Origin of the sequence: Herbaspirillum frisingense GSF30 (assembly GCF_000300975.2) — a bacterium.
In the GTDB taxonomy this organism is placed as follows: Bacteria; Pseudomonadota; Gammaproteobacteria; order Burkholderiales; family Burkholderiaceae_D; genus Herbaspirillum; species Herbaspirillum frisingense.
Genome location: NZ_AEEC02000008.1, coordinates 57,672 through 112,842 on the forward strand (window position 1 = coordinate 57,672; position 55,171 = coordinate 112,842).

Below are 55,171 nucleotides of genomic sequence, written 5' to 3' on the forward strand. Positions count from 1 at the left end.
GGATCAGCAGGATGATGGGACCGAAGCTGACGGCCAGGTCGCGCCAGGAGATGGCCACGAAGCGCGCCCGGATGCGGGTCGCCGACGGGGCGTAGGCGGAGAGTTTCTTGTCTTTGAGCATGCGCGCTATTCTAGCCGCGCCGCCCCGCTTTGGGCTTCACTGCCTTGTAACGTGATGTGACTCTCCGCGTCAGTCGCTCAGTAGGTCTTGTACGGCAGGAACTTGCCCGACAGCATCACGTTCACGCGATCCCCATTGGGATCGGCCTGGCGCTGGATATCCATCTTGAAATCGATGGCGCTCATGATGCCGTCGCCGAATTCTTCGTGGATCAGTTCCTTGATGGTGCTGCCATAGACGCTGACGATCTCGTACCAGCGGTAGATCAGCGGATCGGTCGGCACCGGAGTCGGCAGCGAACCCTTGTAGGGCACGATCTGCAGCCACAGGGTTTCTTCATCGGTGAGTTCGAACAGCTCCTGGGCGGTGGCGGCCTGCTTGGCGGTCAGGGTCATCTGGCCCAGCATGGCAGCGGTGGTCCACTCCTTGCTCTGGCCGATGCGCTCGGCGATCTGGGCCCAGGTCATCTTCTTGCTGACCTTGGCGGTGACGATCTTCTGGGTGACTTGGTTGCGGTCCATGGCTATCTCCTTTTGGGTGGACGGAATAATGATCGACGACACACCTCTCAGTGCGCGTCATCGATCGTGATGAATGCTTGCGACACAATGACGAAATCTCTTGGGCTGCCCTGCCGGTTTTCAGGCCACCGCCTGCTCCAGCCCCGGCATCACGATGCGCGTGGGAGGACGCGGCACCCCGCTGGCCTGGGCCGCCTGGATCTGGCGCGAGCGGTGTACCAGGAAGTCCACCAGGTGATTGCGGATGCGATAGAACTGCGGATCGTGATGCATGGCTTCCCGGCTGCGGGTCTTGGGCAAGGTGTTGATGACCACTTCGGCGATGCAGGCCTGCGGGCCGTTGGACATCAGGAATATCTTGTCGGCCAGCAGGATGGCCTCGTCCACGTCGTGGGTGATCATGAACACGGTCTGACCGGTGGCGGCGCAGATCTTCAGCAGCTCGTCCTGCACCACGCCTCGCGTCAGGGCATCCAGGGCGCCGAAGGGTTCATCCATCAAGAGCATCTTGGGCTCGATGGAAAAGGCCCGGGCGATACCCACCCGCTGCTTCATGCCGCCCGAGAGTTCGGAGGGCTTCTTGTGCTCAGCCCCCTTCAGACCCACCATCGCGATGAAGCGGCGCGCATGTTCCTCGGCCTTGGCGCGCGACCAGTCGGGCCAGCGCGAACGGACCGCGAACACCACGTTGCCCAGCACGCTGAACCAGGGCATGAGTGCATGGCTTTGGAACACCACGCCGCGATCCAGACTCGGCCCCTTGATCTCGCGCCGGTCCATGATGACTACGCCGTCGCTGGCCGCCTCCAGCCCCGCCAACACGTTGAGGATGGTGGTCTTGCCGCAGCCGGAGTGGCCGATCACGCAGACGAATTCACCGCGGTCGATACCGAAGGAAACCTGTTCGAACACCGGCGGCGCGCCCGCCGCATAGCGTTTGGAGAGCCCCTGCACGCTCAGGAAATTGTGGTCCATGCTCTTGCCCTCTTCATTCGATGTACGCGATTTACTCGACATAGGTCACCAGTCTTTGCAGCCGGGCGAAGATCAGGTCCAGCACCATGCCGGTCACGCCGATGACCAGGATGGCGAAGATCACGCTGGTCAGCGACAGGTTGTTCCATTCGTTCCAGACGAAGTAACCGATGCCGGTGCCGCCCACCAGCATCTCGGCCGCCACGATCACCAGCCAGGCGATCCCCATGGAAATGCGCATGCCGGTCAGGATGGTGGGTGCCGCCGCCGGCAGGATCACCAGGAAGGCGCGCCGCAACGAGGACACTTCCAGCGTCTTGGCCACGTTGAGCCAGTCGCGCCGCACCGAGGCCACGCCGAAGGCGGTGTTCATCAGCATCGGCCAGACCGAGCAGATGAAAATCACGAACACGCCCGAGATCGACGAATCCTTGATCGTGTACAGCGCCAGCGGCATCCAGGCCAGCGGCGAGATGGGCTTGAGGATCTGGATGAAGGGATTCAGGGCGCGCTGCATCAGCGGCGACATGCCCAGCAGGAAACCCAGCGGAATCGCCACCACCGCCGCAATCGCAAATCCCAGTCCGACCCGTCCCAGCGAATAGGCCAGCTGGATGCCGATGCCCTTGTCGTTGGGACCGTTGTCGTAGAAGGGATTGGCCAATTCCTTGCGGATGGTCTCGCCCATCTGCGCCAGGCCGGGAAAGCCGTCGCGCTTGGCCGCGCCACTGCTCTTGCCCATCAGCTTGGCGTATTCATCCTGGGCGGCGCTGGCCGCGCCCTCCTGCGGCAGCGTCGCGAAATGCCACACCATCAGCAACGCCGCCAGCAGCAACAGCGAGATCAGCGCGGCGCGCCAGCCGAGATGCCTGGCCGGCATCATGCGCTCCTCTTGATGGCGAAGCTGTTGACGTAGGCCTCGGCCTTGTTGGCGTCGAACTCCTTGCCCATGATGGAATACTTGCGATAGGCACCTTCCGGCACCGGCTGGCCCAGTTCCTTCATGTGTTTCTTGGCCTCGGTCAGCAGCAGCACCTTCTCGGTGATGGCCTTGTAGTCGATATCACCCTTGATGTAACCCCAACGCTTCATCTGCGTGAGAATCCACACCCCCATCGAATCCCAGGGCACCGGGTCAAAGTCGGCACGGCCCGGCACGTTCTTCACATTGCCCAGACCATCGGCAAAGCGCCCGGTCAGCACCTGCTCCACCACCGTCTCGGGCTGGTTGAGATAGGCCGCCGGCGAGATCACCTTGGCCACCAGTGAGCGGTTGGACGGGTCGCGCGCCATCGCGGCGGCGGTCAGCACGGCGCGGAACAGCGCGGCGAAGGTGTTGGGGTTCTGCTTGATGAATTCTTCCGACGTACCAAAGGCACAGCAGGGGTGGCCGTCCCAGATGTCGCGCGAGAGGATGTGGATGAAACCGATCTCGTCATACACCGCGCGCTGGTTGAAGGGATCGGGGCCGAGGAAGCCGTCGATGTTGCCGGCCCGCAGGTTGGCCACCATCTCCGGCGGCGGCGTGACGCGGATCTGTACATCGCGGTCCGGGTCCAGGCCATGTTCGGCCAGGTAGTAGCGCAACAGGAAGTTGTGCATCGAATACTCGAACGGCACCGCGAACTTGAAGCCCTTCCACTGCCGGGGATCGCGCTTGTCCTTGTGCTTGTTGTGCAGCGTAATGGCCTGGCCGTTGATGTTCTGGATGGTCGCCACGCGCATCTGGGTGGCGTTGCTGCCCACCCCCATGGACATGGCCATGGGCATGGGCGAGAGGAAGTGCGAGGCGTCGTGTTCCTTGTTGATCATCTTATCGCGGATCAGCGCCCAGCCAGCCGTCTTGTTGAGCGACACGTTCAGGCCCTGCTTGCGGTAGAAGCCCAGCGGGTCGGCCATGATCAGCGGCGCCGCGCAGGTGATGGCGATGAAGCCGATCTTGAGGTCCTTCTTTTCCAGGGCGCCATTCTTTTCCTGTGCCATGGCCTGCAGCGAACCCAGCGGCAACACGCTGGCAATGGCCGCCCGCGCCGCATTGCGGCCCACCGCCCGCAGAAAGTCGCGGCGCTCGGCTACCCGCGGGAAGAGCGAACGCATCACGGCTTCTTCCACCACGTCGTTGGTGAGGGCTTCCACATCCTGGCCGCGCTGCTGGCGCAGTGCTTCGACCTCGACATCGTGTTGCTGCTGGCTGCCGTGGCGGCCACAGGAACAGCCCTGGCCGGCGCGCTCGGCGTCATAGGTGTGGAACAGATTGGTGTCTGCTGCGTTCGGCATGATTCCCCCGTTTGGTGAGTGTGCGGTGATTTCTTTGCTTCACCACCCTCCATTGCAAGGGACTTGCCAGCCTCATAGGCTACGTCATGCTGTCACGACATCCTGTAGTGCTGGCACTACAAGCCGGGGCCAAACCCGCGTCAGACCGGCAGCAACTGGTGACGTACCGCATACATGGCGATGCCGACGTCATTGGCGGCGCCGGTCTTTTCCAGGATGCGGCTGCGATAGGTGCTCACCGTATTGGGGCTCAGTTCCAGCTGCTCGGCGATCTCGCGCACGCTGCGACCCGCAGCGATCAGCTGGAACACCTGGTATTCACGGTGCGACAGGCTTTCGTGCGCGGCCCGCGGCGCAGCACCGGCGTGCTGGGCCAGGCCGGAGGCCAGCGTCTCGGCCATCTGCGCGCTCACATAGAGGCCACCGCCGGCAGCCTTGCGGATGGCATCCACCAGTTGCTCGGGATCGGCGCTCTTGTTGAGATAGCCGGCCGCGCCCAGCTTGTAGCAGCGCGCCGCATATTGCTTTTCGGGATAGGTGGACAGCATCAGCACCGGCAGACGCGGCATCTCCTGCTTGATCTGGCGCAGCACGTCCAGTCCGTCCTGCTGGGGGATGGCGATGTCCAGCAGCACCAGGTCGATGGCCTCCACCCGGGCCCGGTGCAAGACCTCCGGCCCGCTGGCACATTCGGCGGCGACCTCGATATCGGGGGTATCGGCCAGGATCTGCTTGAGACCCTCGCGCACGATGCGATGATCGTCGCACAAGAGAATGCGGATGGTCTCGGCGCCGGCACTCATGCCGCCTCCCGGCCGCCGTGACTGGGCAGGCGCAGGCAGACCAGGGTCCCCGGCCTGCCGCTCTCTGGTGCAAGACGCGCACCAGCAATGCTCAATGCGCCGCCAAAGTGCAAGGCCCGCTCGCGCATGCCCATCACGCCGTAGGAGGTGGCCGCCTCCAGCGCCGCACGGGGTGCACCCACGCCATCGTCTTCCACTTCCATGCGCAGCTCCGACGGGCTCAGGTGCACGGCGATGCGCACCCGCGTGGCATTGGCATGACGCGCCACGTTGGACAACATTTCCTGGAAGATGCGAAACGCCGCCGTGGCCTTGGCGCCATCCGGGGGAAAGGCTTCGGGTGCGATATCGAACTCGACCTCGCAGGGCAGTTCGGTGGCTTCCGAGAACTCCTGCACCTGCCATTCGAGGGCGGCGATCAGGCCCTGGTGATCCAGGATGCTGGGCCGCAGGTCGGTGATGATGCGCCCTACATTGTCCACCGCCGTCTCGATCAGGCGGCTCATGGCATCACACTTGCGGGCCACCGGTTCCAGGTCGGTGACGCGCTTGGCCATCCAGTTCACATCCAGTTTCAAGGCCACCAGCAGGCTGCCCAGTTCATCGTGGATCTCGCGGGCGATACGGGTGCGCTCATCCTCGCGCACCGAGTGCGCATGCGCCGACAACTGCCGCACCTGGCGCAGCGCGGCCGACAGTTCGCGGGTGCGCTCGGCCACCCGCACTTCCAGCTCGGCCTTGGCGCGCTGCAGTTGTTCCTCGGCCTGGCGGCGCTTGGAGATATCGCTGAAGGTGATCACCGCACCGCGTACCTGGCCGCCGTCGACGATCTGGTAGGAAGAATATTCGGTCGGGAAGAAGCTGCCATCGGCACGCCAGAACACTTCCTGATCGACCCGGCAGGACTCGCCCTTGCGGAAGGCCTTCAGGATGGGGCAGTCGGCCTCGGGGTAATGACCGCCGTGCTCATGGCTGTGGTGCACCAGATCGTGCATGTTGCGCCCCAGTACCTCGGCCGGGGCATAGCCCAGCATGTCGGCGCCGGCGCGATTGATGAAGGTACACAGGCCCTCCAGGTCGATGCCATAGATGCCTTCGCCGGTGGAGTCCAGCAGCAGCGCCAGCTTGTCGCGCAGCAGGCCGCCGGGTGCGGCCAGGGCATCGGAAGCAAAAACGGGCAGGTGGGGATCGTTGTGCATGATCCCCACCTGCCCGCAAGAGGCATGCCAGTGCCCGCCGCCCGGGCCTGGCCCGACAGTGGTACCGGCTGGCCCCGTTACGGCATGTACTGCCCGCCGTTGACGTCGATGATCTGGCCGGTCACATAGCCCGACATCTGGTTCGAGGCCAGGTAGAGGAAGGCACCGCTGCACTCGTCCGGGTCGCCGATGCGGCCCATGGGGATGGTCTTGCGGAACCCCTCCAGCTGGTCCGGGGTGGTGAAGCGTTCCTGGAACGGGGTCATGATCACACCCGGCGCCACGGCGTTGACGCGGATCTTGTCGGCCAGCAATTCCTTGGCCATGCCACGCGTGATGGTACTCACGAAGCCCTTGGAGGCCGCATAGATCAGCGCACCCGGGCCGCCGCCATGCCGCGCCGCCACCGAGGTCACGTTGATGATGTTGCCGCCGCCCTGGCCGCGCATGACCGGAATCACCGCCCGCGTGAAGGCCACTACCGAGCGGGAATTGATATTGACGATGTCATCGAACAAGGCATCGGTGACCTGCTCCAGCGGCATGCGCTGGACCAGGCTGCCGGCGTTGTTGATGAGTACGTCGATGCGCCCCATCTGCTCCACCGCCTTGGCCACGGCGGCATTGATGGCAGCGCTGTCGCGCACGTCGGCGCCGATGGTGATGGCCTTGCTGCCGGCGGCGCGCACCTCGGCGGCGACCGCTTCGGCTTCCTTGGTCGAGCTGTTGTAGTGCACCACCACATGGGAACCACGGGCAGCGAAGGCACGCGCGGCGGCGGCGCCGATGCCGGTGCTTGCACCACTGATGAAGACGACTTTTCCTGCCAGATCCAGCATGCTGTTCTCCTGTTCATAAACGGTTGATCATTCATGCTCCGGCTTGTGCATGGGGCGGCCCTGCGCGCCCTGCCGGTATCGCTTCTTGTATTCTGGGCGCCGCAGCGGGTCACACTGCGGCTGTCATGCCACGTCGCCGTTGTGGAGTGCCGCAGGACCCGGTCCGGCGGGACCCGGTCCGGCGGCAACGGCGACGCTTGCTGCCTGATCAGTCGTGTACCGATTCGTCGCGGTTGCGACCGGCGCTACGGTAGGCGTCGCGCACATTCATGAGGTGATTGCGCATGGCTTCGGAGGCCTTTTGCGGATCGCGGGCCTTGAGCGCATCGAGGATGTCGCGATGGTCCTGCAGGCTGCGCTCCAGCGTGGCCGGAATGCGCGAGGTGATGGAACGGCTCTTCTTGCCCAGCATGTAGAGGCTGCCGGCCACGCTCTGCAGGAAGGGGTTGTTGCAGCCCTCGATGATGGCTTCGTGGAATTCCACGTCGGCCGCCGAGAAAGCGGCGGGGTCCGACAGCAGGCGCGCCTCGTCCTCAACGTTGCGCACCAGCCGGTCCAGCTCGGCCTGCTCCATGTGCGTGGCCGCCAGCGCCGCCACCCCGGTCTCGATGATGAGGCGGGCGTCGAACAGCGCTTCCAGGGTGCCGGGATTGAGGTCGATGATCATCTCCAGCGGCTCCAGCAGTTCGCGGGTTTCCAGCGAACTGACGAAGGTCCCCTCGCCCTGGCGGATGCGCAGCAAGCCCAGCAGTGCCAGCCCGCGGATGGCCTCGCGCACGGCCGGCCGGCCCACGCCCAGCATGGCTGCCAGCTCGCGCTCGGGCGGCAGTTGCTGGTCGGGCTTCAACAGACCGCTGCGGATCATGGTCAGCAAGCGCTGCGCGACCTGCTCGGAAATCGATTTCTGGACGATGGGATCAAAGGACATGCTGTCGGGGATGAAGACCTGTAGGGATGATTCGTTGCCGCATCGGCAACGTCTTGCTGGCCTGGGACGCATGCGTCGCAAAGGTAAGACCAATGGCTGTGGAGGATAGGTATCGGGGCGGGATGTGTCAAGCGGCGGGAACATTGGTGCGGCGCGCAAGAAACCGCCGCCACTCTTGCTCGCCGGGCTACGGCCAAGCGATACAAGCTCCGGCTTCTGGTAGCCTATCGACGAACAAATTTACCGCTCTCATCCATGAACCTGCGCTTCGTAGAGGCCTTCCACTGGGCCGCCTCGCTCAAGAGCATCACCCGCGCCGCCGAAAAGCTGCATATCACGCAATCGACCATGTCCAGCCGTATCGCCTCGCTGGAAGAAGAACTGGGCGTGGTCCTGCTGGACCGCCGGGCCAAGCAGTTCCGTCTCACCGCCTCGGGCCAGCGCTTCCAGTTGCTGGCGGTGAAGCTGCTGTCGCTGCAAAGCCAGATCCGCCAGGAACTGGGCGGCAGTCCGGCCGGGCCGATGGCGCTGCGCATCGGCAGCATCGAATCGGTGGTACACAGCTGGCTGCCCGGCTGGCTCAAGGAAATCCGCAGCCGCTATCCCGATTTCGCGCTGGAATTGACCGTGGAAACCTCGCCGGTGCTGATGGAACAGATCGGGCGCGGCGCCCAGGACCTGGTCTTCACCTCCATCGTGGGCAGCGATACGGCGGTGCGCTCGCGGATCATGGCGTCCATGGAGATGGTCTTCGTCGGCCATCGCGATACCCATGGCACGCGTCGCTATCGGCTGGAAGAGCTGGCGGCCGACGACCTCATCACCTTCCAGCGCGGCTCGCAGCCGCACCAGGGGCTGCTGCAGCTGCTGCAGGAGTCCGGGCTACCGATGCCACGCGTGCACGCCATTTCCTCGATCTCGGCCATGGTGCAACTGGTAGAAGGCGGCTTCGGCGTGGCGACCCTGCCCAAGCTGGCCATGCGTGAACTGACCCGCCGCCTGCCGCTGCGCATCCTGCGCTGCGAAGAAACGCTGCCGCCGCTGCAGATCCACGCCAGCTACCGCGAGGAGCCCGGCTCCAGCGTGGCCGAACTGGTGCTGGATTCGGCCCTGGAACACGCCCGGCGCGCCCAGGGCAAACGGCGCGGCGCTTCCACGGCGGACGCAGACTGAATCCGACACCATCCCCCCGGCCATCGCCATCAGGCAACGCGTTTCTCGTCAGACAGGAAACATCTATCAGCTGACGAGAACAACAAATAGTCAATCAACAAAAACGCTGACGTCATCGAAAAAATCGATAACAAAAGATATAAATTTTTTGTTGGACGCGTGCTGGACGCCCCTCCTACCATCGGTGGCATTCCCATCCCACCATCAAGCGCCAGCTCGACGCAGGAGACCGCCATGCCTGAAACGCCCACCATGCCGCACGCCCCCCGCAGCATTTCCCTGAACGCCGATTCGACCGCACTGGAAGTGCGACTGGCCGCCCGCCATGGCGACTTCACCGGCCACACCAGTGGCGTGGCCAGTGCCCATGTGCAGGTCAACCTGGCCATCCTGCCGGCCGCGCTGGCCGATGACTTCCGCCGTTTCTGCGAACTCAATCCGGTGCCCTGTCCGCTGCTGGGCGTCTCCGAGCCAGGCTCGCCGGCCATCCCGGGACTGGGCCAGGACCTGGACATCCGTACCGACGTGCCGCGCTATCACATCTGGCGCAATGGCGAACGCGTGGGCGAGGTCACCGACCTGCGTGCCTACTGGCGCGACGACCTGGTGACCTTCGCGCTGGGCTGTTCGTTCTCCTTCGAACACGCGCTGCTGGCCGAGGGCATCCCGCTGCGCCATGTCAGCGAAGGCCGCAACGTGGCCATGTATCGCACCAACATCCCGACCAGGCCGGTGGGTGTCTTCTCCGGCCCCACGGTGGTCTCCATGCGTCCGCTCAAGGCTGCCGATGCCATCCGCGCCGTGCAGATCACCGCCCGCACACCACAGGTGCATGGAGCACCGATCCACATCGGCGACCCCGCCCTGATCGGCATTACCGATATCAACCAGCCCGACTACGGCGATGCAGTGGCGGTCCACGACGATGAACTGCCGGTGTTCTGGGCCTGCGGCGTCACGCCGCAGGCGGCCATCGTGGCGGCCCGCCCGGCCTTCTGCATCACCCATGCGCCCGGCTACATGCTGGTCACCGACAAGCTCAACAGCGAACTCTGACACCCCGTCCCGGAGACAACCATGTGGCTCAAAGAAACCAGCAGCGCGGAACGACGCACCCTGACGGCGACCTTCACCGGCTATGCGGTGGACGGCTTCGATTACATGATCTACACCTTCCTCATCCCCACGCTGCTGGCGGCGTGGAGCATGAGCCGCGCCGAGGCCGGCTACATCGCCACCGGCGCCCTGCTGACCTCGGCCGTGGGGGGCTGGGCCGCCGGCATCCTGGCTGACCGCTACGGCCGCGTGCGGGTACTGCAATGGACGGTGCTGTGGTTCGCCTTCTTCACCTTCCTCTCCGGCTTCACCGATTCCTTCGGCCAGTTGTTCTTCACCCGCGCCATGCAGGGCTTCGGCATGGGAGGCGAGTGGGCGGTCGGTTCGGTGCTGATCGCCGAGACCATCTCGGCGCGCCATCGCGGCAAGGCCTCGGGCCTGGTGCAGAGCAGCTGGGCGGTGGGCTGGGCGGCGTCGGCGCTGGCCTTCTGGGGCATGTACGCAGTGCTGCCGCCGGAAAAGGCGTGGAAGGTGCTGTTCTGGATCGGCGTACTGCCAGCCCTGCTGACGCTCTACATCCGCCGCGCCATCAGCGAGCCGGCGGTGTTCGTGGCGGCCCAGGCAAAGATGCGCGAAAGCGGCCAGCGTGGCAACTTCCTGCGCATCTTCCATCGCGACCTGCTGCGCACCACCATCCTGGCGAGCCTGCTGGCCACCGGCATGCAGGGTGCCTACTACTCGGTGACCACCTGGCTGCCAACCTTCCTCAAGACCGAGCGCCATCTCTCGGTGCTGGGCACCAGTACCTATCTGCTGGTATTGATCGGCGGCTCCTTCTGCGGCTATCTCACCTCGGCCTGGCTGTCCGACACCATCGGTCGTCGTCGCTGCTTCATGCTGTTCGCGGCCATGGGCATCCTGCTGGTGCTGAGCTATACGCAGATGATCATCACCGACGCCTGGATGCTGGCGCTGGGCTTCGTGCTGGGTTTCTTCCTGTCGGGGATCTTCTCGGGCATGGGCGCCTACCTGTCCGAACTGTTCCCCAGTGACGTGAGGGGTTCGGGCCAGGGCTTCTGCTACAACTTCGGCCGCGCCATCGGTGCGATCTGCCCGGCGCTGGTGGGTTATCTGAGCAACAGCATGCCGCTGGGACAGACCATCGGCTGGATCGCCGCCGGCTGTTACGGACTGGTGATCGTGGCCTGCCTGATCCTGCCGGAAACGCAGGGCAAGGAGCTGGAAGCGGCGGTCACCACCGCCTGACCGTTCCCGCAGGGCAGCGAGCACAGGCCGGCGCCAAAACGCCGGCCTGTTTGCATTGCGCCCTCGTATGAGACGGGTCGGGGTCGCTCAATAGGCGCTGGCCTGGTCGAGCGCGGCGATGTCTTCGCGGCTCAACTGCAAGCGCGTAGCGGCCACCAGTTCGTCGAGCTGCGCCAGCGAGGTGGCGCTGGCAATCGGCGCGGTCACGCTGGGGCGCGCAATCAGCCAGGCCAGCGCGACGGCGGCCGGAGTGCTGGCGTGACGGGCGGCGACCGCATCCAGCGCGGCCAGGATCTGGAAGCCACGTGGGTTGAGATAGGACTTCACCTTGCCGCCACGGGCGGCGCTCTTGCCGAGGTCGGCCTCGCTCCGGTACTTGCCGCTGAGGAAGCCGCTGGCCAGCGAATAGAAGCCGATCACGCCCACGCCCTGCTCCAGGCAATACGGCTCCAGCGTACGTTCGAACCCTTCGCGGGCGACCAGGCTGTATTCGGGCTGCAGGGTCTGGTACAACGGCAGACCCAGCTGGCGGCCAATGTCGCGCGCCTGCGCCAGCCGGTCCACCTCGTAGTTGGAGGCCCCGATGAGGCGCACCTTGCCGGCCTTGACCAGGGTGTCGTAGGCGGCCAGCGTTTCTTCCAGCGGCGTGCTGCGATCATCGTCGTGCGACTGGTAGAGGTCGATATGGTCGGTCTGCAGGCGACGCAGCGAATCTTCCACGGCGCGCAGGATGTAATCCTTCTTCAGGCCCACGCGGCCCTCACCCATGTCCTTGCCGACCTTGGTGGCGATCACCACCTTGTCGCGCCGGCCACCCTGGGCCAGCCACTTGCCGATGATGGTCTCGGATTCGCCGCCCTGGTTGCCGGGCGCCCAGCGCGAATAGACGTCGGCGGTATCGATCAGGTTCAGGCCGGCCTCGACGAACTTGTCGAGAATGGAGAAAGAGGTCTTCTCGTCGATGCTCCAGCCGAAGACGTTGCCGCCGAAGGCCAGCGGTGCCACGGTGATATCAGATTGACCCAGCTTGCGTTGTTGCATCGGAATCTCCTTGTCATGATGGTCGGAAACAGTGACGGCCATTGTAGGCGCGGCCCGCAAACTCTGCTGGCGAGCATCTTCCAAGCAAAGCCGACAGCGCGTTAAGATAGCCGCCACGTCATTCCATGCAGCGCACCTGCCCGCCCGCCACCCTCATGAAGCCCCGCATCGCCTCCACCGAACTGGCCCAGCACCGCACCGGCAAGCTGACCGATACCGTGTACGCCAGCCTGCGCGACGACATCTACGCCTTCCGCCTGCTGCCCGGCGACCGCTTCGCCGAGAATGACGTGGCCGAACGCCTGCAGGTCTCGCGTACCCCCGTGCGCGAAGCGCTGATGCGGTTGCAGAGCGAGGGACTGGTGCGCGGCCATTTCCGCAACGGCTGGGAAGTGGTGCCGATCGACCTGGCGCGTTTCGCCTCCCTCTATGAATTGCGTGAAATGCTGGAACTGCACGCAGTGCGCAAGCTGTGCTCCCCGCGCGTCGCGCCCGAACGTCGCCAGCAACTGGTCGCGACACAGGGCGCCATCTGGCAGTGCGCCGCCACCGACCGCCTGCCGGACGGCCTGGCCGTAGCGGCCCTGGATGAAGGCTTCCATGCAGCGCTGGTGCAGGCAGCCGGCAATGGCGAGGCCGACAGTGTCTATCGCCAGCTGACCGACCAGCTGCGCATCATGCGTCGGCTCGACTTCGCCTATGGCGACTGCATCGACGACACCTACGCCGAGCACTGCGCCATCCTGGACGCCATCGCCGGCGCCGACGCCGAACTGGCCGGCGCCCTGATCGCCCGTCACATCGAGGACAGCCACACTGTGGTCGAGCGCCTCACCATCACCCGCCTGGAACAGGTGCGCGCCGAGTCGGTGCAGGCCGCACCGCTGCAAGGCAATCTGGTCACCGGTGGAGCACCGGCACGACGCAAGCGCTTCGGCTGAGCAAGGCCGCCCCCCCCCCGCTTGCCCTGTCCCCCTCTGTGTGAACCTGTAGCGGACGGCTTTTTCCCCATGCGCGCTTGCCGCCAGGCAAATGGCATGAAAGCTGCTTTTGTGAGCCCAGGATTTATGCATACATAAATTCAGGCACGCGGCCCGCTGCCTCATCCGGCAGTCCCTGGCCTCCCATCCGGCTTTCTGTACAGGAGAAACGCATGACCACCCTCACCCAAACCGCCCCGGCGAGCACGCAGGGCTTGCTGCGCAACCGCTGGTTCCAGTTGCTGATCGGCCTGATCTGCATGATGGCCATCTCCAGCCCGCAATACGTCTGGACCCTGTTCACCAAACCCCTGACCGCCAAGCTGGGCGTGCCGCTGTCGGAACTGCAGATCACCTTTTCCATGCTGATCGTGCTGCAGACCTTCTTCTCGCCCTTCCAGGGCAGCCTGATCGAGCGCTTCGGCGCGCGTCGCCTGATCGCCATCGGCACCTTCATGTCCGGCCTGTCCTGGGTCCTGGCGGCGCAGGTCTCCAGCATCGGCATGTTCTACCTGGCCTATGGACTGGTGGGCGGGCTGGGCACCGGCATCGTCTATGTCGGCGTGGTCGGCCAGATGGTGCGCTGGTTCCCGGACCGGCGCGGCTTCGCCGTGGGCATGGTGGCGGCCGGTTATGGCATGGGCGCGATCCTGACCACCTTCCCGATCTCGGCCTCGCTGGCCAGCGCCGGACTGGAAACCACGCTCTGGCAATTCGGCCTGGTGTTTGCCGTGATCGGCGTCATCGCTTCGCAGGCCCTGCGCTCGCCGGATGCCAGCCACGCCGCCGCCATGCCGGCCCCGGCCATTGCCGCCAGCACGCATGACCTGGCGCCGCGCCAGATGCTGCGCACCCCGCTGTTCTGGCTGATGTTCGCGATGATGACCATGATGTCGACCTCGGGCCTGATGGTGACCTCGCAGATGGCCACCTTCGCCCGCGACTTCGGCGTGGCCAACGTGATGGTGTTCGGCCTGGCCGCGCTGCCGCTGGCGCTGACCATCGACCGCCTCACCAATGGCCTGACCCGCCCCTTCTTCGGCTGGATCTCGGACCGCTACGGTCGCGAGAACACCATGTTCTTCGCCTTCGCGCTGGAAGGCGTGGCCATGGCGCTGTGGCTGGCCACGCGCGAGAACGCGGTGCTGTTCGTACTGCTGTCGGGCGTGGTGTTCTTCGGCTGGGGCGAAATCTTTTCGCTCTTCCCCTCCACCCTGACCGACACCTTCGGCACCCGCAACGCCACCGCCAACTATGGCTGGCTGTACATCTCGCAGGGCATCGGCTCCATCTTCGGCGGCCCGCTGGCGGCGATGATGCATGAGAAGACCGGCAGCTGGCATCCGGTCTTCGGCACCGCCATCACGCTGGATATCCTGACCGCCTGCCTGGCGCTGATGGTCCTGAAACCCTGGCGCGCGCGCTATCTGGCCAAGGTCGCAGGCTGAGATCGCTACCGTTCTTCCGCTGAATTCCTCCGAACCATGATGCCGCCCGGTGCCACGCCGGGCGGCATTTTCTTTTGAGGACACAGGCCCGCTTCCCGCCCGGGCGACGGATTGCCCCCTCCTGCCGTATACTTCCCGTTCTCCTGCATCGCCGGGCAAGCCATCTGCAACCGGCTTGCAAGCCTTTGTAACTCCCCTGCAACTCAGTGCGGTCACGCGGGTCTGACCCTCCCGCGCCTCATCACAAGAACACACTACCGCTGCCTCATGGAAATCGTCTTTACCGTCCTGATCCTGCTGCTGGCCGTCGCCGTCTCCGGCGTGGTGGCAAGGCTGGCACCATTCAAGCTGCCCCTGCCACTGTTCCAGATCGCCCTGGGCGCCGTGCTGGCCCTGCCCATGTTCGGCCTGCGCATCAGTTTCGATCCGGAACTGTTCCTGCTGCTGTTCATCCCGCCACTGCTCTTTACCGATGGCTGGCGCATGCCCAAGCGCGAGTTCTTCCGGCTGGCGCGCCCCATCCTGGCCCTGGCACTGGGTCTGGTGATGTTCACCGTGGTCGGGGTGGGCTACTTCATCCACTGGATGATCCCGGTCATCTCGCTGCCCTCGGCCTTCGCCCTGGCGGCGGTGCTCTCGCCCACCGATGCGGTGGCGGTCTCTTCCATCATCGGCAAGGGCCGCCTGCCAGCGTCGATGCAGCATGTGCTGGAGGGCGAAGCGCTGATGAACGACGCCTCCGGTCTGGTGGCCTTCAAGTTCGCCATCGCCGCCGTCATCACCGGCAGCTTCTCGCTGCTGGATGCCAGCATTTCGTTCGTGCTGATCGCTGCCGGCGGTATCGCGGTGGGCCTGATCGTGGCCTGGGGCTTCGGCCTGATCCGGCGCAAGATCATCGAATGGGCCGGTGACGAACCGGGCATCCAGGTGGTGCTGCTGCTGCTGATCCCCTTCACGGCCTATATCTTCGCGGAACACTTTGGCCTGTCCGGCATCCTGGCGGCGGTCGCTGCCGGCATGCTCATGCCCTACCTGGAAACGGCCGGCGGCGAATCGGCCGCCACCCGGCTGCAGGGGCGCAGCATCATGACGATGCTGGAGTTCGTCTTCAACGGCATGTCCTTCCTGCTGCTGGGCCTGCAGTTGCCGGGCATCGTCAGCCTGGCTCACGTGGATGCGCAGATGGCCGGCAACGTCCCGGTGTGGCACCTGTTCGTGTATATCCTGGCCATTACGCTGGCGCTGATCGTGCTGCGTTTCGTGTGGGTGTGGATCAACCTGCGCATGCGCCGCTTCGCGTCGGCACTGCGCGGCCAGAGCGGACGCAATCGCAAGTTCGACCTGCGCCTGATCAGCATCACCGCGCTGTCAGGCGTACGCGGCGCCATTACCCTGGCCGGTGTGATGTCGATCCCGCTGCTGCTGAAGGAACATACGCCCTTCCCGGCGCGCGACCTGCTGATCTTCCTGGCCACCGGGGTGATCGTCTGCTCGCTGCTGTTTGGCAGCTTCCTGCTGCCGTGGATGCTCAAGGACCTGCAGCTCGATGCCGAGGTCAAGCGTCGCCGGGCCGAGGAGATGATGGCGCGTCTGCGCCTGTCGGAGGCGGCCGTGCGCAGTATCGAGACCGCCCAGGAACGCATCGGCGTGACCCTGGACGAAAACGACCTGGCGCTGCTGACCGAAGTCAGCGGCAGCCTGCTGGCCACCTACCGGATGCGGATGAATGCGGAGAGCGATTCGGAAGACACCCAGCGCGCCGCCAACCGCTTCAAGCAGTTCGAGCGCGAACTGCGGCTGGAGGCCATCCGCGCCGAGCGCCTGGAGGTGCACTACCTGCGCGCCGAACAGCGCATCAACGATGAAACCTTCCTGATGCTGATCAACCAGATCGACATGGCCGAGACCTGGCTGCTGGGCTCACTGAACGGCCCCGGCCAGCATCACTGAGGAGGAGCGGCAACGACAAAGCCCGCGCTGCCATTGGATTGGCAGCGCGGGCTTTTCATTGCCCTACGGAATGAAGCGACTCAGGCCACCGAATTGATGGTGGTGCCGATGATTTCGCCGGTGGAGTTGCGCGAGGCCTGTTCGCGGCGATTGCGTTCTTCGTTGGCGGTCTCGGCACGGGTTTCGTCAGCCTGGATTTCTTCCTGGCGGCGCATTTCGGCCTTGGCGGCGGCTGCGGCCTCTTCGGCGCGACGCACGGCGACCGGGTCGTTGGCTTTGCCCGTGGTGGGTGTATTGCCGTTGGGGTCGGAGACGACGGCGTTGACGGCGGAGGAAATGTCGATGGGCATGTTGGGCTCCCTGTGACTGCGAAGACTGAAGACGGATACTGGATCGGATCGGGCGTACCGCTGCCGGTACGAATTCGCTATGTTACGCCCATTGTTGCGCTCTGCCACAGGGAAAATCCTGAGTCGCGCAGAATTACCGGGATACCGTGCGGAAACTGTGATGAATCTGGCAAATAAACCGCCCTGGCCCAGTGCACGTCGATGTCAGGGTGGCAAGTGATTGCCGTACAGACAAGCCAGATGGAACCTTACCGTAGCGCTCGGCGGATGGCTCCCGCCTGTTGGGCAGCCCGCAGCAAGCGTCGCGCTTCCTCCCCACTGGCCGAAAGTGACAGTTACGAATTGCAATGCCCCCAGTGTCGGTATTGCTCGCAAACCGGGTCAACACTAGATTGACCGCAGGCGTCGGCATTCCAGATGAAGCAGCGGATAAGGCCGTCCTTGACCGTCCAGTTCTGATCGCCCTGTCTTGATGAAGCCCAAGTGCAAGTAAAAAGCGGATGCTTGCTCGTTCTGTTCGTTGACATCCGTCGTCAGAACAGGCGATAAGCCCAATGCGTATTCGACCAGGCCACGCCCGATGCCTTTGCCATGATGGGCGGGATCGATAAACAATGCCTCCATGTGCGCGTCATTCAACAACATGAAGCCCAACGGTCTGTCGTTCTCGTCGACGGCTAATAGCAATGGAGCATCTGGAAGAAATTCCCGGACCTCATTGGCAATTTCCGCATAGTCAGCCGGACTCAAAAAATCATGCGTGGCCAGTACGGCATTGCGCCAGATGTCCAGCACTCGATCACCATCGTCGCGATGTGATTTTCTAATATTCATCATATGTCTTCAGGCAAGAGTCGGCGCTATCGGGCTAGTGCTGACGAAATCGATATCGAATTCTTCACACTCAAATTCATCCGGCGGCTCCCAAAGTGCGCTCGCGATCTCGAATATATGATCCGGCACGAGCATTGAGAATGTGGGACCTTGCTCCTCATTCCTCCGTCGGACACGTTCGCGACGAAGTTCCAGAGGGGCATCAAGCACATGGATACGAAGTGAAAATCCCTGGTCCACGATGCGCCGGCAAAACGCCATTCGAGGTGTTTGTTGGATCAAGCCGAGTTCCAGCACGACATCTCGCCCTGAATCCAGTATTTTTTGGCTATGAATCCAGATCAGGTCCAACAAGCGCTCTTTGCGCTGGACATACCAAGAGACGAAATCACCTTCGGGGCGATCAGGACTAAAGAGCCTGGCGAACCACTCGTCGAGCGCAATATGTACACCCCCGACATTTTCCGCCAAGACGGTGCTGAAGGTGGATTTGCCAGCCCCGACAGGGCCTTCAACGAGATGCACTTGATTCATTGCGTGAGTGTTCATTAAGGGGATACGCATTGTATGCGGACAATTGGATGTCTGGAACTGCCCGCTTCGGAGCTTGCACCGGCCACTCACTCGCGGGATGAGTTTTCTGGAAACTCCTCGAATTCACGAAGTCCCACTGATGTTTGGCAATGCTTCGGATAGTGCAGAAAGAATTCAGGATAACTCGGGGGCGAAGCGCTATGCAAAGGAGACCCATCTATCTGGACGATGTCTGGGCCCACGCCACAAATATTTCTCCCACCTCTCTGAGGGCGGCTTCGCGGCGCGGCATATCCAACGTCGGCGCATCATAGTAAGCAGCGACAAATAGCGGATTACGCTGCGGTGGACGCACGATCGCGTAGTCATTGGTCTGCCGCTCCACGCTGGTGCCGGGGCGGTCGCCTGCCTGCCAATCCGCCGGCAGGGCCGCACGCAGGCGATTGCGTCCGGGGCGGCAAGCGATCATCCAGTCTTCCAGTTGCTGGCGCGCATCCGGACTCAAGACATCGCCCGTCAGGATCGCGCGTGCATTGCCGACGATGGCCCGCGGCGTGGTCGTATCCCGCTCACCACTGTACTGATTGGACATCGGCTCATAACGGTCGGAACGCGTCACGGTGTCGCCCAGGCTTCGTAAGAAAGCAGTCAAGCCGTCCGGGCCGCCAGCATTGCGCATCAGCAAGATGGCGGCAGTGTTATCACTCAGTTCGAGGGTCGCCTGACACAGCTCGCCTACCGTCATGCTGCCGCGCCCGACGTTGGTCAGGGTGGTCGGCGAGGTGAAGATCAGATCCTTCCTGGTATAGGGTATTGATCGTTGCAAGCTCTCCTTGCCTTGATCGACGCGGGCTAGCACCTGCGCAGCGAGCATGCCCTTGAACGTGCTGCACATCAGGAAACGTTCGTCGGCCCGATGCGCCAGTGTCTTGCCCGAACCGGTATCGACCGCGAACACGCCCAGGCGCCCGCCATAGCGGTGTTCCAGTTCAGCTAGCGGGGAGGTAGCGGCGCGCAGGTCAAAGGCGATACCGCCGAGGCCGAATGCCAGGGGAAGACCGATGCTGAGTTGACGGCGTTTGAAGGAAATGGTCATGGGGAAATTTTCTCGTCAGTGCAAGGAGCTGGGAAAAGGGCACAACTCGCCCCGGCAGGCATCGGCGCTACCAGAACGAGATCCGCGATCGGGAAAAGTGTCAGCCGTTCTGCTGCGGTTGCTGCTGCGGAATCGCGGGGAGCAAGCGGCGAATACTGCGGGCGTCACGTTCCATGGCGTCAGGCCTGGCGCCGTCGAGCAAGACCAGCGTGACATCCTGCTGTGGCGACTTCAGCCGCATGATGAGGCAGCGGCCCGCCGCTGCCGTGAAGCCAGTCTTGGACAAGGCGATGTCCCATCCCTTTTGCCCGACCAGCTGGTTGGTGTTGCGATAGGTGACGCGCTGCCCGGCGATCGTGATCGCGCCCGCCGGGGCTGTCGTATAACGTGCGATGTCCGGATAGCCTGCGGCCGCGCCCGCGATGGCAGCCAGCTCCAGCGCAGTCGAGGTGTTGCGTGGCGAGAGCCCGGTCGGATCATCCAATGTGGTGTGCGCCAGGCCGAGTTCCGTGATCTTGGCACTGGCCGCTCGCCTGAATGCAGGCAGACCACCCGGATAGCTTTGAGCGAGCGCATAGGCAGCACGGTTATCCGAAGAAGCCAGTGCCAGTTGCATGAGCGTGCGCAGGCTGACGCGGGCCCCTTGCGGCAGACTGGAACTGACCTGCCGCAAGGCGCTGACGTGCTGCTGTTCGATGCGAACCAGTCGATCCAGATCAGGCTTTGCATCGAGTACGACCATCGCCGTGACCAGCTTGGTCAGCGAGGCGATCGGCACCACCGCATCGGCGTCCTTTCGCAGCAGCACGCGACCGGAATGGCTATCCAGAACCGCCACATGATTCGACTCCAACAGCCGTCCCAGCATAGAGGCTTCCCCCTCCTGAACGGCATCCGGCAAGGTGCCGGCTTGCCGATGCTCCGACGCGGCGCGCGTCGCTGCCATCGATGATGGCGTAGCCGGCACAAACTGCAGACCAGCCGCGAGCGCGGCAGCCATCGTCAGGGCCAGCATCACCGCCGGCACCGTGGATATCATGACCGTGGGCGGTATCCGTGTTGACGGCCGCGCCAGCCGCTTCACGCGCTCCAGCAATTCCCCGCTCGCCGCTTGCAGCGACACGCCTACCGTATTGTCCCGCGTCTGGCATTGACTCAGGCGCTCCAGCGCGAGCGCCAATTGCCGCGGCTCGCCGGTCAGCGTACCGGCCAGATCGTCGGCGATCAACTCGCGCTCCATACGGATTTTCCGGGAGAGCCACCACACCACTGGATGGAAGAAGAGCAATGCCTCGATCGCGTTCTGCAACAGATTGATGAGGTAGTCCAGGCGCTTGATGTGGGCGATCTCATGAGCCAGCAAGGCTTCCAGCATCTGCGGCGGCATGCTCAGAAAAATCGCCCCCGGGACGATGATGACTGGCCGCCACCATCCCGTCGTCAGCGGTCCATGGTTGCCATGCGCCACACGTAGCAAGACCGGTCGGCGGATGCCGCAACATATCGCCAGGGAGCTGGCGCAGGCCTGCCAACGCGTGGGCGCTGCGCCGGTCTGTACTGCAATATTCCTGCTCCAGTACAGCCCGGATGCCAGCCGCGCTCCCATTGCGATCACGCCGACCGACCAGCAGGCAACCAGCCATGGCATTGCGGAGGTGAGGAAGATGGAAAAGGGCTGGCTTCCGATCATCCCGGCCAGACCGTGGCCGGCGCCTGTCGATGCTGTGGTCATTGCAATAGACAGGCCTGCCTCCAGCAACACCGACGCCAGGCACGACAGTTGCGCCAGACACAGCATCAGATAACGTTGCCTGCAAGCCGCAGTGGGGAGCAGGCGCAGCAGCACGACGGCGACGGCACCGATCAGTGCCCCTTTCCAGAGGAAATTCAGAAGCGCCCAGCCGATTGCCGTGACCACGGTAGATGATTCCGCGATCACCGCTCATCTCCGTGCAGTAGTCTCCTGATCTCGTCTTTCTCTTCTTGCGTCACGTGATGGCGCAATGCCGCCATCACCAGCGCCTTGCCCGATCCCGAGAACGCCTTCTGGATCAGATCCTTCAGCAGGGTCGCCTGCAGCGACTTCTGCCGCTGAGCCGGCGCATAGACGTGAGAGCGCTCGCTTTCATCGCGTGTCAGCAAGCCTTTGCCGTGCATGACCTGCATCTGCCGCAACACGGTGGCATAGGAGAGATCGGGCCGCTCCGGCAGCATGGCCTCATGCACTTGCTTGACGGTGGCATCGCCCAGCTGCCACAGCACGCGCAACAGGTTCAATTCGGCCGCGGTGGGCCTGGATTTCTTGTGGGCTGGTTCCATATCGGATTCCAAAAGGCATGATCGTTGCGAAGTAGAATATATTTTCTAGACCAAAGTGTCTAGACCAAAATGTCTATACATCTGAAAGGCCAACATACCCTCGATGCCCTCCACCGATTGTCACGACCGCATGCTGACGACGCATAATCCCCGGATCGATGTACTCAGAGGCATCGCGATCCTGCTAGTACTGTTTCACCATTTCAATATTGCCTATCGGCTTGAAGAGACATGGCTGGCGGACGTGTTCGGATGGCCGGCATTACGCGCCTTGGCGCGCAACGGCAACTACGGCGTCACCATCTTCTTCGCCATCTCGGGCTTCCTGATCACGTCCAAAGTCTTTCAGCGCCGGCGGGAGATCGGCCAGATCGACCTGGCCGGCTTCTACCGTCTGCGCATCGCGCGCATCCTGCCTTGCCTGCTGCTCCTGCTATGCCTAGTGGATCTGCTGGCTATGGCGGGGCTGACCATCTTTCAGAACCGCGTCGTCGATGGAGGCAGCGTGTCGATGTGGCGCGTCAACCTGGCCGGGGTGGCTTTCCACATGAACGTGCTGATTGCGCGGCATGGATGGGTGAACTATGCGCTCGGCGTGCTGTGGTCGCTTTCCGTAGAAGAGGTGTTCTATCTGGTGTTCCCGCTGGCCTGTCTGGTGTTGAAAAGCGAGCGCCGGCTTCTGGTCTTCATGGCGGTGATCATCGTGGTCGGGCCGGTCTATCGTTTTGCGCACCCCGGCGACGAGGGGCAATTCCTGTATGGCTATTGGGCCTGCTTCGACAGTATCGCGATCGGCTGTTGTGCTGCGATCTTTTCCAGGCGCGGCGGGTTCGCATGGCTGAATCACCCTGTCGTGCGGGTCGCGGTCGGACTATCCATGGCGGTGTTATATCTGGCTTGGCCGATCGCGCAGAGCAAGGTGCTGGGTTGCACGGTCATGGCTGCAGGGACGGCTCTTAAGCTGGTCGCCGCGCAATACAGGCCCGCACGCTGCACGACAGTCGTGTGCCGTGGGCTGGCTGCATGCGGGCGCTTGAGCTATGAGCTCTATCTTTTTCATCTGATCGTACTCGGCCTGATGCGCGCAGGATTCCCACCGCAAACCATTTCAGGAGGAGGAAAGATGGTACTCCTGCCCGCTTACTTCATGATTTCGGCTGCGCTGGCCCAGGTCATCTCACGCGCGTTTTCCGCACCGATGAACCGTATCATCCGGGGGACATAGCCATTCATGGTTCGCTCGCAGGATGACTCGCTCCATCTGACCACCTTTCATTGCCTTCCGGAGGGTGCCACGTGGTCATGCGAAAGGCGGCCATTCGCTCATTCAAGTCCGACCAGCGGTCTCGCTTCTTCAAGAATCCATTGTGCGAACGCCTTGAGGGGCTCACTGCCAAGTTGCAACTGCTCGGGGAGCACAAGACAAAATGTCTTGGAAATGCTGCTGTCCTGCGGCCACGGTGCGACCAGGCGACCTTGCGCCAGTTCGACTTCCACATACAGACGCGGCACCAGCGCGACGCCGAGCCCGGCCAATGCTGCCTCAATCAGCATTCCGTGCAAGTCATAGCGGGGCCCTTGCGCAGAATGGCTCAGGCTAATCCCGGTCTGCGCGGCATAGCGGTTCCAGGCATCGTGATTCTGACGTCGATGCAGGCGAGGCAGAGTGTCCAGGGCAGGGGTCCCTGTCGCTCCTTCCAGTAATGCAGGATGGCATACCGGCACCAGCACCTCATCGAGCAGACGATAGGTGTGCATTCCGGCCCAGGCCGGATGCAAGAAATGGATCGCCGCATCCAGGCCACTGCCAGGCAGCAGGAACGGCTCCATGCGTTCGGAGAGATGCACCGTGATGTGGGGATGCAGGGCAGCAAAGCGCGGCAGGCGGGGGATCAGCCAGCGCATCGCAAACGTAGGGCTGACCGCGATATCCAGGCTGGCTCCGTTGGGAGGCTGGGACATCAGATGCTGGCTGTCCCGGTCCAGGCGCTCCAGCGTTTCCCGGACATGGCTGGCATAGCGTTGGCCATGCGGCAGCAAGCGCACGCGGTTGCCGATCCGCTCGAACAGGGTCACTCCCAGAAATCCCTCCAGGCGGCCAATCTGCCGGCTGATGGCGCCTTCGGTCAAGGCCAGTTCTTCGGCGGCACGTGCAAAGCTGCCGTGACGCGCCGCAGCCTCGAATGCCATCAGTGAGCTGTTGCTGGGAATCCTGCGCCGCATCGTATTCCTCGTATTCCATAAGCGGGTTGATGACGTGAGCTTTACCTTATGTCAGTGAAGCTTGCCTAAGTATCGATTTATTGACCGGGATTGGCTGCCTATCATGACAACTCCTCAACCAAGCAGGCCGCCACAAGGGTGGCCGTGGCCCATCATCATTATGATCTATACCGTCGAATGCAGCTTCGCCGACCCCATCAGCGAAGCAGAATGGAACGATTTCTACAGCCTGGAAAAGTTGCCCGCCCTTATCTCCGTGCGCGGCTTTCACACTTCGCAGCGATTCAAGGCTTTGAGGGAAGGCTGCCCGGTCTATCTCGCGCTGCATACGATTGACCATCACGACGTGCTTCTCTCTGACGAATACCGGCGAAAAGGCGGTGGCAATTTCGCGCGATGGCAGCAACACATCACCGACTGGCATCGCAATCTCTATGAAACATCGGCTACTGCGCCTGCGGTGCGTAGCGGGGAGTACCTGCTGCTCAGCGCGCGTGGCCCCGATCCCTTGGTGGCGATGGGGCTGTCGCCATCGATCCTGCATGCCGTCGCCCTGGAGAAATTCCCGGAATGGAGATGGATGGCAGTCCTGTCCGATCCCGTCGATATCGACGGTATTGCCCTACCCGAAGGGCTGCATCTCTATGCTCCGATGACTGCGCAACTGCGCAGCGGTAGCGAGCCAGCCATCGTCAGCGCGAGCTAGCACGATGCCCAATCTCACTTTCTACATCCGCCAGGACCAGATGCCCGCCGCGCAATCCCTGGATCGGCTCACCGCGCGCTGCATACAGCTCTGCACGAAGATTCTCGAGGCGCGGCCCGAGAACATCCACGTCATCTACGTCGCGGTCGGTCATGGGACAGGCCACCCTGCATTCGCCGACGTCCGTTATCGGATGTCGGCAAACAGGACGCCGGCCGTCATGGAAGATTTCATGCAGCAACTGGACGAGGCCATCCAGGACCATACCGGACTGCTGCCGCGCATCCGCTGCTTTGCCTATGCCGCGCAGTCCATCAGCGCAAGGCATTGATTCCTACCCACAGCAAACGAGACGAAAATGCATTTCCCCAGTCAGCAAATCGGTGATTTCTCCGTCACCGCCATCAGTGATGGTTTTCTCAGCGCACCTCTGGAGCTGCTATCCAATATCGATCCCGCAGAGGCGACCAGGCTCCAGCATGCGGCAGGAATGAGCGACCCTTCTGCCATCCATATCAATTGCTATTTGATCCGCAGCCCGACGCAAACCGTGTTGGTCGATGCCGGCGCCGGTGGCTTCAAGCAATGGGGCGGCCGATTACAGGACAATCTCAAGCGGGCCGGAGTGCTGCCTTCCGACATCGATACCGTCCTTCTGACTCATGCTCATCCCGACCACATTGGTGGCCTGCTCGATAGCGCAGGAGACCGCGCCTTTCCCGATGCCGAGTTGGTAGTGCAGGGGCAAGAACTGGACTTCTGGGAGAACGATGCCAATTTCTGCCGCGCCAGCGAGCGGGCGCGCGGAAATTTCATCTTCGCGCGCCGGGTATTCGGCAAGTATCGGGACAGGCTGCGCACCTTCGCCGGCGGCGAGGTCCTTCCCGGCATTAGCGCCCAGCCGCTGCCCGGACATACCGCCGGACATTGCGGCTATCACATCAACTCAAATGGGCAGGGCCTGTTGATCTGGGGCGATATCGTGCATTTCCCGCACCTGCAGATCGCTCGCCCCGACGTCTCCATCGCATTCGACCTCGATCCGCATCTGGCGACGGCAACCCGGGTTCATTTGCTGGATATGGTGAGTACGGACCAACTGCTTATCGCGGGTATGCACCTCGGTGAGGAAGGCTTCGTCCAGATTGTTCGCACGGGAAAGAGTTATCGGGTTGTAGGCAAGCGTTGATAGCCCTGATGTTACCCGCCCCGACGAGCATGCAATCCCCCTGTTTATATTGGCGGACGGGTATTGTCATTCAGACCCTTGGCCAAGATCCGGCGGAAAACAGCAGGCGTCCAGCCCACATGCCGGGGATGGCGTACCTCATATCGATGTGGTCGTCTCAACCGGTTCTCACGACTGTTTATAAAATAGGTTCTAAAATGACTCCGCCCGCCAGGATGGATCGGCGGCCGCTGACCTGTCAGACCGTGGGCTGCAAGCGTGCGTCCAGCCCACGCACAATGAAGTTTTATCGGAGATCACAAACTCATCATGAACATCATCGACTCGATTGATAAAAATGCCACCTATCCGGGCAGTGGTTCGACACAAGGCGGGGGCAACGCATCGGGATCTTCTTTCGAGAGCAGGCTGCAGCTGGCCAAGGCCAGTGGCTCGCTGTCAGCCTCGACGAAGTCCGATCCGGCGCGGGAACTGCAGGAATGGGCGGCCATGTCGCCGGATCAGCGGCTGTTCTATATGGTGCTGCAGTCCCTGGGGGTAACGAAAGATCAATACGAGCAGATGTCGTCCGACGACAAGCAGAAACTGGCAGAGAAGGTTCGCGAGCGCATCAAGGAAATGGCCAAGAACGGCACGCTCAATGCGGCCACGATGGCCTAGACCGGCTTCCCGGTCGTCGACGCAACTACGGTCAGACAGTCTCTGGCTCCCGATCCAGCAGACAGTCGATGAACGCACCGAGGAGAGCTGGTCGATGCCGCCTGTTCGGGTAATAGAGGAACAGCCCCGGGCGCGAAATCGACCAGTCCGCCAGCACCTGGACCAGCCGCCCCTGTTGCAGAAGTCCGGCCACGCCATCCCGTTCAAAGTGATAGGCAATGCCAAGCCCGTCGAGTGCTGCAGCGATGCCGATATCGGCATGGTTGGTGACGATGGGGCCGTCCACCGCGACCTCCATCTGTCGCCCACGTTTCCTGAATTCCCAACGGTAGTGCCTGCCGTCCATCTGGAGCCGCCAGTTGATGCAGGTGTGCTGGTGCAAGTCGGCAGGTGACCTGGGCGTTCCGCGACGGGCGAGATAGTCCGGAGACGCCACGGCCACCATGTTCAGGTCCGGTGTGAGGCGGACCGCCACCATGTCTTTCTCGAGCCGGTTACCGACGCGGATACCGGCATCGAAACGGCCCTCCACGATGTCGGCCAGCGCGTCGTCCACCACGATGTCGAGGATCACGTCCGGGTGCGCCTGATGGAAACGTGAAAGCCGGGGCGCGATGAGGGTTCGCGCCGCGATCCCCAGCGTATTGATGCGCAACGTGCCACTCATCTTGCCGGTGGCCTCGCTGGCTTCAGCGACTGCAGCAGCCATCTCCCGAAACAGCGGTGCCACACGTCTGTAGAGCAGTTCACCACTCGCCGAGGGCGCAACGCTGCGCGTGGTCCGGTTCAGCAGACGAGCGCCGATGCGGCCTTCGAGTTGCCGGATGGTCTGGCTCAGGGCCGACGGCGAGAGACCCAGATGCTCCGCCGCGCGGGCAAAACTCTGTCGCTCCACGACAGCGACGAAGGCCTTCAACTCAGCAAAATCGGATCCACGCATTATGTATTGTTTTCTACATAGAACATACGAATTCTAGGATATTAACTAAATTCACATTGGCGCGCATCCTGAGGCCTTTACCAACCTCATCGAGCCAAGCACATGGACACCCTGCCCCTTCCTGAGCCAATTGCCGCGTACTTCGCGGCAGAACACAATCCCGAAGCGCTGGCGCGCTGCTTCACGGCACAGGCCGTCATGAGGGATGACGGCCATACCTATACCGGCGTCAACGCCATCACGGCCTTCATGGCCGAGGCATCGGCCAGGTACAGCGCGACGAGCGTGCCGTTTGCCATGGAACTGGACGACGGCATCCAGCTCGTACGCGCCAACGTCTCCGGCAACTTCCCCGGCAGCCCGATCGTGCTGAATTATCGCTTTCGCGTGGAGCGTGGTCTGATCGCCTCGCTGGAGATCAGCGCATGAGCTTCGACCTTCATCTCGAGGGCCTGCGGGCCGTGGTCACTGGCGGCACGCAGGGCCTTGGCGCTGCCGTCGTGAAAACCCTCGCCCAGGCTGGTGCCCGGGTGATGACGTCGGCGCGTTCCCTGCCTGCGCAGCCAGTCGAGGGAGTGAGCTACCTCGCTGCCGACCTGTCCACGGCGGACGGGAGCGATCACCTCGCCCACGCCATCCTGCAGGACTGGGGTGGGGTCGACATCGTGATCAACGTCCTCGGAGGATCAAGAACGCCCGTCGGTGGTTTCGCTGCGATCAGCGATGAGCACTGGTTCGCCGAGCTCAACCTGAACCTCATGCCGGCCGTGCGTCTGGATCGCGCACTGCTGCCCGCCATGCTGGCGCAAGGCTCCGGGGTCGTCATTCACGTCAGCTCCATCCAGCGCGTGCTGCCCCTGCCCGAGTCGACCACCGCTTATGCCGCTGCCAAGGCGGCGCTCACGACCTACAGCAAGTCACTGGCAAGAGAGGTGACGTCAAAGGGCGTGCGCGTCTTGAGTGTCGCCCCGGGCTGGATCGAGACCGAGGCTTCCGTGACGTTCGCGCAGCGGATGGCAACGCAGGCCGGAACGGACTACGAGGGTGGCAAGAAAATCATCATGGACTGGCTGGGAGGCATCCCGGTAGGCCGGCCCGCACAACCGCAGGAGGTCGCCGATCTGATCGCATTTCTGGCATCCCCGCGAGCGGCTTCGATTGCGGGAACCGAGTATCGGATAGACGGCGGCACAGTGCCGACTGTGTAGCAAAAACACAATAATCGCTGCAAGCTGGGCGATGGCAAGCTCTTGAGACTTGCCATCCTCCGTGGAGAGGATGTCCTGACCGTCAGCTGTCAGCCACCGGAACCATGGGATTTCGACGACTGCCGCAACACGACAATATTGCCCAACAACGCAATGCTGGTTCCAGCGAACAGGGGGAGTGTCACCACCACCCCCTCTCTGATGACGGACATGCAGATCGCTACCACCGGGACCAGGACAAACGAAAATGACGCCCTGGCCGGGCCGGTGCGCTTGATCAGTTCGAAGTACAACAGAAATGCCGCGACCGATCCCGCCACGACCAGATAAGCCAGCCCGGCCAGGTAGGAATCCGAATACCTGGACACGATCGCCGAGCCCTCCAACGCCGCCACCGCCAGGCACACCACACCGCTGAACAGCAACCCCCAGCCAACAGTGGCGACACCCCATATTCCATGTAGGCGATTTCGCGCACCGATGGCCGTGCCTGCTGCCGTCGAGAAGGCGGCCATCAATGCCCATGCCAGACCAAGCATCAGTTCATGCCGATAGGAGTGATTGAAAATCAGTGGTCCCGTCCCGCCACCGAAAACGATGCATATCCCCAGTAGGCCACAGCCCATGCCGATCTTATCGGTGGTCGTCGGGATATCCCCGGTCAAGAGCCGTGAGAGAAACGCCGTGATCATCGGCGAGACCGACAGCACCAGGGCGACCAGTCCGCTGGGAATGTGGAGTACCGCATTGTAAAAGGCAACATAGGCCAGCCCGAACATGGCTATGCCCTGCATGGCCACCCAGAGCATGTGATGACGTGCAAGGAGCAATCGCTTCCCGCTTCCCCATGCGATCAACAGCAGAATCACCCCTGCCCCCAACATGCGATGACCCACCCCGATTACGGGGGTAACTTCCGCGTTTTGCGACAGAACCATTGAAGAGCCTAGCCCGACGAGCAAGGCGTTGAAGAAGAGAAGTAAGGTATTCATGCATGCAGAATACGCTCACAGCGATAGGGAATTTAGCTAAGATATACCTCTTACATTGCCATTTCTGGTGAAAATCACCAATAACGAGGGCCTCAGTCATTTATGAATCTGGACAAATTCAACATACAGATCCTGCAGGCCTTGCAAGAGAATGCGCACCTGACGATCCAGGAACTGTCGGAACGCGTGGGCCTGTCGCCGACGCCTTGCGCGCGCAGGGTCAAGCAACTGGAAGAAGACGGCATCATCAAGCGATACGTGGCATTGGTCGATGGCCCCAAGATCGGCCTAGGCCTGACCGCTTTCATCCACGTACGACTACGCACCCAGAGCAAGAAGGCGGTGGATGCGTTCGAGGCTGCCATCAGAAACATGTCGGAAATCATGACCTGCCATCTGGTCACGGGAAACTACGACTATCTGCTGATGCTGCGCGTGGAAAGCGTCGACGCCTGCCGCAAGTTCATCCGCGACAGGCTGATCATCATCGATAGCGTGGGGGAGACTGAAACCAGTATTTCCCTGGAAGAGACAAAACTGACGACCGCCCTTCCCTTGCCTGGATGGAGATGAGATTTCCGATTCGGGATTCGCCTGCGCTCAGTGACAATCCGGAACGTTCTGATCCAGATAAACCTCGAAGGCCACGCTATTGACCCACTTCTTGATGGCATTGCCCCAGAACGCCTCGTTCCAGCGCGCCGCCACCTGGCGTGCCGCGGCCAGATCGGCCGGGTCGCCGCTGCGCACCTGCAGTACCAATGCCTGGCGGGAGGTGGGCGGCAGCTGGGCGGAAAACTTCCTCCACTCCGGCAGCTTGAGCAGGGCCTTCATCAGGGTGTCGTCATGCACAGCTGCATCACACTGGCCGATACGTACTGCCAGCAGGGAATCGGCCGGGGCCGGCATCACTTTTTCGATGGCGCCGTAACGCGCAGCGAGCGTGCCGACATAGGGGGAACCAGCCGAGACGCAAACGCTGCGGCCCTGCATGTCTTCCCATTTGCGGATGGTGGTGTCGGTGCGCATGATGGCCATGCCGCCGGCGCTGTAGCCGGTGGGGATCTCGACCACATCGCTCAGCGCGGCCTGTCCGGGCGCCGTGCGGGTGAATACCAGTTCGGGCCGCATCCCCTTCAGGGCGGCACGTTCGGCACCGTTGGTCTGTAGCTCGGCCTTCACCTTCCACTGCGCGGCCAGGTCATCGGCCAGCACGGTGGCGATGTTTTCCGGCGTGCGGAATTTCATGCCGCCCTTGTACGTCGGCGGAACGTGATCCAGCCCGATGCGCAACTGCCCGCTGCGATGGGCGTCATCCAGCACACCGGCCTGCAGGCTGCATGACAGCAATGCCGCCAGCGCAAAAATGAAAGAATGAAGACCGCGCATCGTGAGTCCAGATGACTTGAATACTTGGTGTTGGATCAAACCCGGATCAGGAGTTTCGCTCAGACATCCTGCTCAGACATACTGATAGCGCAGCAGTCGATGCTTGAGGTTTTCCAGGATGACCTGGTCGATCAGCGCCGCCAGGATGGCAATGGTCAGGATGTTGGCCATCACGCCGATCATGTCCGCAGTCTCCCCCGAGTAGGCCAACGTGCGGCCCAGCCCCTTGCCGAAACCGACCAGCATCTCGGCCGAGATCAGGGCGCGCCAGGCGTTGCCGAAGGCCAGCTGGGCGCCGGTGATCAGCTCCGGCATCACTGCCGGCAGGTAGACCCGGCGCAGCATGGACAGGCGCGACGCGCCCATCACGCGGGCGGCCGAGACATGCACCTGCTGCACGCTCTCGGTGGCGTTCATCACCGACAGCGCTGCCGGGAAGAAGGCGGCGATGGCCACCACCACCACGATGGGCAGGTTGCCGAAGCCCATCAGGATCAGGAACAGCGGTACCCAGGCGATGGACGGGATCGATTGCAGGATCACGATGGCCGACTTCAGCACTTCGCGGAAGAAGAACAATACCGCGCCGATCAGGCCGAAACCGATGCCCAGCACCAGCGCCGAGCCATAGCCCAGGCCCAGGCGATAGAGGCTGCCGAACAGGGCCAGGCGGAAATTGCTGGACTGCACCTCTTCAAACAGGCGCGCGGCCACCGATGGCACGCCCGGCATCAGGAAGGACGGCAGCGACCAGGCCGCAATCTGCCACATCAGAAGGATGAAGACGATGGCCAGAACCATGGCCAGCTTCTTGCGGAGACCGGTAACGCGACGCTGTGAGCTCATAAGACTAAGAAAGGACGATGGCCGGACTGGGTCCGGCCAGATCAAAAAACATTAAACCTCTTCAACCCGACCTCCAACCGTTCGGACTGAGTAGGCCCGCAGGGCCGTATCGAAGGCGCCCCCGACGGAGTGCCTTCGATACGCGGCTGCGCCGCTACTCAGGGCGAACGGTAGGCAGCACAGTCCTCAGGCATCCTGCCATCCCGGCATCACAGCTTGCGGGCGTTCTGCCACGACAGGTCGGTGATGGAGTTCACGTCGAAGGGCTTGCCATCACGGGTCTTGAGCGAGCCCTGGGATTGCAGGATATCGGCGATTTCCTGCATCCGGTCCTGGTCCTTCTTGTTGATCTTGGCAGTGAAGGTCTGGCTCTTGATGGCATCGCGGATCACGTCTTCGCGCAGCATTTCGCCATGCTTCAGGGTCTTCAGGGTCGGCTCGGCGATGAAGTAGCCGGCGATCAGCTTGGAGGCTTCGGCGGGCTTCTTCTGCAGCAGCGTGATGGCGTCACGCTGGGCATCGAGCGACTTCCAGACGGCGTCGCGCTTCTTCTTCAGGGTCTCGCCGGAGGTGATCACTACCATGCAGGGGAAGGGCCAGACTTCGCCGATCTCATAGATCTGCTTGACCGGTGCGATCAGTTGCGCGATGCGGGCCTGCGGTTCGAACAGGAAGGCCGCATCCACGCGCTTGCCCACCAGCGACTGCACCGCCACCTGCGGCGAGACACCCATGACGTTGACGTCATCCGGCTTGACGCCGGCATCACGCAGGACCACGCCCTTGAGCACGGTATCAGCGGTGCTGCCCTCGGCTTGCGAAGCGAGGGTCTTGCCCTTCAGGTCGGCGACCTTGTTGATGCCAGAGTCCTCGCGTGCCACCAGAGCGTGATAGCCCAGTTGCGCACCGCCCACCACCTTCAGGTCGGCGCCCTTGGAGGCCCAGGCCACGGCATTGGAGAAGCCGAACACGCCGCTGTCGAGCTGGCCGCCGACGATGGCCTTGACCAGGTCGGTACCGGACTTGAACTCGATCAGTTCCACATCCAGGCCGTACTTCTTGTAGAGGCCGGCTTCATAGGCGGCCATGGCCTGGGCATCGTCCATGACGCGCAGGTAGCCGATCTTGAATTTTTCCAGGGCAAAGGCATTGCCGGTGAAAGCCAGGGCAGCGGCGGCGATGGCCGGTGCCAGGATGCGTGCGAGTTTCATACTCCAACCCCTTCAATGTTTTTGGCAAATTCGTCCTGCTCGGCATGGATACCCAGCAGGCAGAGGATCTCGCGACGGGTGGCCGCGAATTCGGACAGGTCGTGCGTCTTTTCGTGATGCACGAGATTGAATTCCTTCAAGACCTTGGCCGGGCGCGGGCTGAACACGAAGATGCGGTCGGCCAGGAACAGCGCCTCGTCCACATCATGGGTGACCAGCACCACGGTCGGCCCCTGCTGGCGGATCAGGTCGCGCAGGGCGTCCTGCAGGGTCATGCGGGTGAGCGCATCGAGGGCGCCGAAGGGCTCGTCCAGCAGCAGGGCCTTGGGCTGCGAGATGAAGGCGCGTGCCAGGGCGGCGCGCTGGCGCATGCCGCCCGAGACCTGGTGCGGGTAATAGTGTTCGAAGCCCTTGAGCTTGACGTTGTCCAGCCAGACGGCGGCCTGCTCGGCGGCCTTCTTCTTGTCGATGTTCTGGAATTCGAGGGCCAGGGCCACGTTCTGCTGCAGGGTCAGCCACGGATAGAGCGCGTTTTCCTGGAACATCAGGGTGCGCTCTGGATGCGGGCCGCGAATGGCCTGACCGTCACCGGCAACCGTGCCGCTGCTGGGCTTTTCCAGGCCGGCAGCCATGTGCAGCAGGGTGGACTTGCCGCAACCGGAGGGGCCGACCAGCGCGACCAGTTCACCCGATGCGATGTCGCGGGTGAATTCCTCGATCACGTGCAGGTCGCCGAAGCGCTTGGCGACGTTGTTGAAAGATAGCTTCATGTCGTCCGGCGGCCGAGCCGCGCAGGTTGAGATGCGGTTGAAATGCCTGGATCAGGATGCCTGGGAGGGATGGCAGAGCGCCCCCGGGCGCGCTTTCCCCCTTTTTGTCAGGGATGCACTGTACTGTTGCCGGCCAGGCCGAACAACTACTTAAAAATCGTATGCTTATTCATATTTCGAATAAGAAAGACACCCAAAACGCATAAAGACGTCAGACTTTCGTCAGTTTCCATTCAGTCAACAAGGCCTGGACGTCGGGATAACGCAGCCGTACGCCCAGTTCCTGCTTGATGCGCTGGTTGGCCAGACGGCGCGATTCCGACATGAAGGACAGCATCATCGGCGAGACGCTGCGTTCCAGCTCGGCACGCGGCAGGCGCGGCGGACGGGCCAGGCCGGCGGCGTCGGCCACGGCGTCGAAGTAGTCGGCCATCTTCAGTTGCGTGTCGTCGACGGCATGATAGACGCGGTTGGGCGCGCCCAGGCGCATGGCAGCGGCAGCGATGCGGGCCAGGTCGTCGCCATGGATGTGGTTGGTATGCACGTCCTCCCCCGCCACCAGCGCCGGCAGGCCCTTCTGCAGGCGTTCCAGCGGCAGGCGGTCGGCGGCGTAGATGCCCGGCACGCGCAGGATCGAAAGGCGACTGTGCCGGCGCCGCGCCCAGGCCCGCAGCACCGTTTCGGCATCGACCCGGCGCACGGCGCGCAGGTTCTGTGGGTTGACGCGGCGGGTCTCGTCGAAGCTTGCGCCAGCGCAATCTCCGTACACGCCGGTGGTGCTGATGTAAACCAGGCGCGCGCCCTCGGGTAAAATGGCGGCCAAATTGCGGGTACGGCGGTCGATGCGGCCGTCCGACTGCGGTGGCGCCAGGTGCAGGATGGTCGGCGCCAGGCGTGCCAGGCGGCCCAGCGTCAGGGGCGCGTCGAGGTCGGCGACGATGGGAATGGCGCCGGCCGCGCGCAGTTCGGCGCAGCGCTCGGGGTGGCTGGTCACGGCCAGCACGCGATAGCGCGGCAGCAGCAGCGGCAGCAGGCGCAGGCCGACATCGCCACAGCCCAGGATCAGTACGCGGGGCAGGCCCAGTTTTTTCACGGTATTCAATCCAAATTTATCCAGAAGCAGAATTGTATGAGTTTCCAAGTCACAGTCCAGCCTAGCGGCCGTCAGTTCTCCTGCGACGCAGGTGAATCCATCCTCACCGCGGCCATTCGCGCCGGCGTGGGCCTGCCCTACGGCTGCAAGAACGGCGCCTGCAGCTCCTGCAAGGGCAAGCTGGTGGCCGGCCAGGTGGAGCACGGCCCGCATCAGGAACGTGCCCTGTCGGCGCACGAGCAGCAACTGGGGTTCGCCCTGTTCTGCGTGGCCAAGCCGCAGAGCGATGTCACCATCGAGGCCCGTGAAGTGGCCGGCGTGGGCGAAATCCCGGTGCGCAAGCTGCCAGTGCGCGTGGCCAAGCTGGACAAGGTGGCTGACGACGTCATCGTGCTCTCGCTGCAACTGCCGGCCAACGACCGCCTGCAGTACAAGGCCGGCCAGTACGTGGAATTCCTGCTGCGCGACGGCAAGCGCCGCAGCTACAGCATGGCCACCGCCCCGCACAAGGATGAGCACATGAGCCTGCACATCCGCCACCTGCCGGGCGGCCTGTTCACCGACCAGGTCTTCACCACCCTGAAGGAACGCGACATCCTGCGCATCGAAGGCCCGCTGGGGACCTTCTTCCTGCGCGAGGACTCCGACAAGCCCATCATCCTGCTGGCCTCCGGCACCGGTTTCGCGCCCATCAAGGCCATCGTCGAGCAGCTGGAACATGCCGGCTCCACCCGCCCGGTCACGCTGTACTGGGGCGGTCGTCGGCCGCAGGACCTGTACATGGACGCGCTGTGCCAGCAGTGGCAGCGCGACCTGCCCAACTTCAAGTACGTCCCGGTGGTATCCAACGCCCAGCCGGAAGACCAGTGGAGCGGTCGCAGCGGCTTCGTCCACCGTGCCGTGATGGAAGACTTCCCCGACCTCTCCGGCCACCAGGTCTACGCCTGCGGCGCCCCCATCGTGGTCGAATCGGCACAGCGCGACTTCAGCGCCCAGTGCGGTTTGCCGGAAGACGAGTTCTACGCCGACTCCTTCACCTCCGAAGCCGACCTGGCCAAGGCCGTCTCGGACAGCCCGGCAAGCTGAGCAGCGTACTGTCATGCCGGCGTCACGCGCATTTGCGAAGATGCCGCCCAAGCCTGACGCCACGCGGCCCGGCGCGATGCGATGAAATTGCAACGGTGGCCCGCCGGATGCGCCCGTGAGCGGGTCCGACGGGAAATTTCTTTTTGACGCTATGCGCAAAACGTCCTAATATTCACCGAATGATCGCCAACGCCACATTTTTACGACGTCGCAGCCAACCTGAGAAAGGTTTGCTGCTGCGCGCGTGAAGTGAAACGAATCGCGAAGCCACAGGCAAACCCTGTGGCTTTTTTTTATCCGCCATCCGGGTCTGTCGTGCGCCTACCGCTTCCTGCCAGTGTGTCAGCAACGGTCTGTCCCGCACCATTCCTATCACCCTATCGCAAGCAATCCTTGCAGGAGTCCATCGATGCAATACAGCCAGTCCGACGCCAACAAGCTGATGTACGTCACCAACCGCCCCGAGCTGGTCTTCACCGAAGGCCAGGGCATGTGGCTGACCGACCATAACGGCAAGCGTTACCTCGACTACCTCCAGGGCTGGGCCGTCAACACCCTGGGCCACGCGCCGCAATGTATCGCCGACGCCCTGGCCGCGCAGAGCAAGAAGCTGATCAATCCCTCCCCGGCCTTCTACAACCAGCCCTCCATCGAGCTGGCCAAGCTGCTGACCGAGAACTCGGTGTTCGACCGCGTGTTCTTCGCCAACAGCGGCGGCGAGGCCAACGAAGGCGCCATCAAGCTGGCCCGCAAGTGGGGCAAGAAGAACCCGGCCGCCAACGGTTCGGCACGCTTCGAGATCATCACCTTCAAGCACAGCTTCCACGGCCGTACCCTGGCCACCATGTCGGCCAGCGGCAAGGACGGCTGGGACACCATGTTCGCCCCGCAGGTGCCGGGCTTCCCCAAGGCCATCTTGAATGACCTGGACAGCGTCAAGGCGCTCATCGGCGAACACACCGTGGCCGTGATGCTGGAGCCGGTGCAGGGCGAAGGCGGCGTGATCCCCGCCACCAAGGAATTCATGCAGGGCCTGCGCGCCCTGACCAAGGAAAAGAACCTGCTGCTGATCGTCGACGAAGTGCAGAGCGGCATGGGCCGTACCGGCCAGCTGTTCGCCTACCAGCATTCCGGTATCGAACCCGACATCATGACCCTGGCCAAGGGCATCGGCGGCGGCGTGCCGCTGGCAGCCCTGCTGGCGCGTGAAGAGATCGCCTGCTTCGAAGCCGGTGAACAAGGCGGCACCTACAACGGCAATCCGCTGATGACCGCAGTGGGCGTGGCCGTGATCAAGGAACTGCTCAAGCCCGGCTTCATGGAAGGCGTGCGCGAGCGCGGCCAGTACCTGCGCCAGCGTTCGCTGGAAATCTCGGAAAAGTACGGCTTCGAAGGCGAGCGTGGCGAAGGCCTGCTGCGTGCCCTGCAACTGGGTCGCGACATCGGCCCGCAGATCGTCGAAGCGGCGCGTAACCTGGAACCGGTAGGTCTGCTGCTGAACTCACCGCGTCCCAACCTGCTGCGCTTCATGCCGGCCCTGAACGTGACCAAGGAAGAAATCGACCAGATGTTCGACATGCTGGAAGTGGTCCTGGCCAAGATCGGGAAATAAGCGATGGCGGGGCGCGTGCGGATTGTTTCGAACCGGATGGCCAGCGTGCCATCCCCCCGGTCGACCCTGGCCGCAGTGGCCGCATTGGCCACCGCGCTGGTGCTGGCCGCCTGCGGCACGGCACCGACCGCGCCCCCCATCGAACGGCTGCCCGGCGCCCCGCAATCGCAGGTGCCGGCACTGCCGGCCAGTGAAAATGGCAATGAAGTGGCGCTCTATGCGCTCTCGCTGATCGATACCGGATATCGCTTCGGCGGCAAGAATCCCTCGGCCGGCCTGGATTGCAGCGGCATGGTCTCCTACATCTTCGGCCAGGCCGCCAATTACCGCATCAGCGGCAGCGCCGCCGACATCGCGCGCCGTGGTCGCCAGATCGATCCCTCGCAGTTGCGGGCCGGTGACCTGGTGTTCTTCAACACCATGAACAAGCCCTTCTCGCACGTGGGCATCTACCTCGGTGACGGCCGCTTCGTGCATGCGCCCTCCACCAACGGCAAGGTGCACATCACGCGTATGGACAACCCCTACTTCGCCACCCGCTTCGAGATGGCGCGTACCTATTTCAACTGAGTGTCGACCTTGCGGGCCGTGCGCTTGCGCGGCTTGCCCTCCTGCTGCTGGCGATTGCCGTATTCGCGGATCAGGTTGGCGCTGTAGCGCGTGAAGGCGATATCCATGTGCCGCCGCATGGCCGCACGCGCCTGCTCGGGATTGCGCTCGCGCAGGGCCTGCATGATCAGGCCGTGCTCATCGATGGCTTCCTGCCACACGCGAGTCCCGTCGAAGTGACTGTGCAGGCGTTCGAACAGCGGCCCCAGGCGGGCATCGAACAATTGCGTCACCAGCCCGACCAGCACGCTGTTGCCGGTCGCCTCGGCCATCCGGATATGGAACAGCCGGTCAGCCTCCAGCGGATCGATGCCGGCCTCGGCATTGGAAATCATCAGCGCATAGGCCTCCTCGATGGCGGCGATCTGCTGCCGGCTGCCATGCTGGGCGGCGGCGTAGGCCACCTCCCCTTCGATCATCTCGCGGGCGCGGATCAGCTCCAGCGGCCCCTCCTCGCCGGACAGGTCGCTGCGCCGCTCGCGCTGCACCGGCGGGCAGACATAGATGCCCGAGCCCATCCTGACCTCGATATGCCCTTCCACCTCCAGCGCGATCAGGGCCTCGCGCAAGGAGGGCCGGCTCACCCCCAGTTGCAGCGCCAGGTCGCGCTCGGAAGGCAGGCGCGAACCGACCGCAAACTCGCCATCCACGATCAGCTTGCGCAACTGGTCGCTGATCTGCCGGTACAGCCGCTGCGGTTCGATCGCTTCGATGGGCATGTTGTGTGTGATCAGCTCAGGGTGGCGGGAAACTCCAGTCCGTAGGCGGCGGCGCTCTCGCGCAGCATGGGCGCAATCGTCGGATGCAGCGCCACGCCCTGGGCCATCTGCTCGGCACGACGCTGCATGCCCCGGTCGCCCGGCATGCGCACCTGGCCCACGCCCGGACGCGGCGGATTGTTCCGGCAGGATGCGGCGATGTGGTCCATCTGGCGCCGGAAATCCTGCTCACCACCAAAGGCCGAAGGATCGTAGAGCGACATGAACACCGTTGCGCCCCATCCCGCCGGCGGATCGGCGCGGCCGAAACCGGACAGCCCGCCGGTCAGCGCCTCGATCAGCACCGCCAGCCCGAAGCCCTTGTGCCCGGCCGACAAGCCCCCCAGCGGCAGGATGGTGCCAGGCGGGTCGGTGGCCAGCACAGCCGGGTCGCGGCTGGGATTGCCCTGACCATCGATGAGCCATTCTTCCTCGAACTGCTTGCCGGCCTTGTGCAGGCGATTGCTCATGCCATTGGTGGTGATCGAGGCCGAGATATCGACCAGGAAGGGCGTGCCGGAAGTGGGAATGCCGGCTGCAATCGGATTGGGCGTAAATACCGCCTGGGTGCCGCCGAACGGCGCCACGCTCTGCACCGCCGGGTCGGAACTGGCCAGGATCATCATGAAGCCCTCCTGCGTGGCGCGCAGCAGATAGGCGGCCAGGCAGGCGATGTGATGGCTATGGTGGATGGTCAGCGAAGCGGTGCCGTAGTCACGCGCCTTGGGAATGAGCGCATCGATGCCCTGATGCACCAGCCACGGCCCCGGCAGGCGGCGGCCATCCCAGGCCAGCGCGGCGGCGCGTTCGGACAGCACTTCCGGCTGGCCGGTCTTGGTCATGCTGCCTTTTTCCAGCTCCTTGACATAGGGCGCCAGCAGCGCCAGTCCGTGGGTGTCGTGGCCCAGCAGGTCGCCGTCCACCAGGGTGGTGGCGACGCTGTCGGCCTTCTCGGCGTCCAGCCCGGCCTTCTGCAGCAGCGTGGTGGCGAACTGACGCAGCGCATCAGCGGAAAAACGTTCGGGTGCAGCCATTGCAACAACCATCCTTTCCTTGCTTGAATCATTGACAGAAACTGAAATGTCCTACGCGGCGGCCATGCTCTTCCTGCGCACCAGCTTGAGCACCACCGGCAGCAACCACAGCAGCAGCGTGATCACGCCCAGCGTGCCGGCGATGGGACGCTCGAAGAAGGCCAGGAACTGACCGTCCGACTTGATCATCGAGGTCACGAAATGCTCTTCCAGCATGCCGCCCAGCACCACGCCCAGGACCGCCGGCGCGACCGGGAAACCGTTCTCTTCCATCACATAGGCCAACAGGCCGAACACCAGCATGATGCCCACATCGGTCACGCTGTTGTTGGTGGCGTAGGAACCGACGATGCAGAACAACAGGATCAGCGGCATCAGGATGCCACGCGGAATGGACAGGATACGCTTGGCCATCTTGATGCACCAGAAGCCCAGCGGCAGCATCAGCAGGTTGGCCAGGATGAAGACGAGGAAGATCGCATACATCGACACCGGATTCTCGACGAAGATCATCGGCCCCGGATTGAGGTTCTTCATGTACAGCACACCGATGACGATGGCCGTGATGGAGTCTCCCGGGATGCCGAACACCAGCGCCGGAATCCACGCACCGGCCAGCGCCGAGTTGTTGGCCGCGCCCGATTCGACGATGCCTTCCGGATGGCCGGTGCCGAACTTCTCCGGTTCCTTGGACATCTTCTTGCTCATCGCATACGACATCCAGGCCGCGATATCGGCGCCGGCCCCCGGCAAGGCCCCCACCAGCGTACCGAGCACGCTGCCGCGCAGTACCGACTTGGGGTACTTCACCATCAGGCCCCACATGCCCTTGAAGACGTTGCCCACCTCGCTCTTGGCGACCTTCATGGTGAAGTCGCGCGAGACCGCGAAGCGCAGCACCTCCGACATGGCGAACATGCCCACCATCAGCGGCACCAGCGAGACCCCGCCCAGCAGGTCGGGCTGGTCGAAGGTGAAGCGCGGCGCACCGGCCGGGTTGCCCATGCCGACCGAGGCGATGAACATGCCCAGGAACAGCGATACGAAGCCCTTCAGCGGGTTATCGGACGCAATGAAGATGGCACAGGTCAACCCCAGCAGCACCAGCCAGAAGTATTCGAAGGAGGAGAACTTCAGCGCCAGCTCGGCCAGCGCGGGCGCGGCCAGGATCAGGACGATGGTACCGAACAGGCCACCGATGACCGAGAACACCAGGCTGGCGCCGAGTGCGATCTCGCCCTGCCCCTTCATGGTCATGGCATAGGCTTCGTCGGTGTAGGCCGCTGACGAGGGCGTGCCGGGAATGCGCAGCAGGCAGCCCGGAATATCGCCCGAGAAGATCGCCATGGCCGTGGCCGACACCATGGCCGCGATGGCCGGCACCGGTGGCATGAAGAAGGTCACCGGCACCAGCAGCGCCACCGCCATGGTGGCCGACAGGCCCGGCACGGCCCCCATGAAGAGGCCGAAGATGGACGCACCGAGGATGACCGCCAGCACGTAGGGATCGAACACCATCCCGAAGGCGGCATAGATATTGGCAAGCATGTGGTCCCCTTACCAGGCCAGCGGCGTCAGGATGCCCCAGGGCAGTGGCACCTTGAGCAGTTTGTAGAAGATGGTGTGAATGATCAGCGCGCTGACCAGGGCCACCGGCACGGCCACCATCAGACGGGTGCGGAAGGTCAGGAACAGGACCAGCAGCAGCAGCACGGCGGTGGGCAGGAAGCCCAGCGGTTCCGACACCCAGATGTAGAACAGCAGCGAGGCCGGAACGAGCAGGAAGGCCAGCACTGCATGGCGGCTGCCGAACCAATCCGGCAGCGTGAACCAGTGCGCGTCCTGGTCATCGGCATCGGTGGTGGAGATCGTGGAGATGGTGGTGCCGTGGGACGAACGCGTCTTGCGCAGGCCACGCAGGCCGCGCAGCACCAGCAATACGGCGCAGATCATCAGGCCGCCGGCCAGCGCCTGCGGAAACACGTTGGGACCGATATCCTGCCCCATCGCAGGCAGGCGGGAAGAGGCAATCCAGAGCACTACCGCAAACAGCGCGACCAGCAGTCCGGACAAGGCATCATTGATTTTCATGGAAACGACCCTGGAAAAGAAACGACGACGGCGGCGCGCCCCCCTTCAACGAGGCAGGGCGCGCTCGCGGCATTACTTGGCCATGCCAAGCGTCTTCAGGATGGCGCCCATGTCCTGGTCGCTCTTGTCCATGAACTTGCCGAACTCGGCCGAATCGGCATACATCACGCCGAAACCACGTCCGCTCATGAAGTCCTTGTACTCCTTGCTCTCATAGATCTTCTTCAGGCTGGCCGAGAGCTTGCCCTGCACGTCGGCCGGCAAGCCCTTGGGCGCGACGATGCCGCGCCAGGCGCCATTGGTCCAGGTGCTGCCGGTGAGGCTCTTCAGGGTCGGCACCTTGGGATAGAGCGCCGCCGGCTCATTGGACATCACCACCAGCGGTACCGCCTTGCCGGCATCGATCAGCGAACGGGCCTCGGGCAGCGATGCCGCCACGATATCCACGCCACCGGCCGCCAGGTCCACCATGGCCGGTGCCGCACCGTTGGAAGGTACGAAGCGCACCGCATTGGGCGCCACCTTCAGGTCGTTGAGCATGCCCGCCAGGCCGAGGTGCCAGATGCCGCCTTGTCCGGTGCCGGAGGCCTTGAGCTTGCCCGGATTGGCCTTGACCGCCTTGAGCAGGTCATCGAAATTCTTGTAGGGGGAATCGTGGCTCACCGTCAGGGCGGCCGGGTCGAAGTTCATCAGCGCCAGCGGCGTGAAGTCGCGCGGGGTCAGCTTGGTCAGGCCCTGGTGGTGCATCATCGAGATTTCTACGGTGGCGATGCCGATGGTGTAGCCATCCGGTGCCGCACTGGCGATGGCCTGGTGGCCCACTGCACCATTGCCCCCGGTACGGTTGACCACGTTGACCGGTTGGCCCAGGTCTTTTTCCAGCAAGGCGCCGATGATGCGCGCCGTGGCATCGGTGCCACCCCCGGCGCCCCAGGGCACGATCAGGGTCACAGGACGTTCCGGCCAGGCGGCAAAGGCCATCGGCGCGGCCAGCATGCTGCAGGCGGCGCTGGCCGCGAGCAGGCTCTTCAATAGGGTTCTGCGGGTGAAATGCATCGTCTCCTCCGTTGTCGGTTGCGGCTAACACTGGGTTACGGCCAACGTTTGGCAAAGGACTTTCGTTGGCGCTGCATGACCTGCATGAGCGCACCGAAACGGCAGGACAGGATGGTGTCCATGCGCTTTCTGGATGTCTCCGACTGTCTCGTCGTTGTGCAGGCCTGGTGCCTTGCTGCTTTCTTATGCTCCGGTTCGGGCCGGATGTTTGTTCTGGACGCTTTCCCGTCGTCCTTCATTCGTCTTTCATCCAGGCAGGCATGAAAGCGACAGGTAATGTGGTCTGACCAGCGGGACCTAGAATTTCACATCACTTCGGCAGTGTCAAGGATGAATGGAACGCATCAAAATAATTCATGCTTGGTGCTTCGCAACATTTTTTGCCGGCCGCAAACCCTTGTCAGCACTGGCTTATAGCCGCATGGCCGATTTCACCCCATGTTGCAGGGGCGCAGCAGAAAGCACCGGTGTGGTGTCGCGGAAAAAGCTTTCCCGCGTTCTGGTATTACCACTTGACCAAACAAATCCTGCTGCAATAGACTCGCAGCCAATCGAACAAGTCACGTCGCATCCGCAGGCTGGCCCAGGTGGTTTCCACCCGTTGACCGCAGCGCATGCAGAACGGACGGCACAGACCCAGCCGCCACGGCAGACGCCGGCGGCTTCAGGCAACGGAGACATCTCATTGGCTTACCAAGGCAGAGCAACGAGTCTGAACCGCAGGACCTCGGCTGGCTGGGCGCATAGCGTCTGTGCCGCCTCGGCTTCCAGCGTGCGCGCCCGTCGCGCCCTGCATCGCGCCTCTTCCTTCGGGTCCCTGCTGGCCTTTTTGCTGATCGATTTTTCCCGCTATTTCTTTGACCAGGGCGACAGTCACCCGGTCCCCGTGCGCCAGTCCTGACCGGGCCGGCGCGCAGCAGCACGCAAGCATCACGCAAGCACCAAACCGCATTGCACGCACTGCAGGCCCATCCGGCCTGCAGCAGATGGATTTGCACGGGCAGCGCCACCCAATCCGGCCTGCCTGTCAGGGAAGATCATGACTGACGACACCAAAAAACCCACCCGCCGCAGCCAGGCCTGGTTCGGCCGCCAGGACCGCGATGGTTTCATCTACCGCTCCTGGGTCAAGAACCGCGGCATCCCCCACGACCAGTTCGATGGCCGTCCGGTGATCGGCATCTGCAACACCTATTCCGAACTCACCCCCTGCAACTCGCACTTCCGCGCCCTGGCCGAACAGGTCAAGATCGGCATCTGGGAAGCCGGCGGCTTCCCGCTGGAATTCCCGGTGATGTCGCTGGGCGAGACCCTGCTGCGCCCCACCGCCATGCTCTACCGCAACCTGGCCAGCATGGATGTGGAAGAGTCGATCCGCGCCAATCCGCTGGACGGCGTGGTGCTGTTGATGGGCTGCGACAAGACCACCCCGGCCCTGTTGATGGGCGCGGCCTCGGTGGACGTACCGACCATCGGCGTGTCCGGCGGCCCCATGCTCTCGGGCAAGTACCGTGGCCGTGAACTCGGTTCCGGCACCGGCGTATGGCAGATGTCGGAAGATGTGCGCGCCGGCAAGATGACGCAGGAAGAATTCTTCGAGGCCGAGAGCTGCATGCACCGCTCGCATGGGCACTGCATGACCATGGGTACCGCTTCCACCATGGCCAGCATGGTCGAGGCGCTGGGCGTGGGTCTGCCGCACAACGCCGCCATTCCCGCCGTGGATGCGCGCCGCAACGTGCTGGCCCGCAATGCCGGCCGCCGCATCGTGCAGATGGTCGAGGAAGATCTGGTGCTGTCCAGGATCCTGACGCGCCAGGCGTTTGAAAATGCGATCCGCGTCAATGCCGCCATCGGTGGATCCACCAATGCGGTGATCCACCTGCTGGCCATCGCCGGTCGCATTGGCATCGATCTCGACCTCAAGGACTGGGACGACATCGGCCAGAAGCTCCCTTGCCTGCTCGACCTGCAGCCCTCCGGCAAATTCCTGATGGAAGATTTCTACTATGCCGGTGGCCTGCCGGCGGTGATCCGCCAGCTGGAAAGCGTGATCGACAAGACCGCCCTCACCGCCAACGGCAAGACCCTGTGGGAAAACTGCGAGGACGCGCCGAACTGGAACGAGGAAGTCATCCGCTCCTTCGACAAGCCATTCAAGGAAGCTGCCGGCATCGCCATCCTCAAGGGCAACCTGGCCCCCGATGGCGCCGTGATCAAGCCCTCGGCCGCCACCCCTGCCCTGTTGAAGCATCGCGGCCGCGCCGTGGTCTTCGAGAACAGCGACGACCTGCACAAGCGCATCGACGACGAGAACCTGGACGTCGACGAAACCTGCGTACTGGTGCTCAAGAACTGCGGCCCCAAGGGTTATCCCGGCATGGCCGAAGCCGGCAACATGCCGCTGCCGCCGAAGGTCCTCCGCAAGGGCATCACCGACATGGTGCGCGTCTCGGATGCACGCATGAGCGGTACCGCCTATGGCACCGTGGTCTTGCACGTCTCGCCGGAAGCCGCCGCTGGCGGGCCGCTGGCGCTGGTGCAGAACGGCGACTTCATCGAACTGGATGTGGAAGCCCGCAAGCTGCACCTGGATGTGTCGGAGGAAGAACTGGCACGGCGCCGCGCCCAGTGGCAAAAGCCCGAACTGCCGCCGCAGATGCAGCGTGGCTGGGTCAAGCTCTACGTGGATCACGTGCAGCAGGCCAACCAGGGTGCCGACCTCGATTTCCTGGTCGGCAAGAGCGGCCCCTATGTGCCCAAGGATAACCACTAGGCAAGCAGAACGATCCGCGTCCCGGCTGGCTGGCCGGGACGCGGGTAGCAAGGAATTTTTTCAAGAAACCCGATTGCAGCGGACTCCACCTGAAGCAATGTCGAGCAGCACTGAGCATCATCGAGCGTCATTAAGCAAGGATTAACGGCAACTCAATCAGCATTAGCAGCACATTAATATCAGCATCAGTCGTACCCGGGATCATGGTACAGCCACACAAGCGGCGGCCATGCTCCAGGAAGTAATTGCATCAGGTGGACCAAGACAACCATCACGGAGACGAGCAATGAAAGTACTGATTACCGATTACGATTTCCCCGATGTCGACCTGGAGCTGGCGCTCTACAAGGAGGCCGGTGTGGAAGTCGTGACCGCGCAATGCCGCACCGAAGACGAGGTGATCGCCGCCTCCGAGGGCTGCCAGGGCCTGCTGGTGCAATACGCACCGGTGAACGCGAAGGTATTCGCGGCACGTCCTGAAATCCGCATCGCCAGCCGCTATGGCGCCGGCTTCGACACCATCAACACCGCAGACGCCGCGCAGCACGGCGTCTGGGTTGCCAACTCGCCCGACTATGGCGTGGGCGAAGTCTCTACCCATGCCCTGGCGATGGCGCTGGACCTGATCCGCAACATCACCGTCTATGACCGTGCCGTCAAGGCCGGGGAATGGCACTACACCACGGCCGGCATCATCCCGCGCGCCTCCGAGCTGACCATCGGCATCATCGGCCTGGGTCGCATCGGCAAGCGCATGGCGCATATCTCGCGCAATCTCTTCAAGCGCGTGATCGCCTATGACCCCTACATCATCGACGGCGACTTCCCCGCCTACGTGGAGCGCGTCGGCCGCGAGGAACTGTTCCGCCAGGCCCATGTGGTCTCGCTGCACACGCCGCTCAACGATGAAACGCGCAACATGATCGACGCCTCGCTGCTGAACCTGTTGCAACCGCAGAGCTATCTGGTCAACTCCGCACGCGGTGGCCTGATCAAGATCGACGACCTGCTGGCGGCACTGGAAAACGGCAAGCTCAAGGGCGCTGCGCTGGATGTGTTGCCGGTCGAACCACCCGAGACATCGGCGGCTATCGTCCAGCATCCACGTGTGCTATTGTCGCCGCACGCGGCATTCTTCTCCGATGTCGCAGCGCGCGAACTGCGGCGCAAGGCGGCCCAGAACCTGATCGACTGGGACCGCAACGGACGGCCCTCCTACGTGGTCGTCGCTGGCAAGAATCCATAATCATCAACCCCGCCACGGGGCGCCAATGCAGCACCATCGCCGGCCGCCAGCCGGCGATGCATCAGTGTAGAAAACAGAAAAAAAAGGGGGATCGACCAGATCCCCCACATGCCCGAGCAGGGTGTGCATGAACAAAGTGCGTTGTGGCCGTCTCCGCCTGGAACCGGTTCCGCAGCGTCGATACGAGGATACACACGAGGAGCATTTGATGGCATCAGTACAGATTCGCGCAGTCAAGAAACAGTTCGGCAGCACCCAGATCATCCGGGGCGTCGACATCGATATCGCCGATGGCGAGTTCACGGTTTTGGTCGGCCCTTCCGGCTGCGGCAAGTCGACACTGCTGCGTATGCTGGCCGGGCTGGAGGAGATCACCGGCGGCGAAATCCTGATCGGCGGCACGGTGGTCAACAACGTCCAGCCCAAGGACCGCGACATCGCCATGGTGTTCCAGAACTACGCGCTCTACCCGCACATGACGGTGCGCGACAACATGGCCTTCTCGCTCACCCTGGCCAGGAAGGACAAGTCCTTCGTCGATGAGCGCGTCAAGAAAGCCGCCGACATCCTCGGCCTGAACCAGCTGCTGGACCGCTATCCGCGCCAGCTCTCCGGTGGCCAGCGCCAGCGCGTGGCGATGGGTCGTGCCATCGTGCGCGATCCGCAGGTGTTCCTCTTCGACGAACCCCTCTCCAACCTCGACGCCAAGCTGCGCGTGCAGATGCGCACCGAGATCAAGGAACTGCACCAGCGCTTGAAGACCACCTCCATCTATGTGACCCACGACCAGATCGAAGCCATGACCATGGCCGACCAGATCGTGGTCATGCGGGATGGCCTGGTGGAACAGCGCGGCCGTCCGCTGGACCTGTACGACCACCCGGCCAACCTGTTCGTGGCAGGCTTCATCGGCTCACCGGCCATGAACTTCATCCCTGCCACGCTGCGCAAGACCGGCGGCGCGGCCGAGGTCGAGTTCGCCGATGGCACCCGCGTACCAGCCCCTTACGGCAGCGCACTGCAGGGCAGCGATGGCCAGAAGGTCACCTATGGCGTGCGTCCCGAACACCTCTCCATCGGTGGCGCCGGCCAGGGCATCGCCACCAAGGTCATCGTGGTGGAGCCGACCGGCGCCGATACCGAAGTGTTCTCGCGCTTCGGCGAAACCAGCCTGACGTCCATCTTCCGCGAACGCCATGACTTCGGCGCCGGCGACCTGATCCACCTGGTCCCGGACCATGCCCGCACGCACCTGTTCGACGCCGAATCGGGCAAGTCGCTGGCGGCCCGCTGAACCGCAAGCTCCATTACCGCAGTACCCAGGCAACACCAGTAGCGCAGCATCAGAAGAACAAGAGTCCATCCGCAGGGGAGCGATTCCGTCGCGATCCGAAAGCGGTCCAATTCGACTTTCAACCGAAGGAGTAGGAGACATGAGCAAGCTGACACGACGCGAATTCCTGGTCACCAGTGCGGCCGCAGCGGCCGCTTCCGGCATGGGCGTCAATGCCTTTGCCGCCGGCCCCGGCGCTGCCGGCGCCGACAGCATCAAGTACCCGATCGAACAAGGTGCGACCCTGCGCGTGCTGCGCTGGAAGCGCTTCGTCCAGGGTGACGAAGACCTGTGGAACGCCAACGTCAAGAAATTCACCGAACTGACCGGCGTGGCCGTGCGTACCGACAGCGAAGGCTGGGAAGACGTGCGTCCGAAGTCGGCCGTGGCCGCCAACGTGGGCAGCGGCCCGGACATCGTGCTGGGCTGGTTCGACGACCCGCAGCAGTATCCGACCAAGCTGATCGACATGACCGACCTGGCCGATTCGCTGGGCAAGCGCTATGGCGGCTGGTACGACGTCTGCCGCAAGTACGGCACCAAGGACGGCAAGTGGATCGCCCTGCCGCTGGGCGTGATCGGCAATGCCCTGGTCTATCGCGAAAGCCAGATCAAGGCCGCCGGCTTCGACGCCATCCCCAAGGACACCGCCGGCTTCCTGAAGCTGTGCCAGGCCTTGAAGGCCAAGGACACCCCGGTCGGTTTCGCCCTCGGCAAGGCCGTGGGCGATGCCAACAACTGGGCGCACTGGCTGCTGTGGTCGCACGGCGGCAAGCTGGTCGACAAGAGCGGCAAGGTCGCCATCAACTCGCCCGAGACCCGCGCTGCACTCGAATACGCCAAACAGCTGTACGCCACCTTCGTACCCGGCACCCTGTCCTGGCAGGACCCGTCCAACAACAAGGCCTACCTGGATGGCCAGATCAGCATGACCGCCAACGGCATCTCGGTCTATTACGCGGCCAAGAACTCCACCGATCCGAAGATGCAGGACATCGGCAAGGATACGCAGCACGCGCACTTCCCGATCGGCCCGGCCGGCAAGCCCACCGAGCTGATGCAGATCACCCAGATGATGGTGTTCAAGCACACCAAGTTCCCCAATGCCGCCAAGGCCTTCGTGCAATTCATGTTCGAGCCGGACCAGTACAACCCGTGGATGAAGGCCTCCATCGGCTACGTCAGCCAGCCGCTGAAGGCCTACGAGAAGAACCCGATCTGGACCGAAGACCCGAAGGCCACCGTCTACCGCGACTCGGCTTCGCTGATGCTGGACCACGGTCACGAAGGCCCGCTGGGCCAAGCCTCGGCCGCCTGCATGGCCGACTACGTGGTGGTGGACATGGTGGCCGAAGCTGCCAGCGGTTCCAAGACCGTGCAGCAGGCCATCGACCGCGCCGCCGAACGCGCCAAGCGCTACTACAAGGCTTGATGCCGACGGCATGATGGCCGGACGGCGCCGCGCCGGGTTCCCTCGGGACAGCGGGCAAGGGGCAGGTTGTCAGGGCCTGCCGACCCGGCGCGACGGCGTCCGGCCATCACCAGAAGCGAACACCGTATCGGCCGCAGGCCTGTCCTGCGGCCCTTTCATCGAGGCAAATCATGCTATCCCGATTCCTGAACAACCGTAACGTACTGGGCATGCTGTTCATGGCCCCGGCCGTGATCCTGCTGGTGGTGTTCCTGACCTACCCGCTGGGACTGGGCATCTGGCTGGGCTTCACCGACACCAAGATCGGCGGCGAAGGCAGCTTCGTCGGCCTGGACAACTTCACCTATCTGGCCGGCGATTCGCTGGCACTGCTGTCGCTGTTCAACACCGTGTTCTACACGGTCAGCGCCAGTATCCTCAAATTCGCACTGGGTCTGTGGCTGGCCATCCTGCTCAACAAGAACGTGCCGCTGAAGACCTTCTTCCGCGCCATCGTGCTGTTGCCCTGGATCGTGCCGACCGCGCTGTCGGCGCTGGCGTTCTGGTGGCTGTATGACGCGCAGTTCTCCGTCATCAGCTGGGCGCTGACCAAGATGGGCCTGATCAACCACTACATCGACTTCCTGGGCGACCCCTGGAATGCTCGCTGGTCCACCGTCTTTGCCAACGTCTGGCGCGGCATCCCGTTCGTGGCCATTTCGCTGCTGGCCGGGCTGCAGACCATCTCGCCTTCGCTGTATGAAGCGGCCGCCATCGACGGCGCCACGCCCTGGCAGCAGTTCCGCCACGTGACGCTGCCGCTGCTGACCCCGATCATCGCGGTGGTGATGACCTTCTCGGTGCTGTTCACCTTCACCGACTTCCAGCTGATCTACGTGCTGACCCGCGGCGGTCCGTTGAATGCCACCCACCTGATGGCCACGCTGTCGTTCCAGCGCGCGATCCCCGGTGGTGCCCTGGGTGAAGGTGCGGCGATGGCCACTTACATGATCCCGTTCCTGCTGGCAGCGATCATGTTCTCGTACTTCGGCCTGCAACGTCGCGGCTGGCAACAAGGAGGTGACAAATAATGGCCAAGAAAAAAGACGACCAACAGGAAACCCAGGGCATGGATTTCCTGCAATCGACACCGCGCCGCTGGGTGACGATCTACATCCCGCTGCTGATCTTCCTGTTCGTGCTGCTGTTCCCGTTCTACTGGATGGTGATTACCGCCTTCAAGCCTGACGGCGAGTTGCTCTCCCAGACCGGCAATCCCTTCTGGGTGGTGGCACCGACCCTGGCGCACTTCAAGAAGCTGCTGTTCGACACCCAGTATCCGGCCTGGCTGCTGAACACGGTGATCGTCTCGGTGGTGTCGACCTTCGCCTCGCTGGCGGCCAGCGTCTTTGCTGCCTATGCGATCGAACGGCTGCGCTTCCAGGGTTCCAAGCAGGTCGGCCTGGGCATCTTCCTGGCCTACCTGATCCCGCCCTCGATCCTGTTCATCCCGCTGGCGGCGATCGTGTTCAAGCTGGGCCTGTTCGACACCCGCTGGGCGCTGATCCTGACCTACCCGACCTTCCTCATCCCGTTCTGCACGTGGCTGTTGATGGGTTACTTCCGCTCGATTCCGTATGAGCTGGAAGAGTGCGCGCTCATCGACGGCGCCACCCGCTGGGAGATCCTGGTCAAGATCATCCTCCCGCTGGCCGTGCCCGGCCTGATCTCGGCCGGCATCTTCGCCTTCACGCTGTCGTGGAACGAGTTCATCTACGCCCTGACCTTCATCTCTTCATCCGAAGTGAAGACGGTACCAGTGGGCATCGTCACCGAGCTGGTCGATGGCGACGTCTACCACTGGGGCGCCCTGATGGCCGGCGCCCTGCTGGGCTCGCTGCCGGTGGCGGTGGTGTATTCCTTCTTCGTGGAGTATTACGTCTCGGGGATGACGGGGGCGGTGAAGGAATAAGAACCTCGTCCCCAAAAGAGAAAGCCCGACGTCCTCGCGAACGTCGGGCTTTTTCATTGCTGCGTATTACCTGCAGCTCAAGCAGAAGAACCTATTGCTTGGCCAGCGGCGCACTGCCCGCCTCCACTGTCTTCTTCTCCGGCAATTGCTTGCGCACCTTGGCCACATCGGAGGCGCTCACCGACGAGGCCTGGTTGCCCCAGCTGCTGCGGATGAAGGTCACCACATCGGCCACTTCCTGATCCGACAGGCGGCTGCCGAAGGCCGGCATGGCGAACTGCGTCGGGGCCTTGTGGGTCCAGGGCATTTCTGCGCCTTCCAGCACGATGCGGATCAGCGATGCCGGATTTTCCGCATTGACCGTGGGCGACAGCGCCAGGGTCGGGAAGGTCTCGTCATAGCCCTTGCCGCTGCTGCGGTGGCAGGCCGCGCAGTTGTTCAGGAAGGCCATCGCTCCCGGACTCTGGTCGCTGCCCTTGCGCAAGGCCTGGTGGGTCCTGTCGTCATAGGCCAGCGCGGCCGTGCCTTCCTTCACCGGTTTCAGGGACTTCAGGTACGTGGCCATGGCCGCCAGGTCTTGCTCGGTCATGTACTGGGTACTGTTGGCGACCACGTCGGCCATGCCGCCAAAGGCAGCGGAATGGCTGTTGCGGCCGGTCTTGAGGAAGGCCACGATGTCGGCCTCGCTCCAGTTGCCCAGACCGTCGCGGGCATCGCCGCGCAGGTTGTTGGCCAGGTAGCCATCGATCACGCCGCCGGAGAGGAATGCGCTGCTGTCATTGCTCAGCGCCTTCTCCTGCATGCCCACGCCACGCGGGGTGTGGCAGGCGCCGCAGTGGCCCAGGCCCTCGACCAGGTATTGGCCGCGAACCAGAGGACTGTTGTCCTCGGGACCATCGACCGCTACCGCCGGTGCGAATACCTTGCGCCAGATCGACAGCGGCCAGCGCATCGACAGCGGCCAGGTGATGTCCACGCCACGGTTGGGCGTGGGGTCAGCCTTCACGCCGTTCATGAAGTAGGCATACAAGGCCTTCACGTCGGCCGGCTTGACCTTGGCGTAGGACGGATAGGGCATGGCCGGGTAGAGCGACGCGCCATCCTTGCGGATGCCGTGGCGCAGGGCCTGGTCGAAATCGGCCTCGGTGTAGCTGCCGATGCCCTGTTCCTTGTCGGGCGTGATGTTGGACGAATACACCGTGCCGATGGGCGTCGCGATGGCCAGGCCACCCGCGAACGGCTTGCCGCCCTTGGCCGTGTGGCAGGCCACGCAGTCGCCGGCCTTGGCCAGGTATTCGCCGCGCTGTACCAGTTGCTGGTCGACGGACGGCGCCGCTGTCGTGCCTTGCGCTGCTGCGGTGAACGCGGACAGCGACATGACTGCCGCGCAGGCGGCGATGAAATAGTGCTTGATCATGGTCGTTATCCTTATGCCTGCACCAGCGGGCCGGGGTTTTTCAGATACTGCTCGCGGATCGCCTTGGCGGAGTGATACGCCAGCGCCGTGACCAGCCCGGTCGGGTTGTAGCCCATGTTCTGCGGGAAGGCGCAGGCGCCATACACGAACACGTTGGGCACATCCCAGCTCTGCAGATACTTGTTGACCACGCTGTTCTTGGGTGTGGTACCCATGATCGCGCCACCGGTCAGGTGGGTGGACTGGTACACCCGGGTATCCCAGGACGAACCGGTCTTGCGCACGGCCTTGACCACCTTCTCGGGGTTCATGGCATGGCCCACCTTTTCCATCTCGCCGGCGATGTAGGTCAGCATCTTGCCTTCGTTTTCCTTCCAGTTCAGGGTCATGCGCAACAGCGGCTGGCCGTTGGCATCCTTGTAGGTCGGGTCCAGCGACAGATAGCAGTCGCGATAGGCCATCACCGAACCGGACATGCCGATGGTCAGGGTGCGCTGGTAGGCATCCTGCACGCTGGCCTTCCACTCGGAACCCCAGTTGGGCACCTTCTCGCCCGGCATGGTGCCGGCCTGCTTGATGGGACGACCGCCATAGCGCACGTGACGGATCGAGGCGCCGCCGATGAAGCCCAGCGGACCGTGGTCGAACTGGTCGGCGTTGAGGTCGTCCATGCCCACGCCACCGGCACCGGTGCCGATGAAGGGGTTGAACTGGGTGCCCTTGGGCATGACCACGTTGATGCCGCCGTTGTACTGGTAGGCGAAGTTCTTGCCCACCACGCCTTCGCCGGTGACCGGGTCATAGGGCTTGCCGATGCCGGACAGCAGCAGCAGGCGCACGTTGTGGGTCTGGAAGGCGGTCAGCAGCACCAGGTCGGCCGGCTGTTCCACTTCGCGGCCCTGGGCGTCGATGTAGGTGACGCCGGTGGCGCGCTTGCCGGAGGCATCCAGGTTGACCTTGATCACCTGGGCCTTGGTGCGCACCTCGAAGTTCTTGCGCTTCAACAGCACCGGCAGGATGGTGGTCTGCGGCGAGGCCTTGGAGTACATGTAGCAGCCGTAGTTTTCGCAGAAGCCGCAGTAGTTGCAGGGGCCGATGCGCACGCCATACGGGTTGGTGAAAGGCTGCGAAGCATTGGCAGCGGGTGCCGGATACGGGTGGTAACCGACGTCGCGCATGGCCTTTTCCACCAGCGAGGCGCTGTACTGGTATTGCAGCGGCGGGGTCGGGAATTCGTCGGTGCGCTCGCCTTCCAGCGGGTTGCCGCCGGGGACGATCTTGCCCTTGAGGTTGCCGGCCTTGCCGGAGACGGCCATGACCTTTTCCGAGAAGTCGTAGAACGGCTCCAGTTCCTTGTAGGTCACGCCGTGATCCTGGATGGTCATGTCCTCGGGAATGAATTTCTTGCCGTACTTCTGCTCGTGGTGGGTGCGCATCTCCAGCTCTTCGGGCAGGTTGCGGTACATCATGCCGTTCCAGTGGAAACCGGCACCGCCCACGCCATCGCCGAGCAGGAAGGAACCATGCTGGCGATACGGGACAGCCACGTCGGAGAGGGTGTGACGGATGGTCACGGTCTCGCGCGAAAGGTCCTGGAACAGTGCGCCGCGCACGGAATATTTCAGTTCATCGACGGCCTTGGGATAGGGCGTGTCGGTATTGGTGTCGCGCATGTCGCCGCGTTCCAGCGCCAGCACGTTCAGGCCGGCTTCGGTGAGTTCCATGCCCAGGATGGAACCGGTCCAGCCCAGGCCCACCATCACTACATCCACTTTGTCTTTTTTGATAGCCATGATCAGCCCTTCTCTCCCAGAATCGACACGGGGCCGTATG

56 protein-coding genes (2 of these 56 only partly in view) are annotated in these 55,171 nt (G+C 63.2%); 24 read left to right on the top strand and 32 right to left on the bottom strand.

Going from position 1 to position 55,171, the window contains the following annotated elements; all coding sequences use genetic code 11:
* From HFRIS_RS07760 to HFRIS_RS07800, 9 genes are all read right to left on the bottom strand, one after another.
* Positions 1–121, bottom strand: the beginning of a protein-coding gene (locus HFRIS_RS07760) for a TAXI family TRAP transporter solute-binding subunit (RefSeq protein WP_006462739.1). It extends 1,271 nt beyond the left edge of the window; only the first 121 of its 1,392 coding nucleotides appear in the window; the start codon lies at positions 119–121; the stop codon falls past the left edge of the window.
* Positions 122–198: 77 nt separating this feature from the next.
* Positions 199–642, bottom strand: a complete 444-nt coding sequence (cynS, locus tag HFRIS_RS07765; protein WP_006462740.1) for a cyanase — start codon at positions 640–642, stop codon at positions 199–201.
* Between the two features lie 120 nt (positions 643–762).
* Complete coding sequence (locus tag HFRIS_RS07770) at positions 763–1,617, bottom strand: ABC transporter ATP-binding protein (protein WP_006462741.1); 855 nt, start codon at positions 1,615–1,617, stop codon at positions 763–765.
* 31 nt (positions 1,618–1,648) lie between these two features.
* Positions 1,649–2,500, bottom strand: coding sequence for a nitrate ABC transporter permease (ntrB, locus tag HFRIS_RS07775; RefSeq protein ID WP_039874908.1), 852 nt, complete (start codon positions 2,498–2,500; stop codon positions 1,649–1,651).
* Complete coding sequence (locus HFRIS_RS07780; RefSeq protein WP_006462743.1) at positions 2,497–3,894, bottom strand: CmpA/NrtA family ABC transporter substrate-binding protein; 1,398 nt, start codon at positions 3,892–3,894, stop codon at positions 2,497–2,499. Before HFRIS_RS07780 ends, ntrB begins: the two co-directional genes overlap by 4 nt.
* A gap of 140 nt (positions 3,895–4,034) precedes the next feature.
* Complete coding sequence (locus HFRIS_RS07785) at positions 4,035–4,697, bottom strand: response regulator (protein ID WP_006462744.1); 663 nt, start codon at positions 4,695–4,697, stop codon at positions 4,035–4,037.
* Positions 4,694–5,896, bottom strand: coding sequence for a sensor histidine kinase (locus HFRIS_RS07790; protein ID WP_006462745.1), 1,203 nt, complete (start codon positions 5,894–5,896; stop codon positions 4,694–4,696). Before HFRIS_RS07790 ends, HFRIS_RS07785 begins: the two co-directional genes overlap by 4 nt.
* A 77-nt stretch (positions 5,897–5,973) precedes the next feature.
* On the bottom strand, positions 5,974–6,735 hold the full coding sequence (locus HFRIS_RS07795) for an SDR family NAD(P)-dependent oxidoreductase (protein ID WP_006462746.1): 762 nt from the start codon (positions 6,733–6,735) through the stop codon (positions 5,974–5,976).
* Positions 6,736–6,943: 208 nt separating this feature from the next.
* Positions 6,944–7,663 (bottom strand): FadR/GntR family transcriptional regulator, encoded by a 720-nt coding sequence (locus tag HFRIS_RS07800; protein WP_006462747.1) that lies wholly within the window; start codon positions 7,661–7,663, stop codon positions 6,944–6,946.
* 255 nt (positions 7,664–7,918) lie between these two features.
* Here HFRIS_RS07800 and HFRIS_RS07805 point away from each other — a divergent pair, with 255 nt between their 5' ends.
* The 3 genes from HFRIS_RS07805 (at position 7,919) to HFRIS_RS07815 (ending at position 11,158) form a co-directional block, all read left to right on the top strand.
* A complete protein-coding gene (locus tag HFRIS_RS07805; RefSeq protein WP_006462748.1) occupies positions 7,919–8,836 on the top strand; it encodes a LysR family transcriptional regulator in 918 nt (305 codons plus the stop codon).
* 234 nt (positions 8,837–9,070) lie between these two features.
* The gene (locus HFRIS_RS07810; RefSeq protein ID WP_006462749.1) at positions 9,071–9,892 is read left to right on the top strand and encodes a putative hydro-lyase; all 822 of its coding nucleotides are present in this window, start codon (positions 9,071–9,073) and stop codon (positions 9,890–9,892) included.
* 21 nt (positions 9,893–9,913) lie between these two features.
* Positions 9,914–11,158 (top strand): MFS transporter, encoded by a 1,245-nt coding sequence (locus HFRIS_RS07815; protein WP_006462750.1) that lies wholly within the window; start codon positions 9,914–9,916, stop codon positions 11,156–11,158.
* 87 nt (positions 11,159–11,245) lie between these two features.
* Here HFRIS_RS07815 and HFRIS_RS07820 read toward each other — a convergent pair whose 3' ends face one another.
* Positions 11,246–12,199, bottom strand: coding sequence for an aldo/keto reductase (locus HFRIS_RS07820; RefSeq protein ID WP_006462751.1), 954 nt, complete (start codon positions 12,197–12,199; stop codon positions 11,246–11,248).
* Positions 12,200–12,354: 155 nt separating this feature from the next.
* On the opposite strand from HFRIS_RS07820, the gene HFRIS_RS07825 reads away from it, so the two are divergent.
* The 3 genes from HFRIS_RS07825 (at position 12,355) to HFRIS_RS07835 (ending at position 16,577) form a co-directional block, all read left to right on the top strand.
* Positions 12,355–13,140, top strand: a complete 786-nt coding sequence (locus tag HFRIS_RS07825; protein ID WP_051110890.1) for a GntR family transcriptional regulator — start codon at positions 12,355–12,357, stop codon at positions 13,138–13,140.
* A 212-nt stretch (positions 13,141–13,352) separates the two neighbouring features.
* The gene (gene oxlT / locus HFRIS_RS07830) at positions 13,353–14,627 is read left to right on the top strand and encodes an oxalate/formate MFS antiporter (protein ID WP_006462753.1); all 1,275 of its coding nucleotides are present in this window, start codon (positions 13,353–13,355) and stop codon (positions 14,625–14,627) included.
* A 267-nt stretch (positions 14,628–14,894) separates the two neighbouring features.
* Positions 14,895–16,577 (top strand): Na+/H+ antiporter, encoded by a 1,683-nt coding sequence (locus HFRIS_RS07835; RefSeq protein WP_006462754.1) that lies wholly within the window; start codon positions 14,895–14,897, stop codon positions 16,575–16,577.
* A gap of 80 nt (positions 16,578–16,657) precedes the next feature.
* Here the strand turns inward: HFRIS_RS07835 and HFRIS_RS07840 are convergent, their stop codons facing one another.
* The 6 genes from HFRIS_RS07840 to HFRIS_RS07870 all read right to left on the bottom strand — a co-directional run bounded on the left by HFRIS_RS07840 (position 16,658) and on the right by HFRIS_RS07870 (position 21,710).
* Positions 16,658–16,927: a hypothetical protein gene (locus HFRIS_RS07840; protein ID WP_006462755.1), complete on the bottom strand. Its 270-nt coding sequence runs from the start codon at positions 16,925–16,927 to the stop codon at positions 16,658–16,660.
* A gap of 387 nt (positions 16,928–17,314) precedes the next feature.
* The gene (locus HFRIS_RS07845) at positions 17,315–17,764 is read right to left on the bottom strand and encodes an acetyltransferase (protein WP_039874911.1); all 450 of its coding nucleotides are present in this window, start codon (positions 17,762–17,764) and stop codon (positions 17,315–17,317) included.
* Positions 17,765–17,770: 6 nt separating this feature from the next.
* Positions 17,771–18,295 (bottom strand): P-loop nucleotide/nucleoside kinase family protein, encoded by a 525-nt coding sequence (locus HFRIS_RS07850; protein WP_006462757.1) that lies wholly within the window; start codon positions 18,293–18,295, stop codon positions 17,771–17,773.
* Positions 18,296–18,512: 217 nt separating this feature from the next.
* A complete protein-coding gene (gene bla / locus HFRIS_RS07855) occupies positions 18,513–19,391 on the bottom strand; it encodes a class A beta-lactamase (RefSeq protein ID WP_006462758.1) in 879 nt (292 codons plus the stop codon).
* A gap of 100 nt (positions 19,392–19,491) precedes the next feature.
* Positions 19,492–21,309 (bottom strand): M56 family metallopeptidase, encoded by a 1,818-nt coding sequence (locus HFRIS_RS24500; RefSeq protein WP_152486655.1) that lies wholly within the window; start codon positions 21,307–21,309, stop codon positions 19,492–19,494.
* A gap of 17 nt (positions 21,310–21,326) precedes the next feature.
* Positions 21,327–21,710: a BlaI/MecI/CopY family transcriptional regulator gene (locus tag HFRIS_RS07870; protein WP_006462761.1), complete on the bottom strand. Its 384-nt coding sequence runs from the start codon at positions 21,708–21,710 to the stop codon at positions 21,327–21,329.
* A 103-nt stretch (positions 21,711–21,813) separates the two neighbouring features.
* Here HFRIS_RS07870 and HFRIS_RS07875 point away from each other — a divergent pair, with 103 nt between their 5' ends.
* A complete protein-coding gene (locus HFRIS_RS07875) occupies positions 21,814–22,935 on the top strand; it encodes an acyltransferase family protein (protein WP_006462762.1) in 1,122 nt (373 codons plus the stop codon).
* A gap of 98 nt (positions 22,936–23,033) precedes the next feature.
* On the opposite strand, the gene HFRIS_RS07880 is transcribed toward HFRIS_RS07875, so the two are convergent.
* Positions 23,034–23,933 (bottom strand): LysR substrate-binding domain-containing protein, encoded by a 900-nt coding sequence (locus tag HFRIS_RS07880; RefSeq protein ID WP_006462763.1) that lies wholly within the window; start codon positions 23,931–23,933, stop codon positions 23,034–23,036.
* A gap of 160 nt (positions 23,934–24,093) precedes the next feature.
* On the opposite strand from HFRIS_RS07880, the gene HFRIS_RS07885 reads away from it, so the two are divergent.
* The 4 genes from HFRIS_RS07885 to HFRIS_RS07900 all read left to right on the top strand — a co-directional run bounded on the left by HFRIS_RS07885 (position 24,094) and on the right by HFRIS_RS07900 (position 26,488).
* Entirely contained in the window at positions 24,094–24,639 is a 546-nt protein-coding gene (locus HFRIS_RS07885) for a hypothetical protein (RefSeq protein WP_006462764.1), read from the top strand.
* Between the two features lie 4 nt (positions 24,640–24,643).
* Positions 24,644–24,970, top strand: a complete 327-nt coding sequence (locus HFRIS_RS07890) for a hypothetical protein (RefSeq protein ID WP_006462765.1) — start codon at positions 24,644–24,646, stop codon at positions 24,968–24,970.
* A 27-nt stretch (positions 24,971–24,997) separates the two neighbouring features.
* Positions 24,998–25,828, top strand: a complete 831-nt coding sequence (locus HFRIS_RS07895) for an MBL fold metallo-hydrolase (protein ID WP_006462766.1) — start codon at positions 24,998–25,000, stop codon at positions 25,826–25,828.
* 309 nt (positions 25,829–26,137) lie between these two features.
* A complete protein-coding gene (locus HFRIS_RS07900) occupies positions 26,138–26,488 on the top strand; it encodes a hypothetical protein (RefSeq protein ID WP_006462767.1) in 351 nt (116 codons plus the stop codon).
* Positions 26,489–26,519: 31 nt separating this feature from the next.
* Here HFRIS_RS07900 and HFRIS_RS07905 read toward each other — a convergent pair whose 3' ends face one another.
* On the bottom strand, positions 26,520–27,428 hold the full coding sequence (locus tag HFRIS_RS07905) for a LysR family transcriptional regulator (protein ID WP_006462768.1): 909 nt from the start codon (positions 27,426–27,428) through the stop codon (positions 26,520–26,522).
* Between the two features lie 102 nt (positions 27,429–27,530).
* On the opposite strand from HFRIS_RS07905, the gene HFRIS_RS07910 reads away from it, so the two are divergent.
* Positions 27,531–27,857, top strand: coding sequence for a nuclear transport factor 2 family protein (locus HFRIS_RS07910; protein ID WP_006462769.1), 327 nt, complete (start codon positions 27,531–27,533; stop codon positions 27,855–27,857).
* Entirely contained in the window at positions 27,854–28,636 is a 783-nt protein-coding gene (locus HFRIS_RS07915) for an SDR family oxidoreductase (RefSeq protein ID WP_006462770.1), read from the top strand. Before HFRIS_RS07910 ends, HFRIS_RS07915 begins: the two co-directional genes overlap by 4 nt.
* A gap of 89 nt (positions 28,637–28,725) precedes the next feature.
* On the opposite strand, the gene HFRIS_RS24505 is transcribed toward HFRIS_RS07915, so the two are convergent.
* Positions 28,726–29,628, bottom strand: a complete 903-nt coding sequence (locus HFRIS_RS24505; RefSeq protein WP_006462771.1) for a DMT family transporter — start codon at positions 29,626–29,628, stop codon at positions 28,726–28,728.
* A gap of 102 nt (positions 29,629–29,730) precedes the next feature.
* On the opposite strand from HFRIS_RS24505, the gene HFRIS_RS07925 reads away from it, so the two are divergent.
* Positions 29,731–30,201 carry an Lrp/AsnC family transcriptional regulator gene (locus tag HFRIS_RS07925; protein WP_006462772.1) on the top strand — a complete coding sequence of 157 codons (471 nt, stop codon included), beginning with the start codon at positions 29,731–29,733 and terminating at the stop codon, positions 30,199–30,201.
* A gap of 27 nt (positions 30,202–30,228) precedes the next feature.
* Here HFRIS_RS07925 and HFRIS_RS07930 read toward each other — a convergent pair whose 3' ends face one another.
* The 5 genes from HFRIS_RS07930 to HFRIS_RS07950 form a co-directional block, all read right to left on the bottom strand.
* On the bottom strand, positions 30,229–31,017 hold the full coding sequence (locus HFRIS_RS07930; protein WP_006462773.1) for a type 2 periplasmic-binding domain-containing protein: 789 nt from the start codon (positions 31,015–31,017) through the stop codon (positions 30,229–30,231).
* Between the two features lie 72 nt (positions 31,018–31,089).
* A complete protein-coding gene (locus tag HFRIS_RS07935) occupies positions 31,090–31,863 on the bottom strand; it encodes an ABC transporter permease (protein WP_039874916.1) in 774 nt (257 codons plus the stop codon).
* Positions 31,864–32,072: 209 nt separating this feature from the next.
* Positions 32,073–33,074: an ABC transporter substrate-binding protein gene (locus tag HFRIS_RS07940; protein ID WP_006462775.1), complete on the bottom strand. Its 1,002-nt coding sequence runs from the start codon at positions 33,072–33,074 to the stop codon at positions 32,073–32,075.
* A complete protein-coding gene (locus HFRIS_RS07945; protein WP_006462776.1) occupies positions 33,071–33,844 on the bottom strand; it encodes an ABC transporter ATP-binding protein in 774 nt (257 codons plus the stop codon). The genes HFRIS_RS07940 and HFRIS_RS07945 overlap by 4 nt, the downstream gene beginning before the upstream one ends.
* A gap of 211 nt (positions 33,845–34,055) precedes the next feature.
* On the bottom strand, positions 34,056–34,937 hold the full coding sequence (locus tag HFRIS_RS07950) for a sugar nucleotide-binding protein (protein WP_039874977.1): 882 nt from the start codon (positions 34,935–34,937) through the stop codon (positions 34,056–34,058).
* Positions 34,938–34,973: 36 nt separating this feature from the next.
* Here HFRIS_RS07950 and HFRIS_RS07955 point away from each other — a divergent pair, with 36 nt between their 5' ends.
* The 3 genes from HFRIS_RS07955 (at position 34,974) to HFRIS_RS07965 (ending at position 38,205) form a co-directional block, all read left to right on the top strand.
* Positions 34,974–36,023, top strand: a complete 1,050-nt coding sequence (locus HFRIS_RS07955) for a CDP-6-deoxy-delta-3,4-glucoseen reductase (RefSeq protein ID WP_006462778.1) — start codon at positions 34,974–34,976, stop codon at positions 36,021–36,023.
* Positions 36,024–36,432: 409 nt separating this feature from the next.
* The gene (locus HFRIS_RS07960) at positions 36,433–37,635 is read left to right on the top strand and encodes an acetylornithine transaminase (protein WP_006462779.1); all 1,203 of its coding nucleotides are present in this window, start codon (positions 36,433–36,435) and stop codon (positions 37,633–37,635) included.
* Positions 37,636–37,671: 36 nt separating this feature from the next.
* The gene (locus tag HFRIS_RS07965) at positions 37,672–38,205 is read left to right on the top strand and encodes a C40 family peptidase (RefSeq protein WP_006462780.1); all 534 of its coding nucleotides are present in this window, start codon (positions 37,672–37,674) and stop codon (positions 38,203–38,205) included.
* Here HFRIS_RS07965 and HFRIS_RS07970 read toward each other — a convergent pair.
* The 5 genes from HFRIS_RS07970 to HFRIS_RS07990 form a co-directional block, all read right to left on the bottom strand.
* Complete coding sequence (locus tag HFRIS_RS07970) at positions 38,193–38,963, bottom strand: FadR/GntR family transcriptional regulator (protein WP_006462781.1); 771 nt, start codon at positions 38,961–38,963, stop codon at positions 38,193–38,195. The two genes, HFRIS_RS07965 and HFRIS_RS07970, sit on opposite strands and share 13 nt — an antisense overlap.
* Positions 38,964–38,974: 11 nt before the next feature.
* Positions 38,975–40,036, bottom strand: coding sequence for an Ldh family oxidoreductase (locus HFRIS_RS07975; RefSeq protein WP_006462782.1), 1,062 nt, complete (start codon positions 40,034–40,036; stop codon positions 38,975–38,977).
* A gap of 51 nt (positions 40,037–40,087) precedes the next feature.
* Positions 40,088–41,584 carry a tripartite tricarboxylate transporter permease gene (locus tag HFRIS_RS07980; protein ID WP_006462783.1) on the bottom strand — a complete coding sequence of 499 codons (1,497 nt, stop codon included), beginning with the start codon at positions 41,582–41,584 and terminating at the stop codon, positions 40,088–40,090.
* 9 nt (positions 41,585–41,593) lie between these two features.
* Positions 41,594–42,127: a tripartite tricarboxylate transporter TctB family protein gene (locus HFRIS_RS07985; RefSeq protein ID WP_006462784.1), complete on the bottom strand. Its 534-nt coding sequence runs from the start codon at positions 42,125–42,127 to the stop codon at positions 41,594–41,596.
* Between the two features lie 72 nt (positions 42,128–42,199).
* Entirely contained in the window at positions 42,200–43,183 is a 984-nt protein-coding gene (locus HFRIS_RS07990) for a Bug family tripartite tricarboxylate transporter substrate binding protein (protein WP_006462785.1), read from the bottom strand.
* A 334-nt stretch (positions 43,184–43,517) separates the two neighbouring features.
* Here HFRIS_RS07990 and HFRIS_RS25195 point away from each other — a divergent pair, with 334 nt between their 5' ends.
* The 7 genes from HFRIS_RS25195 (at position 43,518) to HFRIS_RS08025 (ending at position 51,921) form a co-directional block, all read left to right on the top strand.
* Positions 43,518–44,084 carry a hypothetical protein gene (locus tag HFRIS_RS25195; protein ID WP_152486656.1) on the top strand — a complete coding sequence of 189 codons (567 nt, stop codon included), beginning with the start codon at positions 43,518–43,520 and terminating at the stop codon, positions 44,082–44,084.
* Between the two features lie 138 nt (positions 44,085–44,222).
* Positions 44,223–45,959: an IlvD/Edd family dehydratase gene (locus tag HFRIS_RS08000; RefSeq protein WP_006462787.1), complete on the top strand. Its 1,737-nt coding sequence runs from the start codon at positions 44,223–44,225 to the stop codon at positions 45,957–45,959.
* 286 nt (positions 45,960–46,245) lie between these two features.
* Entirely contained in the window at positions 46,246–47,205 is a 960-nt protein-coding gene (locus HFRIS_RS08005) for a C-terminal binding protein (RefSeq protein WP_006462788.1), read from the top strand.
* A gap of 208 nt (positions 47,206–47,413) precedes the next feature.
* A complete protein-coding gene (locus HFRIS_RS08010) occupies positions 47,414–48,499 on the top strand; it encodes an ABC transporter ATP-binding protein (protein ID WP_006462789.1) in 1,086 nt (361 codons plus the stop codon).
* Between the two features lie 139 nt (positions 48,500–48,638).
* The gene (locus HFRIS_RS08015) at positions 48,639–49,970 is read left to right on the top strand and encodes an ABC transporter substrate-binding protein (protein ID WP_006462790.1); all 1,332 of its coding nucleotides are present in this window, start codon (positions 48,639–48,641) and stop codon (positions 49,968–49,970) included.
* A gap of 170 nt (positions 49,971–50,140) precedes the next feature.
* A complete protein-coding gene (locus tag HFRIS_RS08020; protein ID WP_006462791.1) occupies positions 50,141–51,040 on the top strand; it encodes a carbohydrate ABC transporter permease in 900 nt (299 codons plus the stop codon).
* Positions 51,040–51,921 (top strand): carbohydrate ABC transporter permease, encoded by an 882-nt coding sequence (locus HFRIS_RS08025; protein WP_006462792.1) that lies wholly within the window; start codon positions 51,040–51,042, stop codon positions 51,919–51,921. Before HFRIS_RS08020 ends, HFRIS_RS08025 begins: the two co-directional genes overlap by 1 nt.
* A gap of 91 nt (positions 51,922–52,012) precedes the next feature.
* Here HFRIS_RS08025 and HFRIS_RS08030 read toward each other — a convergent pair whose 3' ends face one another.
* The 3 genes in view from HFRIS_RS08030 to HFRIS_RS08040 are tightly spaced (at most 11 nt apart) and all read right to left on the bottom strand, a layout consistent with a single transcriptional unit that may run on beyond the window.
* Complete coding sequence (locus HFRIS_RS08030; protein ID WP_006462793.1) at positions 52,013–53,338, bottom strand: c-type cytochrome; 1,326 nt, start codon at positions 53,336–53,338, stop codon at positions 52,013–52,015.
* 11 nt (positions 53,339–53,349) lie between these two features.
* Complete coding sequence (locus HFRIS_RS08035; protein ID WP_006462795.1) at positions 53,350–55,131, bottom strand: GMC family oxidoreductase; 1,782 nt, start codon at positions 55,129–55,131, stop codon at positions 53,350–53,352.
* A 2-nt stretch (positions 55,132–55,133) separates the two neighbouring features.
* Positions 55,134–55,171, bottom strand: the 3' portion of a protein-coding gene (locus tag HFRIS_RS08040; RefSeq protein WP_039874931.1) for a gluconate 2-dehydrogenase subunit 3 family protein. The gene runs 685 nt beyond the window's last position; 38 of the gene's 723 nt are visible here — the last part of the coding sequence; its start codon lies beyond the right edge, outside the window; its stop codon occupies positions 55,134–55,136.

What these genes read in the sequence shown, in the direction of transcription:
- cynS (WP_006462740.1), bottom strand. Translation starts at nt 642, where the DNA reads ATGGACCGCAACCAAGTCACCCAGAAGATCGTCACCGCCAAGGTCAGC.
- HFRIS_RS07770 (WP_006462741.1), bottom strand. Translation starts at nt 1,617, where the DNA reads ATGGACCACAATTTCCTGAGCGTGCAGGGGCTCTCCAAACGCTATGCG.
- ntrB (WP_039874908.1), bottom strand. Translation starts at nt 2,500, where the DNA reads ATGATGCCGGCCAGGCATCTCGGCTGGCGCGCCGCGCTGATCTCGCTG.
- HFRIS_RS07780 (WP_006462743.1), bottom strand. Translation starts at nt 3,894, where the DNA reads ATGCCGAACGCAGCAGACACCAATCTGTTCCACACCTATGACGCCGAG.
- HFRIS_RS07785 (WP_006462744.1), bottom strand. Translation starts at nt 4,697, where the DNA reads ATGAGTGCCGGCGCCGAGACCATCCGCATTCTCTTGTGCGACGATCAT.
- HFRIS_RS07790 (WP_006462745.1), bottom strand. Translation starts at nt 5,896, where the DNA reads ATGCACAACGATCCCCACCTGCCCGTTTTTGCTTCCGATGCCCTGGCC.
- HFRIS_RS07795 (WP_006462746.1), bottom strand. Translation starts at nt 6,735, where the DNA reads ATGCTGGATCTGGCAGGAAAAGTCGTCTTCATCAGTGGTGCAAGCACC.
- HFRIS_RS07800 (WP_006462747.1), bottom strand. Translation starts at nt 7,663, where the DNA reads ATGTCCTTTGATCCCATCGTCCAGAAATCGATTTCCGAGCAGGTCGCG.
- HFRIS_RS07805 (WP_006462748.1), top strand. Translation starts at nt 7,919, where the DNA reads ATGAACCTGCGCTTCGTAGAGGCCTTCCACTGGGCCGCCTCGCTCAAG.
- HFRIS_RS07810 (WP_006462749.1), top strand. Translation starts at nt 9,071, where the DNA reads ATGCCTGAAACGCCCACCATGCCGCACGCCCCCCGCAGCATTTCCCTG.
- HFRIS_RS07815 (WP_006462750.1), top strand. Translation starts at nt 9,914, where the DNA reads ATGTGGCTCAAAGAAACCAGCAGCGCGGAACGACGCACCCTGACGGCG.
- HFRIS_RS07820 (WP_006462751.1), bottom strand. Translation starts at nt 12,199, where the DNA reads ATGCAACAACGCAAGCTGGGTCAATCTGATATCACCGTGGCACCGCTG.
- HFRIS_RS07825 (WP_051110890.1), top strand. Translation starts at nt 12,355, where the DNA reads ATGAAGCCCCGCATCGCCTCCACCGAACTGGCCCAGCACCGCACCGGC.
- oxlT (WP_006462753.1), top strand. Translation starts at nt 13,353, where the DNA reads ATGACCACCCTCACCCAAACCGCCCCGGCGAGCACGCAGGGCTTGCTG.
- HFRIS_RS07835 (WP_006462754.1), top strand. Translation starts at nt 14,895, where the DNA reads ATGGAAATCGTCTTTACCGTCCTGATCCTGCTGCTGGCCGTCGCCGTC.
- HFRIS_RS07840 (WP_006462755.1), bottom strand. Translation starts at nt 16,927, where the DNA reads ATGCCCATCGACATTTCCTCCGCCGTCAACGCCGTCGTCTCCGACCCC.
- HFRIS_RS07845 (WP_039874911.1), bottom strand. Translation starts at nt 17,764, where the DNA reads ATGATGAATATTAGAAAATCACATCGCGACGATGGTGATCGAGTGCTG.
- HFRIS_RS07850 (WP_006462757.1), bottom strand. Translation starts at nt 18,295, where the DNA reads ATGAATCAAGTGCATCTCGTTGAAGGCCCTGTCGGGGCTGGCAAATCC.
- bla (WP_006462758.1), bottom strand. Translation starts at nt 19,391, where the DNA reads ATGACCATTTCCTTCAAACGCCGTCAACTCAGCATCGGTCTTCCCCTG.
- HFRIS_RS07870 (WP_006462761.1), bottom strand. Translation starts at nt 21,710, where the DNA reads ATGGAACCAGCCCACAAGAAATCCAGGCCCACCGCGGCCGAATTGAAC.
- HFRIS_RS07875 (WP_006462762.1), top strand. Translation starts at nt 21,814, where the DNA reads ATGCCCTCCACCGATTGTCACGACCGCATGCTGACGACGCATAATCCC.
- HFRIS_RS07880 (WP_006462763.1), bottom strand. Translation starts at nt 23,933, where the DNA reads ATGCGGCGCAGGATTCCCAGCAACAGCTCACTGATGGCATTCGAGGCT.
- HFRIS_RS07885 (WP_006462764.1), top strand. Translation starts at nt 24,094, where the DNA reads ATGATCTATACCGTCGAATGCAGCTTCGCCGACCCCATCAGCGAAGCA.
- HFRIS_RS07890 (WP_006462765.1), top strand. Translation starts at nt 24,644, where the DNA reads ATGCCCAATCTCACTTTCTACATCCGCCAGGACCAGATGCCCGCCGCG.
- HFRIS_RS07895 (WP_006462766.1), top strand. Translation starts at nt 24,998, where the DNA reads ATGCATTTCCCCAGTCAGCAAATCGGTGATTTCTCCGTCACCGCCATC.
- HFRIS_RS07900 (WP_006462767.1), top strand. Translation starts at nt 26,138, where the DNA reads ATGAACATCATCGACTCGATTGATAAAAATGCCACCTATCCGGGCAGT.
- HFRIS_RS07905 (WP_006462768.1), bottom strand. Translation starts at nt 27,428, where the DNA reads ATGCGTGGATCCGATTTTGCTGAGTTGAAGGCCTTCGTCGCTGTCGTG.
- HFRIS_RS07910 (WP_006462769.1), top strand. Translation starts at nt 27,531, where the DNA reads ATGGACACCCTGCCCCTTCCTGAGCCAATTGCCGCGTACTTCGCGGCA.
- HFRIS_RS07915 (WP_006462770.1), top strand. Translation starts at nt 27,854, where the DNA reads ATGAGCTTCGACCTTCATCTCGAGGGCCTGCGGGCCGTGGTCACTGGC.
- HFRIS_RS24505 (WP_006462771.1), bottom strand. Translation starts at nt 29,628, where the DNA reads ATGAATACCTTACTTCTCTTCTTCAACGCCTTGCTCGTCGGGCTAGGC.
- HFRIS_RS07925 (WP_006462772.1), top strand. Translation starts at nt 29,731, where the DNA reads ATGAATCTGGACAAATTCAACATACAGATCCTGCAGGCCTTGCAAGAG.
- HFRIS_RS07930 (WP_006462773.1), bottom strand. Translation starts at nt 31,017, where the DNA reads ATGCGCGGTCTTCATTCTTTCATTTTTGCGCTGGCGGCATTGCTGTCA.
- HFRIS_RS07935 (WP_039874916.1), bottom strand. Translation starts at nt 31,863, where the DNA reads ATGAGCTCACAGCGTCGCGTTACCGGTCTCCGCAAGAAGCTGGCCATG.
- HFRIS_RS07940 (WP_006462775.1), bottom strand. Translation starts at nt 33,074, where the DNA reads ATGAAACTCGCACGCATCCTGGCACCGGCCATCGCCGCCGCTGCCCTG.
- HFRIS_RS07945 (WP_006462776.1), bottom strand. Translation starts at nt 33,844, where the DNA reads ATGAAGCTATCTTTCAACAACGTCGCCAAGCGCTTCGGCGACCTGCAC.
- HFRIS_RS07955 (WP_006462778.1), top strand. Translation starts at nt 34,974, where the DNA reads ATGAGTTTCCAAGTCACAGTCCAGCCTAGCGGCCGTCAGTTCTCCTGC.
- HFRIS_RS07960 (WP_006462779.1), top strand. Translation starts at nt 36,433, where the DNA reads ATGCAATACAGCCAGTCCGACGCCAACAAGCTGATGTACGTCACCAAC.
- HFRIS_RS07965 (WP_006462780.1), top strand. Translation starts at nt 37,672, where the DNA reads ATGGCCAGCGTGCCATCCCCCCGGTCGACCCTGGCCGCAGTGGCCGCA.
- HFRIS_RS07970 (WP_006462781.1), bottom strand. Translation starts at nt 38,963, where the DNA reads ATGCCCATCGAAGCGATCGAACCGCAGCGGCTGTACCGGCAGATCAGC.
- HFRIS_RS07975 (WP_006462782.1), bottom strand. Translation starts at nt 40,036, where the DNA reads ATGGCTGCACCCGAACGTTTTTCCGCTGATGCGCTGCGTCAGTTCGCC.
- HFRIS_RS07980 (WP_006462783.1), bottom strand. Translation starts at nt 41,584, where the DNA reads ATGCTTGCCAATATCTATGCCGCCTTCGGGATGGTGTTCGATCCCTAC.
- HFRIS_RS07985 (WP_006462784.1), bottom strand. Translation starts at nt 42,127, where the DNA reads ATGAAAATCAATGATGCCTTGTCCGGACTGCTGGTCGCGCTGTTTGCG.
- HFRIS_RS07990 (WP_006462785.1), bottom strand. Translation starts at nt 43,183, where the DNA reads ATGCATTTCACCCGCAGAACCCTATTGAAGAGCCTGCTCGCGGCCAGC.
- HFRIS_RS25195 (WP_152486656.1), top strand. Translation starts at nt 43,518, where the DNA reads ATGGAACGCATCAAAATAATTCATGCTTGGTGCTTCGCAACATTTTTT.
- HFRIS_RS08000 (WP_006462787.1), top strand. Translation starts at nt 44,223, where the DNA reads ATGACTGACGACACCAAAAAACCCACCCGCCGCAGCCAGGCCTGGTTC.
- HFRIS_RS08005 (WP_006462788.1), top strand. Translation starts at nt 46,246, where the DNA reads ATGAAAGTACTGATTACCGATTACGATTTCCCCGATGTCGACCTGGAG.
- HFRIS_RS08010 (WP_006462789.1), top strand. Translation starts at nt 47,414, where the DNA reads ATGGCATCAGTACAGATTCGCGCAGTCAAGAAACAGTTCGGCAGCACC.
- HFRIS_RS08015 (WP_006462790.1), top strand. Translation starts at nt 48,639, where the DNA reads ATGAGCAAGCTGACACGACGCGAATTCCTGGTCACCAGTGCGGCCGCA.
- HFRIS_RS08020 (WP_006462791.1), top strand. Translation starts at nt 50,141, where the DNA reads ATGCTATCCCGATTCCTGAACAACCGTAACGTACTGGGCATGCTGTTC.
- HFRIS_RS08025 (WP_006462792.1), top strand. Translation starts at nt 51,040, where the DNA reads ATGGCCAAGAAAAAAGACGACCAACAGGAAACCCAGGGCATGGATTTC.
- HFRIS_RS08030 (WP_006462793.1), bottom strand. Translation starts at nt 53,338, where the DNA reads ATGATCAAGCACTATTTCATCGCCGCCTGCGCGGCAGTCATGTCGCTG.
- HFRIS_RS08035 (WP_006462795.1), bottom strand. Translation starts at nt 55,131, where the DNA reads ATGGCTATCAAAAAAGACAAAGTGGATGTAGTGATGGTGGGCCTGGGC.